Origin of the sequence: Mycobacterium lehmannii, assembly GCF_001499925.1 — a bacterium.
Classification (GTDB): Bacteria; Actinomycetota; Actinomycetes; order Mycobacteriales; family Mycobacteriaceae; genus Mycobacterium; species Mycobacterium lehmannii.
In genome coordinates this window covers 1-56398 of the sequence record NZ_LQIR01000045.1, presented here as the reverse complement: position 1 = coordinate 56398, position 56398 = coordinate 1, and the positions used below count along the sequence as shown (strand labels likewise).

Sequence of the window (56398 nt, the reverse complement as noted above, 5' to 3'; positions counted from 1 at the left end):
GATCCGCTCGAGCGCGTCCTCGGCCAGGGACCGCACGTCGTAGCCATTGGCGGGACCGCATGTCGAGATCTCGATCGCGGCGTTGTACGCGGCGACCAGCGCGCTGTCACAAGCCCAGTCGTCACCCTTGAACGACCACAGGAGAATCTCGGGTAAACCGGAATCGACTGGCGGCAGAAGTTCGAAGAGATATTCCCGTTCGGCCATGCTGGTGACCCGAAAGGTCATGCCCTGGCAGGAGTCGATTGTGTGTTTCGCCTGTGCGAGTGCACCTTTGGCGTCGAAATCGGCGCGGTAGACGCCGACCATCTCCTCGACGTACACGTCCCGACCGCCGTTGACCGTCATCCAGTGCCCGCCGTCGTACGCCGCGGGATCATGAGCGACGATGAACGGGGGATCCACCTCACGCGCCACGCCCGCGCAGCCATCGGGGTCGACGGATACGAACAGGTTTCCGTCGCCCTTGGTGACGTCGGGGCTCAGCAGGTCGCCGACCTGTCCGGCGGTGATCGGGGCGACCGGCGGTTCGACCGTCGGCTGGGGGCTGTCAACCACCCGCGTGCAGCCCGCAGCGGTCAGCGCGAACAGGCAGAATGTGACCGCAACGCAGCGCATATCAGAGCACTTTACGACTGCGCGTGTTGAGGAAAGCTAGCCGTCGCCAGGGGAGGGGGCCGACGAGATCTCCTCCAGGCACCCTTCGGCCACAGCGTGTTTGATGCTGTCGGCCAGCCGGGGACAGGCCTTGGCGCGGGCGGGGTCGGCGCCGGATTCGCGGATCTCGGTGAAGTACGCACACCGTCGCGATGCCTCGGTGTTCCACTGCACCGACGTGTGAGCCGGCCCCAGCTTTTTGACGTCCACCGAGACGTGGCAGAAGCGGCAGTCGACGGACACCAGGCCCGACCGCAGATAGCGTTCGCGGTCCCGTTGGGTAGCTTCTCGCAGCGCCGCCGCCCGTTCGGCGCCGAAAGAGGGCGCCTTCGAGGTGATTCCGGGTGCCGAACCGCCGTGACCGTGGCCGTGGTCGTGGTCGTGGTCGTGGTCGTCGTCGTGCGTGCCATGCAGCATCAGCATCGCCCGGGCCAGCCGGTCGACATCAGGAACTTCGTCGCGCGGACTCATGACGAGGTCTGCTCGGCTCTTTCCTTCTCGTCCTTCTCTTCGGCCTGACGCTTGAGGTTCTCCTCGACCTCGACATGCCACTTCTCGTTGGCCGCCGTGGTGTCGACCTCGATCTCGAAGCGGTCGGTCATGTCCGGGGTGACGTCGGCGACGTCGACGTAGAACTGCTGATACCACCGACGCATCTGGTACACCGCACCGTCCTCCTCGACGAGGAGCGGATTGTCGATGCGCGTCTTGTGCTTCCAGATCTCCACGTCCTGAAGGAAGCCCTTGCTGACACCCTCGGTGAACGTATTGGCCAGCTTCTCGGTCATCTTCTCGTCCAGGCCCTTGGGCTTCTCGACGATGACGCCCCACTGCAACATGAAGGAGTTCTGCGTGACGGGGTAGTGGCAGTTGATCAGGATCGACTCGGCCTTGTATCCGCCGTAATTGTTGTGCAGCCAGTTGATCATGAACGACGGGCCGAAATACGACGCTTCCGAGTCGAGGTGCGCCTCACCGTATGTGGTGCCCATGTCGTTGATGTCAGGCCGGCCCACGTTGTGCAGATACTGCGACGCGATATGGCCCTCGAAGACGTTCTTGAAGTACGTCGGCAAGCCGTAGTGGATGTAGAAGAAGTGCGCCATGTCGGTGACGTTGTCGATGATCTCCCGGCAGTTGGCGTTCTCGATCAGGATCGAGTTCCACTTCCAGTCGGTCCACTCGTCGCTTTCGACCTCCGGGATGTCGGGGATCCGGACCTCAGGCTGGGGCGGATTGCCCTCGTGGTCGTGCCAGACGAACAGGAGCCCGCCGCGAACGTCGGTCTCCCAAGCCCGAGTGCGGGCCAGCCGCGGTGTGCGCTTGGCGTAGGGCACCAGCTTGCACTTGCCGTCCCCGCCCCAGCGCCAGTCGTGGAACGGGCACGCCACCTCGTCGCCCTTGATCGTGCCCTGGGAGAGGTTTCCGCCCATGTGGCGGCAGTAGCCGTCGAGCACCTTCACATCGCCGTGCGAATCGGCGAAGACCACCAGCATGGTGCCGAAAATCTCGATGCCGTGCGGCTTGCCGTCCAGGTAGTTCTTCACCGGGCCGAGGCAGTGCCAACCCCGGGCGTACCGATCGGGCAGGGCGCCGGTGTCGATCTCACGAATTCCCGCGCTGTTGGTAGTCACGGTGGGCCTCCCGGTTCTGTGTCTCTAACTAGAACACGTTACAGTTTTTCCCGCTCCACACGCAATCTATGCAGGTAATCCGCTCCCTCATGGAGCGCTCATTGCCACTCAACTAGGGGTATAACCAAACGATGCCGTTGTACTCCTTCGAGGGGCGCGCACCGACGATCGATCCGGACGCGTTCATCGCGCCGACGGCCACGCTGGTCGGTGACGTGCATGTCGAGGCGGGCGCCTCGGTCTGGTTCAACGCGGTCCTGCGGGCCGACTTCGCTCCGATCGTGGTCCGCGAGGGCGCCAACGTGCAGGACTGCTGCATCCTGCACGCCCCGCCCGGCATCCCTGTGGACATCGGACCCGGCGCCACGGTCGCACACGCGTGCGTCGTGCACGGTGCGCACATCGGCGCGGAGGCGGTGCTCGCCAATCACTGCACGGTGCTCGACGGCGCGGTCATCGGCGCGCGCACCATGATCGCGGCGCACTCGCTCGTCGTCGGCGGCACGAAGATCCCCGACGAGGTGCTGGTGACAGGGGCGCCCGCGAAGGTGCGCGGCCCGATCGCAGGAACCGGCGCGGAGATGTGGGTGAACACCAATCCCGGTGCGTACCAGGAGTTGGCTCGCCGGTACTCGACGGGTCTGCACGCCGTCGAGGAGTGACTACCGCGGCTCCGGCAGGCCGGTGCGCAGTGCGATGTCCTGCATCCTGCCGACGTTGATCACGAATTCGTCGGTGGTGGCGTCGCCGAGTGCGCTCTGAAATTCCAGTCGCACCAGCGCCGGACCCCGCGTGAACAGCAGCATCGTTTCTGCCTTGCTGCGGTCGACCGACTCGCCGACGGCGATGATGCCGTCTGCGCCCACCGGAGCCGGTCGCGGTGTCGCGTCGGCGACCACCTGGTTGAGCTGGGGTATGGCCTCGCGCAGTGTTCGGGTCGCGGTTTCGGCATCCGGGTAGATCACGACCGTGTTGGCGATCGCACGCGTGTCGTCCTGGTTGACGAAAAGGGCGCTCGCGCCGGGCAGACCGCCGGGGGCCGGGTTCGTCGACTGGACGGTGAAGGTGTCTTCGTCGTCGCTGAGATCGGACGCCTGTAGCAGCAGGCGGCCGTAGTCGACGGTCGTGTCCGGCTTGTCGGTGCCGCTGGTCGTGGTGGCGGCAGGAGCCGGAGAGCCGGTTGGCGACGTGGTCGAGCCCGTGGTGCCCGTGTCCGGACCTGGGGCAGCCGCGTCGCAGCCGACGGCGGCGGCGCAGATCAGCGCCGTCGTGGCGGCGGCAGACATGCACTTCAGACGGGTAAGACGGCGGTTCTCAGGCAATGCGATCGGACTTCGCTCTCCAGAGTTGGGTCAGAGATCAATAACTCAACGTACCGACCTGACCATCGACCCTGGTAACGGTGCTTCGGGCGGTACGGTGGCGCCATGACCATCGGCCAAGTTGCCCAACTGTGGCGCCACCCGGTCAAGTCGCTGGGCGGGGTCACGGTGGACGAGACCCACATCGGTCCGCGCGGAGTGCTCGGCGACCGGCTGTGGGCGGTGCGTGACCTCGAACGCGACATCACGGCTTCGGCCCGACGCATTCCGCTGCTGCTGACCGCAACGGCGCGCTACGTCGACCCGCTGCCACCGGACGCGGGCCCCGGAAACGTGCCCGAGGTGGAGATCACCTTCCCCGACGGCACTGTTCTGTCGAGCCGCGACCCCGCGGTGCACACCAAGCTTTCCGAACTGGTGGACCGCGAAGTCCGGCTCACCGCCCTGCCGCCGGCCGAAGACACGAGCCTGCACCGCATGCGGCTGCACAACCGGAAGGACGCCGTGGCCTCGGCCCAGTTGCGCGCCGACTTCGGGGTCACCGAGGGCGAGAAGCTTCCCGACCTGGCGAAGTTCCCAATGGGCGAGCTGTTGAAGCTCGGCCGCTATTCGACGCCGCCCGGCATGTTCGTCGATCTCGCTCCGGTGCACATCATGACCGCCACCAGCGTGGCCGCCATCGCTGACGAGATCGGTGACGACGTCGACGTGCGGCGGTTCCGGCCCAATGTGCTGATAACGCTCGGCGACCCGGAAGGGGACCTCCCCGAATCGAGCTGGGTGGGCGCCGAAGCCAGGATCGGTGATGTGGGCCTCGACGTCATCTCGCAGACCGTTCGCTGCGTCGTGCCCAGCCGAGCGCAGCCGGGACTCGAGGTGGACCGCAGGATCACCCGCGCCGTGGCCGGCCGCGCCCAGCGGTGCCTCGGCGTCTACTGCACAGTCCCGCAGCCCGGCATGGTGCGGGTGGGTGACGACGTCGACATCCGAACGGCCTCCGCGTCACGTCCGAGGAAGCTGCTCGACGACGCCACGATGAGCGCCAAGCGCTTCACCCTCGGTCTGGCCACCGCGGCCGCCGACCGGATCTTCCGTTAGAGCTTGCGCGCGCTGGCGGTGGCGCGGTCCAGCTCCCAATAGGCGCGCAGTGCAACGAGTTTGCCCTCGTCGTCGACGCGGTAGGTGAACACGCCCTCGGCCGTCACCTCGTAACCCGCGGACCGGATCACGATACGGCCGACGTTGGCTTCCTCGTTGCCGCACTGGAACGTCTCGACGAAGTCGAAACGCAACTCGCTGGGCGCGATCGCCTTGTCGTAGAACGCGGCGATGGCTTCCTTGCCGCGATGGCCTTTGCCCTCCGGGTCGAAATGCGACGGTCCGATCGGATCCTCGACGACGGCGTCCTCGGCGAAGTTGTCCAGCCATGCCTGCTTGTCGTGGGCGATCGCCGCCTCGCGGGATCGCTTGCCCGCCAGGTGGACCGGTGCATCGGGGTTGGTGACGGTCACTGCTGCCAGCCCGAGTGGATGTAGGTGTCGGCGAAGCGCTTCATCGAATCCTGTTTGTCCTTGAGCGGTGCGTCGAAGCCCAATCCTTCGAACACCCAGGGCATCACGATGTTGTCGGTGACGCCGGATTCGGCTAGTTCACGGTGGCCGTCGACGCCGAACTTGTCGATGCACACCGCTTGAAACTCAAACGGTGCGTCGGCGCGACCGTATTCGGCAAGCAGCGCCTTGAGCTTGGCGATCGTCTCGGCCAGCTGCTCACCGGTCATCATCGCGCTGGTCCACCCGTCGCCGACACGCGCCGCGCGCTTGAGCGCGACGTCGGTGTGGCCGCCGACGTAGAACGGGACCGCTGCGGTGGGCGCCGGGCTCATCTGCAGCTTGTCGAAGTCGTAGAACTCGCCGTGGAACTCGACCATGCCGCCGGCCAGCACGAGTTTGATGACCTCGATCATCTCGTCGACCCGCTTGCCGCGCTTGGCGTACGGCTGGCCGCACCACTCGAACTCCTCAGGTGCCCAACCGATCCCAACACCGAACCCGAACCGGTTGTTGGTCAGGTTGGCCACCGACCCGACCTGGCGCGCGAGTAGCAGCGGGTTGCGCGAGCCCAACTTCATCACGTTGGTGTAGAAGCGCAGCGTCGACGTCACCGCACCCATCGCGCCGGCGGCGATCAGCGGGTCCACCCACGGGGTGTTCTCGTCCCACATCCGCGAGCCATCCGGGGTGTAGGGGTAGTCCGCCGATTGCTTCTCCATATAGAAGATGGAGTCCGGCAACGCGATCGAGGTGAAGCCAACCTCCTCGGCGGTCCTGGCGATGTCGACGAGCTGATCGATCGGGCACATCGGCACCGCGCACGTGTACTGCATCCGGGTCACGGTCACGCTGCCGGCTTGTCGCTGGAAACCACCCACATCGAGTAGTACTGCGATCCGCCGCCGTAGGCGTGACCGAGCGCCTTGCGGGCGCCCTCGACCTGGTGCTCACCGGCCTTGCCCATCACCTGGATCGCCGCCTCGGCGAACCGGATCATGCCCGACGCGCCAATGGGATTGGAGGACAGCACACCGCCAGAGGCGTTGAGCGGGATGCGTCCGCCGATCGCGGTCTCCCCGGCCTCGGTCAGCTTCCAGCCCTCACCCTCCGCTGCGAAGCCGAGGTTCTCGAGCCACATCGGCTCGAACCAGGAGAAAGGCACATAGATCTCGGCGACGTCGATCTCGTCGATCGGGCTCGTGATGCCCGCGGATTCCCACAACGCCTTGGCCGCGTCGCGGCCCGCTTGCGGATTGACCTGATCGCGACCCGAGTACGCCAGTGGTTCGGTGCGAAGCGCGGTCGCGTGGATCCAGGCGACCGGGTTGCCGTCGGCCAGACGCTGGTCGGCAATCTCCTCATTGCCGATCACCAGTGCGCAGGCGCCGTCGGAGGACGGGCACGTCTCGTCGAATCGGATAGGGTCCCACAGCATCTGCGATGACATCACCTTCTCCAGCGTGATGTCGGGCTGATGCAGATGGGCCAACGGGTTCTTGGCGCCGTTGAGCCGGTCCTTGACCGCGACCATCGCACCGATGTGGTTGGGTGCGCCGGAGCGGCGGATGTAGGCGCGCACGTGTGGGGCGAAGTAACCGCCTGCGCCCGCGCCGACGGGTTTGGTGAACGGCACCGGAATGCTCAACGCCCACATGGCGTTCGACTCGGACTGCTTCTCCCACGCCATCGCCAGCACGCGCCGGTATTTGCCGGACTGCACGAGGCTGGCGGCCACCACCGCGGTCGAACCGCCCACCGAACCGGCGGTGTGCACGCGGATCAACGGCTTGTTCGTCGCACCGACGGCATCGGCCATGAACAGTTCGGGCATCATCACGCCCTCGAAGAAGTCCGGCGCCTTGCCGACCACCACCGCGTCGATGTCGTCCATCGTCGCGCCCGCGTCGGCCAGCGCCTTGTCGATGGCTTCGCGCACCAGGCCGTTCATCGACACGTCCTGGCGCTTGGCGACGTATTTCGTCTGTCCGGTGCCCAGTACCGCAGCCAGTTGCTTGCTCATGACCGTCCTTCCAGGACCGCGACCAGATTCTGTTGCAGCGCAGGCCCGCTCGTGGCATGCGCCAACACCCGCTGCGCGGAGCCGGTGAAGATGTGTTGTGCGGCGAACCCGATGCGCTCGAGGCCCGCGGAGAACATCGGGTTGGCGGACAAGGCTCCACCCGACGGGTTGACCTTCGTCTTGCCGCCCAAGCCGATCGCCTCGGTGAGGATCAGGTGCTGGTGGCTGAACGGCGCGTAGATCTCGGCCACTTCGATGGATCCCGCGTCACCGCCGGTGGCTGCCTGTGCGGACGCCGCCGTCGACGGCGAGGTGGTCAGATCACGGGCGCCCAGTATTGGCGTCTCGATGCGATGTTCGATCCCGGTGATCCACGCGGGGTTCTCACGGAGCTCACGTGCCCGGTCACCGGCGGCGAGCACGATCGCCGACGCGCCGTCGGTGATCGGCGCGATGTCGTGGCGGCGCAACGGATCCGCGAAGTACGGACGTTCCAGGAGTTCATCGATCGATTTGGCCGGCTTCTCGCTGTCGGTGCGGCCGGCGGCCGTCATCGCGTCCAGCGCCACCTGCGCCATCTGCTCGGCGGTCCACTTGCCGGCGTCCAGTCCGAACCGCGCCTGCAGGCCGGCCATCGACACCGCGTCCGGCCACAGCGGGGCCACGCTGTACGGGTCGGTCTGCAGCGCCAGCACCCGGCGCAGCACACCCGCGCTGGACTTGCCGAAGCCGTACACCAGCGCGGTGTCCACCTCACCGGTGAGGATCTTGATGTAGGCCTCATAGAGCGCCCACGCCGCGTCCATCTCGACGTGCGACTCGTTGATCGGCGGCACCGCACCGATCGAGTCGATCGCGGAGATGAATGAGAAAGCCCGGCCCGCAAGATAATCCGACGAACCCGAGCACCAGAACCCGATATCGGTCTGCTTCAGGCCGAGCTCGTCGTAGAGCTGATGGAAGCACGGCATCAGCATTTCGACGCCGTTGGTGGTCCCGTCGGTGCGCCGTACATGTGGTGCGTGCGCGAAGCCGACGACCGCTACCCCGTTGTCCGAAGTCATGAAGTGAAAGCCCCTTTACAGGTGGTGCTTGTAGGAGTCGTAGTCGGCGTCGGGCTCACCCGTCGGCCGGAAGTGGTCGATGTTGTCGATGCCCAGGCCCCACTCCTCGCGCGGTTTCCAGACCGCTTCCACGCGCATGCCCATCCGGACCTCCGACGCCTCGATCTCGGTCACCAAGTGCAGGAAGGGAATGTCGGCGCCGTCGAGCAGCACGTAGGCGGCGACGTAGGGCGGTTTGATGCGCTGCCCGGCGAACGGGATGTTGATCACGGCGAACGTGGTGACGGTGCCCTTGTCCGAGAGTTCGAGGAACTCGTCGAGCGCGAGACCGGTGGCGGGGTCGGCCTCTCTGGGTGGGAAGTACACCTTGCCTGGCTTGCCATCACGGCCGTGCTTCGAGCGCGCCCCGAGCAGCTTGCCCTCCTCGAGCGCCCGCAGGAATGTGCTTTCGGGCAACGATGCGGTGTGCTGGATCTCGATCGACGACGGCGACACCTGCACCGTCACCGGGTCGCGGTTGTCGGGCTGACCCTCCGGTTCCGCCTCGTCGCCGAGGGCGAAGTACGCGATGTCGGTGATGGCGCCGACGGGTTCGTCGACCCAGTGCGCGTGCACCCGCGCGCCGGTGCTGATCGCGTCGGACGACTCGGCATCGACCGCGTGCAGCAACGGGGTGTCGGCGCCGTCCAGTTTGATCAGGGCCCACGCGAACGGCCGGTCGAGAGGCTGACCCTGGAGCGGGGCCGGCTGCCAGGTCCACGAAACCACGGTCCCGACACCGGCCACCGGTACGATTTCCGTCAATCGCTCGTAGGTCACGGGATCGAACTCGGCAGGCGGCACGTGCACCCGCCCATCCGAACCGCGCACTCCGACGATGCGTCGCTCGCGCAGGGCGGTGAAGAACTGGGACAGGAGTGGTCCGACTGAACGGGTGTAGTCGAATGAGAGCTTCAGCGGCGCGGAAAGCGGCCGCTCATGCGGATCGATCTGCACCGGGCTGCTTTGGCTGGTGGTCACGGCATCGAGTAGAACAGGTTCTAACAATGGTTTCAAGACACCGTTATGAGGTCTGCAAATGAAGCTCGGACTGCAATTGGGGTATTGGGGCGCGCAACCGCCTGAGAACCACGCCGAACTGGTCGCCGCCGCCGAGGAGGCCGGCTTCGACACGGTGTTCACCGCCGAAGCCTGGGGCTCGGACGCCTACACACCGCTGGCGTGGTGGGGCCGCGAGACCAAGCGCATGCGGTTGGGCACGTCGGTCATCCAGTTGTCGGCGCGCACTCCGACCGCGTGCGCGATGGCGGCGCTGACGCTCGACCACCTCTCCGGCGGACGGCACATCCTCGGGCTGGGCGTCTCCGGACCGCAGGTCGTCGAGGGCTGGTACGGCCAGCGGTTCCCGAAGCCGCTGGCCCGCACCCGCGAGTACATCGACATCCTGCGTCAGGTGTGGGCCCGCGAAGCCCCCGTGCGCAGCGACGGCCCGCACTATCCGCTGCCGCTGACCGGCGAGGGCACGACGGGTCTGGGCAAGAACCTCAAACCGATCACGCATCCGCTGCGCGCCGACATTCCGGTGATGCTGGGCGCCGAAGGGCCGAAGAACGTTGCACTGGCCGCGGAGATCTGCGATGGCTGGCTGCCGATCTTTTACTCACCGCGCATCGCCGACATGTACAACGAGTGGCTCGACGAGGGCTTCGCCCGCCCCGGTGCGCGCCGCAGCCGCGAGGACTTCGAGATCTGCGCGACGGCGCAGGTGGTCGTCACCGATGACCGCGCCGAGATCATGGAACTGATGAAGCCGCATCTGGCGCTTTACATGGGCGGGATGGGCGCCGAGGACACCAACTTCCACGCCGACGTCTACCGCCGGATGGGTTATGCGGAGGTCGTCGAGGACGTGACCAAGCTGTTCCGCAGCGGACAAAAGGACGGCAAAGAGCGAGCGGCCAAGATCATCCCCGACGAATTGGTCGACGACTCGGCGATCGTCGGCGACCTCGGTTATGTGCAGGAACAGATCAAGGCGTGGGAGGCGGCGGGCGTGACGATGATGGTCGTCGGCGCGCGTTCGCCCGAGCAGATTCGGGATCTCGCCGCGCTTGTGTAGACGTCGAGTAGACACTTCCTTGCTAGTTGTCTACCCGGCGTTCTAGATTGACGCGATGACCCAGCACACCATCGCAGGCACGGTGCTCACCATGCCGGTGAAAATCCGCAAGGCGCATCAGCACATGGCGATGTTTTCGGTGGACGCCGACGCCGCTCAACAATTGATCGACTACAGCGGTCTGAGGGTCTGCCGGTTCCTGCCGGGCCGAGCGATCGCGGTGCTGATGCTGATGCGCTACGAGGACGGCGACCTCGGCCAGTACTACGAGTACGGCACCAACGTGATGGTGAACCCGCCGGGTTCGGATGCGACGGGTCCGCGGGCTCTGCAGTCCGCGGGTGCGTTCATCCACCACCTGCCGGTCGATCAGGCGTTCACGCTGGAGGCGGGAACAAAGATTTGGGGTTATCCGAAGGTGATGTCGGAGTTCACGATTCGTGACGGGCACACGTACTCGTTCGACGTCACCATCGACGGCCAGTTCGCGGTCGGCATGGATTTCCGTCCCGGCCTACCGGTTCCGGGCAAGTTCACCGCCAAGCCGCAGGCCCACCCCACGTACTCCTGTCGCGACGGTGTGGTGCGCCGGACCGTCGGCGAGATGAAGCTGAGCGACGTGCGCTACCGGCCGGGCGGAGCCAGGGTCCGGCTCGGCGAACATCCCTATGCGAAGGAACTGGCCTCGCTAGGCTTCCCCAAACGCGCTTTGTTCTCCGGTTCGGCTGGGAACGTGGAGATGTCGTTCGCGGATGCAGAGGAGCTTCGATCGTGACCGTTACGGCGCCGCAGACCAAACCCGATGTCGACCTGACCGACGGCGCCTTCTACGCCGGCGACTCGCGGTCGGTCTACAAGTGGATGCGCGAGAACGAACCGGTGTTCCGTGACCGCAACGGATTGGCAGCGGCCGCAACGTATGCCGCCGTGATCGAGGCCGAGCGCAACCCGGAGCTGTTCTCCAACGCCGGTGGCATCCGACCCGACCAACCGGGCGTCGAGATGATGATCGAGATGGACGACCCGCAGCATCTGCTGCGCCGCAAGCTCGTCAACTCCGGGTTCACGCGTAAGCGGGTGAAAGACCTGGAGGGCTCGATCGAGAACCTGTGCGACACACTGATCGACAACGTGTGCGAGCGCGGCGAATGCGACTTCGTCTGGGACATCGCCGCGCCGCTGCCGATGGCCGTCATCGGCGACATGCTCGGGGTCCGTCCCGAGGAGCGCGAGATGTTCCTCAAGTGGTCCGACGACCTGGTGGGTGCCCTCAGCAGCACCGCGGACCCGGAGGAATTCCAGGTCACCATGGACGCCTTCGCGGCCTACAGCGAATACATGATGGGCATGATCGCGGCCCGCAAGGAGACCCCGACCGACGATCTGGTCAGCGTGTTGGTGCACGCCGAGGTCGAGGGCAGCAAGCTCGAGGACCATCAGATCGTCACCGAGGTGCTGCTGCTGTTGATCGGCGGTGATGAGACCACGCGGCACACCCTGTCCGGCGGCACGCGGCAGTTGCTGTTGCACCCCGAGCAGCATCGGCGCCTCGCGGGCGATCTGTCGTTGCTGCCCAACGCGATCGAGGAGATGCTGCGCTGGACGGCGCCGGTGAAGAACATGGCGCGGACCGTCACCGCTGACACCGAGTTCCACGGAACGGCCCTCAAAGAGGGCGAGAAAATGATCCTGCTGTTCGAGTCGGCCAACTTCGACGAGGCGGTTTTTGAGCGTCCCGAGTCTTTCGATATCGAGCGCTATCCGAACAACCACTTGGCGTTCGGCTTCGGCACGCACTTCTGCCTGGGCAACCAGCTCGCGCGACTCGAGCTGTCGGTCATGCAGACCAAACTGCTGCAGCGACTGCCCGATCTGAGACTGGCCTCCGGCGACGAGTTGCCCTTGCGGCCCGCCAATTTCGTGAGTGGTCTGGAGAAGATGCCGGTGGCGTTCACGCCGACGGCGAAGGTGCTCTAATCCCATTGCGCCGATTGTGAAATGAGCGACGGAAATCCGACCGAAACCGTCGCAGGTTTCACGAACGAGCGAGGGCGCGGGGGGCGCTGCGGTCCTACTTCATCTGGAAGTTCGGGGCGCGCTTCTCCTTGAACGCCCGCGGGCCCTCCTTGGCGTCCTCGCTCAAGAACACCGGGATGCCGTTGGCGGTGTCGGGCTTGAACGCCTCGTTCTCGTGCATGCCCTCGGTCTCGCGGATGGTTTTCAGGATCGCCTGCACGGCCAGCGGCCCGTTGTTGTTGATCACCTCGGCGATCTCCAGCGCCTTGTCCAGCGCGGAGCCGTCGGGCACCACATAGCCGATCAGCCCGTACTCCTTGGCCTCGGCGGCGGTGATGTGCCTGCCCGTCAACAGCAGATCACACGCGATGGTGTACGGAATCTGGCGCACCAGGCGCACCGCCGATCCGCCCATCGGGTACAGGCTCCACTTCGCCTCGGAGATGCCGAACTTGGCGCTCTCGCCCGCGATGCGGATGTCGGTGCCCTGCAGGATCTCGGTGCCGCCCGCGATGGCCGGGCCCTCGACGGCGGCGATCAGCGGTTTGGTCAGTCGGCGGCCCTTCAGCAGCGCGTCGATGCGCGACGGGTCGTAGCTGCCGTCGGAGAACGAGTCGCCCGGCGGCTTGGCCGTGGCCGCCTTGAGGTCCATACCCGCGCAGAAGTAGCCGCCGGCGCCGGTCAGGATGCAGGTGCGGATCTCGGGATCGTTGTCGACGCGGTCCCAGGCGTCCACCATGATCGAGAGCATCTCGGTCGACAGCGCATTGCGTGCCTCGGGCCGGTTCAGCGTCAGGATCAGGGTGTGTCCGCGCTGCTCAATGAGGGCGTCGGGGCCCTTCTGGGGATCACTCACGAGGGTTCGCCTTCCAGCGTCGATGCCACAGACTTGTCTGGAAATGTAACACGTTCTAGTTTAGGTCTCGTGGCCCTGAACATTGCCGATCTCGCCGAGCACGCCATCGACGCCGTGCCAGACCGTGTCGCCCTCATCTGCGGCGACGACCAGTTGACGTACGCCCAGTTGGAGGAGCAGGCCAACCGGTTGGCCCACTACCTCATCGACCAGGGCGTCAAGAAGGACGACAAGGTCGGCCTGTACTGCCGCAACCGCAACGAGATCGTCGTTGCGATGCTGGGCATCGTCAAGGCCGGCGCCATCCTGGTCAACGTCAACTTCCGCTACGTCGAGGGCGAGCTGAAGTACCTGTTCGAGAACTCCGACATGGTCGCGCTGGTACACGAGCGCCGCTACGCCGACCGCGTCGCGAACGTGCTTCCCGAGGCGCCTGCCGTGAAGACCGTCCTGGTGGTGGAGGACGGCAGCGATGACGACTTCGAGCGTTACGGCGGCGTCGAGTTCTACTCCGCGCTCGGACAGAGTTCGCCCGAGCGTGATTTCGGTCCGCGCAGCGAGGACGACATCTATCTGCTCTACACCGGCGGCACCACCGGTTTCCCCAAGGGCGTGATGTGGCGTCATGAGGACATCTACCGGGTGTTGTTCGGCGGCACCGACTTCGCCACCGGCGAGTTCGTCAAGGACGAGTACGACCTGGCGAAGGCGGCCGCAGAGAACCCGCCGATGATCCGCTACCCGATTCCGCCGATGATCCACGGCGCCACGCAATCGGCGACCTGGATGTCGTTGTTCTCCGGTCAAACCACTGTGCTGGCACCGGAATTCGACGCCGACGAGGTCTGGCAGACCATCGAGAAGCACAAGGTAAACCTGCTGTTCTTCACCGGCGATGCGATGGCCCGCCCGCTGCTCGACGCGTTGACCAAACTGCACGACGCCGGTCGCGAGCCCGACCTGTCGGCGTTGTTCCTGCTCGCGAGCACAGCCGCACTGTTCTCCACCAGCATCAAGGAGAAGTTCCTCGAACTGCTGCCCAACCGGGTGATCACCGATTCGATCGGATCCTCGGAGACCGGCTTCGGCGGCACCAGCATCGTGGCCAAGGGGCAGTCGCACACCGGCGGGCCGCGGGTCACGATCGACCACCGCACCGTCGTCCTCGATGAGGACGGCAACGAGGTCAAGCCGGGATCGGGTGTGCGCGGGTTGATCGCGAAGAAGGGCAACATCCCGGTCGGGTACTACAAGGACGAGAAGAAGACGGCCGAAACGTTCAAGACGTTCAACGGGATTCGCTACGCCATCCCGGGTGACTACGCCGAGGTCGAGGCCGACGGCACCGTCACGATGCTCGGGCGAGGCTCGCAGTCGATCAACAGCGGCGGCGAGAAGATCTACCCCGAAGAGGTCGAGGCCGCGCTCAAGGGTCATCCCGACGTGTTCGACGCGCTCGTGGTCGGCGTGCCCGACGAGCGCTACGGCCAGTGCGTCGCAGCCGTCGTGCACCGCCGCCCTGGCACCAACCCGACGCTGGCCGAGCTCGACACGTTCATCCGCCGGGAGATCGCGGGATACAAGGTGCCGCGCAAGATCTGGTGGGTCGACGACATTCACCGCACGCCGGCCGGTAAGCCGGACTACCGCTGGGCCAAGGACGTCACCGAAGAGCGCCCCGCCGACGAGGTGCACGCCAACCATGTGGGGTCGGCGTCGTGACGGGAATGCGCACCGAGCTGTGCGATCGGTTCGGCATCGAGTACCCGATCTTCGTCTTCACGCCATCGGAGAAGGTCGCCGCAGCTGTCAGCAAGGCGGGCGGTTTGGGCGTGCTGGGCTGCGTGCGGTTCAACTCGGCAGACGAGCTCGAAGACGTGCTCTGCTGGATGGACGAGAACACCGACGGCAAGCCCTACGGCGTCGACGTGGTGATGCCCGCCAAGGTGCCCCAGGAGGGCACGGCGGTCGACATCAACAAGCTGATTCCGCAGAGCCATCGCGACTTCGTCGACAAGACCCTTGCCGATCTCGGGGTTCCGCCACTACCGGAGGACGGGGACCGTAACGAGGGCGTCCTCGGCTGGCTGCACTCCGTGGCGCGCTCGCACGTCGAGGTGGCGCTCAAGCATCCGATCAAGCTGATCGCCAACGCGCTCGGCTCGCCGCCGAAGGACGTCATCGACCAGGTGCATGCGGCGGGAGTCCCGGTCGCGGCCCTGGCCGGCAGCGCCAAACACGCGCAGCGCCATGTGGACAACGGCGTCGACATCGTGGTGGCGCAGGGGCATGAGGCCGGCGGCCACACCGGTGAGATCGGCTCGATGGTGCTGTGGCCGGAAATCGTTGACGGGCTTGGCGGTAAGGCCCCGGTGTTGGCCGCCGGCGGTATCGGCACCGGCAGGCAGGTGGCCGCGGCGCTGGCGCTCGGCGCTTCCGGGGTGTGGATGGGTTCGGCGTTCCTGACGGCGGCCGAGTACGACCTCGGCCACCGCAAGCCCGGCGGCATCTCGACGATCCAGGAGGGGCTGCTGCGGGCGACGTCGGCCGACACCGTGCGCCGGCGGATCTACACCGGTAAGCCCGCCCGTCTGCTCAAGACGAAATGGACCGACGCCTGGGATGCACCCGACGCTCCCGAGCCGTTGCCGATGCCGCTGCAGAACATCCTCGTCAGCGAGGCGCATCAGCGCATGAACGAGTCGGACAACCCCGACACCGTGGCAATGCCGGTCGGTCAGATCGTGGGGCGGATGAACGAGATTCGCCCGGTCGCCGACATCATCGCCGAATTGGTGGCCGGCTTCGAGGAGGCCACCCGTCGACTCGACGGCATCCGCGGCGACTAGCTTTCCGGCCGAGCGTGGGCTCGAGTCACGCTAATCCGCGGACTGCGTGACACGACCCCACTTTCGGCGCAGGAGGAGTCGCCGTCAGGCGCTAGCGCGAAATCGGATACACGGGATCGGAGCAGTCGGTGCCCTCGGCCGCCAACTGACGTTTGATCACCTTGAACGTCTCGGTGCGCGGCAGCGCCGTGCTGACCCGTACGAAGGCGGGCCACTGCTTGGGACCGAGATCGGTTTGTTCGCAGAGGAATTCGCGGAAGGCATCGGCATCGAAGGCCACACCGTCGGTGAGGGTCAGCGCGGCCATCACCTGGTCACCGACATCCGGCGCGGGTATCCCGTAGACCGCGACCTCCACGACGTCGGGGTGCCGCAGCAGTACCCGCTCGATCGGTGCCGCGCCGAGGTTTTCACCGTCCACGCGCATCCAGTCGCCGAGGCGGCCCGCGAAGTAGGCGAAGCCGTTCTCGTCGCGGTAGGCCAAGTCGCCGCTGTGGTACACGCCGCCGCGCATCCGCTCGGCGTCGGCCTCCGGGTCGTTGTAATAGCCCTCGAAACGCCCTGCGTCCGAGACGTTGACGAGCTCACCGGTGACACCGGGCGGGCACGGTTCGCCGGTATCGACATCGACGATCTCGGTCCCAGGCGGGAGGGGGCCCAGCGAGCCGGGCGGAGTGTCGGGCGTGCGGGCGATCGCGATTCCACCTTCGGTGGAGCCGAAGCCGTCCATCACCACCGTGCCGAACCGCGTCGCGAACCGCTCGACGTCGGCGGGCGCACCCTCGTTGCCGTACACCGCTCGCAACGGATTGTCCGCGTCGTCGGGACGCTCGGGTGTCGCGAGAACATACGACAGCGGCTTGCCGACGTAGTTCGCGTAGGTCGCACCGAAGCGACGGACATCGGGGAGGAACTGCGAGGCGGAGAACTTGCGGCGCAACGCCAACGAACTCTGCGACGCCAGCGCCACCGCCCACCCGACCAGTACCGCGTTCGAGTGAAACAGGGGCATTGAAACGTAGCAGACATCGTCGGGTCCGAGGTCGAAGCGTTGCGTCATCGTCACACCGGCCACCGCGACCTTGCCGTGGCTGCACTTGACGGCCTTCGGATCACCGCTCGTACCCGAGGTGTAGATCAGCATGAACAGGTCCGCGGGTTCGGCCTCGCGCACGACGACCGGCTCGTCGGCGAACGCCGCCACCTCGGCCGCCCATCCCGGCGAGTCGACATCGATGTGGTCGATACCGTCGATGATGTCTCGCGCACCCGAATCGGCAAGTACCAGTTGGCAATCGGCATGCGCGATGTCGCGCTGCAGCGCCGCGCCCCGGCGGACGGGGTTGAGGCCGACCGGCACGATCCCGGTCAGCCCCGCGGCGGCCAGGACCGCCGAGAAGAACGGCGTGTTCTGCAGCAGCACCCCGACGTGAGGGGGCCGGTCCGGATCGAGACGGACCCGCAACGCGGCGGCGACGGCCGCGGCGTACCGCAGGTGCTCGCGCCAGGGGGTGAAGGTCTCCTCGAAAAGCACTCCGCGGCCGTCGATGTCGACCAGCGGCGCCAGCAGTTCGGCGACCGTGGGCAGCCTGTTCACATCACGCGGGCGTATCGGCCAGCTCCCGACCGATGCGCAGCAGTTGACCCGTCGCGCCGCCCACCGCGAACTCGGTCTGCTTGGCCGCCAGGAAATATCGGTGCACGGGGTGGTCGATGTCGATCCCGACTCCGCCGTGCACGTGCACGGTGGTGTGGGCGACGCGGTGGCCGGCGTCGGCGGCCCAGAACGCGGCGGTGCTGACGTCGACGTCTGCGGGCAGATCCTCGGAGAGCCGCCATGCGGCCTGGGTCAGGGTCAACCGGAGCGCCTTGACGTCGATGTAGCCGTCAGCCAGTCGCGAGGACACCGCCTGGAAGCTGCCGATCGGCCGGTCGAACTGCTCGCGTTCGCGGGCGTACTCCGCGGTGAGCTCCAGTGCGCGTTCGAGCACTCCGAGCTGAAAGGCGCTACGGCCCAGCGCGGCCCGCACGGTCAGCCACGCCGCGGCGTCGCCGTCGCCGACGACCCGGCCGGCATCGACTTCGGTGCCCTGCAGCTCCACGTGGGCGACGCTGCCGTGACCGGTGGTGCTCAACGACTCGACCGTCACGCCGGGGTCGGTCGCCGCCACCAGGAAAACCTTGAGGCCCGAGTCTGTTTCGGCCGGGATCAGGAACGCATCGGCGACCGGACCGTAGGGGACTTGGGTGCGGGATCCGGTGAGCCGGTAGCCCGCACCGGAAGACTGCGCCTGCACCGGGCCCTGACCCATCTCGCCGTCGAGCGCGACGGTGAGGACCTTGTCGCCCTTGATCGCGGGCACCGCCCACTCCTGCTGCAGTGCCTCCGGGGCGAACCTGGCCAGCGCGCCGGCGCCCAGCACGACCGACTCGAGGTATGGCACGGCGGACAACTGCCTGCCGAGCGCGACCAGGATTGCCACCTGTTCGAGCGCCCCGAATCCGCCGCCGCCCACCGACTCCGGAGCGGCAGCAGAGAGCACGTCGGCCTCGATCAGCTTCCCCCACAACATCTTGTCGAACCTTTGGTCGAGGCCGTCCAGTTCACGCTGGCGCTCAGAGGTCACGACCGAATCGGCGATCGTGCGGACCAGTCCGCCGAGATCCTCCGACGCTTCGGTTGTCTTGAAGTCCATGTCGAGTCCTATCGGTTCACTCGGGGCAGGCCGAGCGCGACCATGCCGATGATGTCGCGCTGAATCTCGTTGGTGCCGCCGCCGAACGTCAGGATCAGGCAGCTGCGGTGCATGCGTTCGATCCGCCCGCGCAGCAGGGCCCCCGGCGTGCCCGGGCGCAGCGTGGCCGCGGTGCCCAGCACCTCCATCAGCAGGCGGTAGGCCTCGGTGGCCAACTCGGTGCCGTACACCTTCGCCGCCGACGCGTCCGCAGGGGAGGGCGCGGCGTCGTCTGCCGAAGCCAGTTCCCAGTTGATCAGCTTGAGCACCTCGGCCTTGGCGTGCACCCGGGCCAGGTTGAGCTGGACCCACTCCGAATCGATCAGCCGGGGGCCGCCGCCCTTCGGCGAAATGTGAGTGTTCTGCGCCCACTCGCGAACCCCGTTGAGCGCGAGAAAGATCGGTTGAGCCGACACCAGTGCGACCCGCTCATGGTTGAGCTGGTTGGTCACCAGCTTCCAGCCGGCGTTCTCCTCGCCGACCAGGTTGGTCGCGGGCACCCGGACGTCCTGGTAGTAGGTGGCGCTGGTGTCGACGCCGGCCATGGTGTGCACCGGCGTCCACGAGAACCCCTCGGCGGTGGTGGGGACGATCAGCATCGAGATTCCGCGGTGCTTCTTGGCCTCGGGATTGGTGCGCGCGGCCAGCCACACGTAGTCCGCGTAAGCGATCAGGCTCGTCCACATCTTCTGGCCGTTGATGACGTAGTCGTCGCCGTCGCGGACCGCGGTGGTGCGCAGCGAAGCCAAGTCGGTTCCTGCGCCCGGTTCCGAGTAGCCGATCGAGAAGTGCAGATCCCCCGCGGCGATCTTGGGCAGGAAGAACTTCTTCTGCTCCTCGGTGCCGAAGTGCATGATCGTCGGCGCGACGCTGTTGATCGTCAGGAACGGCACCGGGACGTTCGCGATCGCGGCCTCGTCATTGAAGATCAGCCCGTCGATGGGAGGGCGCTCCTGGCCGCCGAACTCTTTGGGCCAGGACAGCGTCAGCCAGCCGTCCTTGCCCATCTGCGCGACGGTCTCGCGGTAGACGTTGCCGCGTCCCATCTCGCCGTCGTTGGATGCCAGCGCCTCGGCGCGCTCGGGCGTCATCAGCTTGGTGAAGTAGGAGCGCAGCTCGCGGCGCAGCTCTTCCTGCTCTGGGGTGTAGCCGATCCGCATCGCCTTGTCCTAACTTCTCTAGAGGCACGAAGTGGCGTACCGGGAGCCAGCCCCGATTCCCTCCCGGTTGTAACACGTTCTAGTCTTGGGGTCCAGGCCGGTGCCACACTGGGCTCGGAGCAGCTTTGACCGCGAGGAGGTTGTGATGAGGGTGGAAGTGGACCGGGACCGGTGCGAAGGCAACGCCGTTTGCGTGGGAATCGCGCCCGACCTGTTCGATCTCGACGACGAGGATTACGCGGTGGTCAAGCTCGATCCGGTACCCGCCGACCAGGAGGACCTGGCCGAGCAGTCCATCGCGGAGTGCCCGAGAGCGGCGCTGCTTCGCCGAGACTAGAGGCATTCATAAATTGACGACGCACGCGGGCACCCGAGGAGTGGCATGAGTACAGACCCCAACGACCTGTCCGGCCACGTGGCGGTGGTAACCGGCGCGGCGGCAGGGCTGGGACGCGCGGAGGCCATCGGCCTTGCCCGGGCCGGCGCGACCGTCGTCGTGAACGACATCGCCCCCGCGCTCGACAAGTCCGACGTGCTCGACGAGATCTCCGCGGCGGGCGCCAAGGGCGTCGCGGTGGCGGGCGACATCAGCGAGCGCTCGACCGCCGACGAACTGGTCGAAACAGCCGACGGACTCGGCGGCCTCGGCATCGTCGTCAACAACGCGGGCATCACCCGCGACCGCATGCTGTTCAACATGTCCGACGAGGACTGGGACGCGGTGATCGCCGTGCACCTGCGCGGGCACTTCCTGTTGACCCGCAACGCGGCCACCTACTGGCGCGCGAAAGCAAAAGAAAACAACGGTCAGGTCTACGGCCGGGTCATCAACACCTCGTCGGAAGCCGGGCTGGTGGGGCCGGTCGGGCAGGCCAACTACGGCGCCGCCAAGGCCGGGATCACCGCGTTGACGCTGTCGATGGCCCGGGCGCTGGAACGCTACGGCGTGCGGGCCAACGCGATAGCACCTCGCGCCCGCACCGCGATGACCGCGGACGTGTTCGGCGAAGCGCCGGAGTTGACCGAGGGCCAGATCGATCCGCTGTCGCCCGACCACGTCGTGAACCTGGTGCGCTTCCTGGCCTCCCCGGCGGCTGAAGGGGTCAACGGTCAGCTCTTCATCGTCTACGGTCCTACCGTGACACTGGTGGCAGCGCCGACGGTCGAGGCGCAATTCAGCGCCGAAGCCGATGCCTGGGACCCCTCGAAGCTGTCCACGACCCTCCAGGAGTACTTTGCTGGACGCGATCCGCAGAAGTGTTTCTCGGCCACCGCGCTGATGAATCAGCAAGACTGACGGTCTCGTTCGTTACGGCCGAGCTCGACTAGAACACGTTCTAGAATGAGCTGCGTCACACTTGCCCTGACCAGCACAAAAATCACATTTGTGACTCCATTTTCGGAGCTTTGACACTCCGAACGTGTTCTAGTTAGTATGATCCGGCTCACTGAGAGCAACGCTGAGCCAAGGGGTGGGAAGTCCGCCGTGACAACGTATTTCACCTCTTCGCCACGAAGACGACGCGCCGAACATCCCTTCCCCCGAGAACGGAGCAAAGGTTGATCAAACAGCTCACGGTCCCGACGCGGGCCGTGGGCGGCTTCTTCGAGATGTCCTTGGAAACGTTCCTCAAGATCTTTCGACGCCCCTTTCAATTCCGTGAGTTCCTCGAGCAAACATGGATGATCGCGAAGGTTTCGCTCGTTCCGACCCTGCTGATTTCGATTCCATTCACAGTGCTGGTCGCGTTCACCCTCAACATCCTGTTGCGAGAGATCGGTGCCGCGGACCTGTCCGGGTCCGGCACCGCGTTCGGCACGGTGACGCAGCTCGGCCCAATCTCGACCGTGCTCGTCATCGCCGGCGCCGGTGCGACGGCAATCTGCGCGGACCTGGGCGCCCGCACCATCCGTGAAGAGATCGACGCGATGCGGGTGCTCGGCATCGATCCCATTCAACGGCTGGTGGTGCCGCGCGTGCTGGCGTCGACCACGGTGGCGCTGCTGCTCAACGGTCTGGTGATCGCGATCGGCCTGGTCGGCGGCTATGTGTTCTCCGTACTACTGCAGGGTGTGAACCCCGGGGCCTTCATCAACGGCCTGACCATCCTCACCGGGCTCGGCGAGTTGGTGATCTCCGAAGTCAAGGCCCTGCTGTTCGGCGTAATGGCGGGACTCGTCGGTTGCTATCGCGGACTCACCGTCAAGGGTGGACCCAAGGGGGTCGGAGAGGCCGTCAACGAGACCGTCATCTATGCCTTCATCTGTCTGTTCGTGATCAACGTACTTATGACCGCAATCGGCGTTCGGGTGCTGGGCTGATGAGCTACGACGTGTCGCTGAGAATGCGGCGGGCGCTCGAACGGGTGCCCAAGGCCGTGGATACCTTTGGCGAGCAGGCGTTGTTCTACGCCGAGTCGGTGCGGTACATGCCGAACGCGGTGCGTCGCTACGGCAAGGAAACGACCCGGTTGATAGCCGAGATGACCCTGGGCACCGGTGCGCTGATCCTGATCGGTGGCACGGTCGGTGTCGCTGCATTCCTCACGCTGGCGTCCGGCGGCGTCATCGCCGTGCAGGGCTACGAGTCACTGGGCAACATTGGCATCGAGGCGCTCACCGGGTTCCTGTCCGCCTATCTCAACGTGCGCATCGTTGCGCCGATCATCGCCGGTATCGCGCTCGCGGCCACCATAGGCGCAGGTACCACCGCGCAACTGGGCGCAATGCGCATCTCCGAAGAGATCGATGCGGTCGAATCAATGGCCGTGCACTCGGTGTCCTACCTGGTGTCCACCCGCATCGTCGCCGGCCTGATTGCGATCATCCCGCTGTATTCGTTGGCCGTGCTGGCCGCGTTCTTCTCGGCTCGCACCATCACCGTCTACGTCAACGGACAGTCGGGCGGTCTCTACGACCACTACTTCAATACGTTCCTGATACCGAACGATCTGTTGTGGTCTTTCGCTCAGGCGATCGTGATGGCGGTCGCCGTGATGCTCGTCCACACCTACTACGGCTACAACGCTTCGGGCGGACCTGTCGGCGTTGGCGTCGCGGTGGGTAAGGCGGTTCGGACTTCGCTGATCGTCGTCGTCATCATCACCTTGTTCATCTCCTTGGCCGTGTACGGTGCCACCGGCAACTTCAACCTGTCGGGTTAGAGGAGAGAGAAACCATGTCGAGAAAGTCCGCGATCAGGATCGCCGCCGCAGTCCTGGCGGCGATCCTCGTGGCCTTCTCGGTGTTCACCTATCTCTTTTACACCGCGGCGTTCACACCGACCGAGTCTGTGGTGGTCACCTCTCCGCGGGCCGGTTTGGTGATGGATCCCGACGCCAAGGTCAAGTACCGGGGTGTTCAAATCGGCAAGGTCGAATACATCTCGTACACCGGCGATCAAGCGAAGTTGACGCTCGCGATCAACACGCGCGAGCTGCGCTTTGTCCCCTCGAATGCGCCAGTGCGTATCGCCAGTACCACGGTATTCGGCGCGAAGTCGGTGGAATTCCTTGCCCCCGATCAGCCGTCGGGAACGCCGCTGCGCGCCGGCGCCGTGGTTCAGGCCGAAGCAGTGCAGCTGGAAGCCAACACGCTGTTCCAGACCCTGATAGATGTCCTGAACAAGATCAACCCCATACACCTGAACGCATCTATGTCGGCGATCGCGGAAGGCCTGCGTGGTCACGGTGACGATTTCGGCTCTACCATAGCGGGTTTGAATCAGTACCTCACCGAACTGAATCCGAAGCTGCCGCAAGTGGAGTCGGTTATCGGGCAGTCGGCCACGGTGGCCAACATCTATGGCGATGCCGGCCCCGACCTGGTGACTGTGATCGACAACGTGCCGACCATCAGCGCGACGGTCGTCGATCAGCAGGAGAACCTGAACGCGACGTTGCTTGCGACGATCGGCCTGGCGAACCAGGGCGCCGATACTTTGGAGCCGGGGGCAGACGATTACATCGCTGCGATCCAGCGGCTACGAGCGCCATTGAAGGTGTTGGGAGACTATTCGCCGGAATTCGGCTGCATAATACAAGGAGTTGCGATCGGCAACGAGCGGGGACAGGCCGTCGTCGGTGGCCTCAAACCCGGCGCAATGGTCAGTTCCAGCTTCGTACTGGGCGTGCCGTCGTATACGTATCCGGAGAGCCTGCCGATTGTGAATGCAACGGGTGGTCCGAACTGCCGCGGCCTCCCGAACATCCCCAGCAAGATGTTTGGCGGCTCGTGGTTCAGGTCGCCGTTCTTGGTTACCGACAATGCCTACATCCCGTACGAGCCGTTCACCGAAGTGCAGGTCGACGCTCCGTCCACTTTCCAGTTCCTCTTCAATGGCGCGTTCGCAGAACGGGACGACTTCTGATGGGCCACCGCGGAACCCTGGCCAAGGTCAGCATCTTCGTCGTGGTCATGCTGATGGTTGCCGCAGGTTTGGTCGTGATCTTCGGAGAGTTCCGGTTCGCTTCGACCAACAGCTACCACGCCACGTTCAGCGACGCCTCGCGACTCGAGAGCGGCAGCGACGTGCGGATCTCGGGGGTGCCGGTGGGCACGGTCGAAGGTGTGAAGCTGAATCCCGACAACACCGTCGATGTGGCGTTCACGCTCGACAAGAAGTACCAGATGTATACGTCGACGCGGGCCGTGATCCGCTACGAGAACCTGGTCGGCGACCGCTTCATGGAGATCACCTCGGGCCCGGGCGAACTGCGAAAGTTACCACCGGGCGGTATGGTCTCCATCAACCAGACCCAGCCGGCGTTGGATCTCGACGCCCTGCTCGGTGGCCTGCGCCCGGTAGTCAAGGGCCTCAATGGCGAGCAGGTCAATCAGATCAGCAATGCGATTCTCGAGTTGCTTCAGGGCCAGGGCGGTGCGTTGTCTCAATTGCTCTCGGAGACAGGATCCTTCAGCAAGACCTTGGGCGATCGCTACCAGGTGATCTCTGAGGTCATCCGCAATCTCAACGAGGTGCTCGGCACCGTTGACGAGAAGAGCGTGGAGTTCGATGCCAGCGTGGACGAACTCCAGAAACTCGTCAGCGGACTGGCGGAGGGTCGAGACCCGATCGCCGGAGCGATTCCGCCGCTGGCGTCAGCGGAAACGGACCTCACCGACATGTTGGTCAAGTCGAGACGGCCGCTACAGGGCGTACTCGAGAACCTTCGCCCGCTTGCGACCGAGCTCGACGACCGTAAGGCCGAGGTGAATTCGGTCATCGAACCGCTGGCAGAAAACTACCTGCGACTCAATTCCCTTGGCGCGTACGGCTCGTACTTCAACTATTACATCTGCGAGGTGAGGCTTAAATTCAACGGTCCTGCGGGCAGCGACATCTTCCTGCCGATCGGCGGCGTGCCGGATCCATCGAAGGGCAGGTGTTCAGACAATGGATAAGACGTTACGGGCGGGAATCTTCGGAATCGCGGTCGTGGTGTGTGTCTTGCTCGTCGCGTTCGGCTACACCAGCCTGCCGTTCTATCCGCAAGGCAAGTCCTACGAGGCCTTCGTCGCCGACGCGGGTGGCATCTCGCCGGGTAACGATGTCAATGTTTCCGGTATCACGGTGGGCAAAGTGACCGGAGTCGGCCTCGCCGGCGACGTGGCAAAAGTGACTTTCACAGTCGACCGCAAGATCAGGCTGGGCGATCAGACCCTCGTATCGATCCGAACCGACACCGTTCTGGGTGAGAGGTCGCTCGGGGTCACTCCACAAGGCAGCGGCTGGGTGACATCAATTCCGCTGGGCCGCACGACCGTCCCGTACACGTTGAACATGGCGCTGCAGGATCTCGGTCAGAACTCCGATGCGCTCGACAAGGATCAGTTGACTCGGGCGTTGCAGGTACTGACCGATTCATTTCGCGACGCGACGCCTGAACTGCGCCGCACACTCGACGGGGTAGCCACGTTGTCCCGCAGCATCAACGCCAACGATGCAGCGCTGGGCCAGCTGTTGGCCCGCGCGAAGTCGGTGTCGCAAGTGGCCGCCGACCGAGCCGGTCAGGTGAATCAACTCATCACCGACGGCAATCTGCTATTCGCCGCGCTCGATGAGCGCCGGGCTGCATTGGGTAGTTTGATCGCAGGCATCGACGATGTATCACAGCAGATTTCGGGATTTGTGGCCGATAACCGGCGCGAATTCGGCCCCGCGCTGAAGAAGCTGAATCTCGTGCTGGACAATCTGCTCGAACGCCGTGAGCACATCAGCGAGGCGCTGAAGCGTCTGCCCCCGTACGCCACCGCGCTCGGCGAGTCGGTCGGCTCGGCGCCGGGTTTCCAGGTCAACCTGCCCAATGCGATACCAAACAACACGCAGACGGCCCTGCTGCTGGACCTCTACTTCCAGCCGGGCAAGATTCCCGACAGCCTGTCCGACATGTTGAAGGGGTTCATCAGCGAGCGCCTGATCATAAGGCCGAAGTCACCGTGAGCCGCTGGGTGCGTTACGGCGTCATCACCACGCTGGTGGTGGCGCTGATCGGTGGTGCGTACGTGATTTGGCCGAAAGTCACCACCTACGCTGTGGACGGCTACTTCACCTCGGCGGCGGGTCTGTATCCGGGCGACGAAGTCCGCGTCGTCGGCGTTCCGGTCGGCTCGATCGAATCGATCACGCCGCAGGCCGATGCCGTGAAGATCACCATGAGGGTGCGCGACAGCGTGAAGGTTCCGGCCGACGCCCGAGCGGTGATCATCGCACCGAACCTCGTGGCAGCCCGCTTCGTTCAACTCACTCCTGCCTATAGGCAGGGCCCGGTAATGGAGGATGGCGGCAGCATCGAGTTGGACCGCACTGCCGTGCCGGTGGAGTGGGATGACGTCAAAACCGAACTGACCAGGCTCAGCCAGCAGCTCGGACCGCCGGCGGGCCAGGTTCAGGGCCCGTTGAGCGAGTTCGTCAATCAGGCCGCCGACACCTTGGATGGCAATGGCGACTCGTTCCGGCAAGCCCTGCGCGAACTGTCCCAGACTGCAGGACGGCTGGGTGACTCGAGCCCCGACCTGTTCGGCACGGTGAAAAATCTGCAGATTCTGGTTGACGCACTTTCGAAGAGCAATGAGCAAATCGTTCAATTCAGCGGCCATTTGGCCTCGGTTTCCCAGGTGTTGGCCGACAGCTCAGTGGGGCTGGGCGACACGTTGGGCAGTCTTAACCAGGCCCTGTCGGACGTCCGGGGCTTCCTCAATGAGAACAACGAAGTGCTTATCGGCAGCATCGACAGGCTGACCGACTTCACCAGCATCCTGACAAACCAGACAGACGACGTCGAGCAGATCTTCCACGTCCTTCCGAATGCGATGGCGAACTTCTACAACATCTACAACCCGGCGCAGGGCACCGCGAATGGCCTTCTGGGGCTGCCGGAGTTCGCCAACCCGGTGCAGTTCATCTGCGGAAGCTTCGACGGCGCAGGCACACCCGACTACGACAAGCGAACCGAGATCTGTCGCCAGCGGATGGCTCCGGTGCTGAAGCGCCTGGCGATGAATTACCCGCCATTCATGTCGCATGGGATCAATACGATCACGGCGTACAAGGGCCAGGTCATCTACGACACCCCGGCGACCGAGGCCAAGGCAAAGACCTACATCCCCCATCTGGAATGGATACCGGCCGACGGGCGGTTCCCACCACGGCAGGGCGATCCGGGAGATCCCAGCGCGTTGCTGCTGCCCCAACCTGCGGTTCCGGGACCCCCGCCACCGGCGCAGCCGTACTCGCTTGGTCCGGTGGTACCACCGCCGGGTCCACCGCCTGCTGGGCCGCCCCCTGGCCCGGCTCCGGGTGCACCGCCGCAGCCAGCTCCGCCCGGTCCGCTTCCGGCCGAGGCCGCTGTCCCGGGAGGTGGGGGATGACGCGAAAGTCATTGCGAATGAAGGCCGGGCGTTTAACCCGCCGGATCCTGGCCATCGGATCCGGTGCGGTACTGCTCGCCGGCTGCCAGTTCGGCGGTTTGAACTCGCTGAACATGCCGGGCACCGCAGGCCACGGTAAAGGCGCATTCTCGATCACTGTGGAAGTTGCCGACGTGGCCACGCTGCCGCAGAACTCGCCGGTGATGGTCGACAACGTCACGGTCGGCAGCGTGTCGGGAATCGAGGCCGTTCAGCGACCGGACGGCAGCTTCTACGCGGCAGTGGAACTCTCTCTGGACGAAAATGTCAAGTTGCCGGCCAACGCGACTGTGAAGGTCGCGCAGACATCGCTGTTGGGGTCGCAGCACATCGAGCTGGCGCCTCCGGTTGATCAGCCGGCGGTTGGCGAGTTGCGTGACGGGCTTCAGATCCCGCTGAGTCAGGGAAGCCGCTATCCGACTACAGAGGAAGTTCTGTCCGCGTTGGGTGTGGTCGTCAACAAGGGCAACCTAGGAGCGCTGCAGGACGTTACGCAAGAGGTCTACAACGCCGTCGCCGGCCGTAAAGGCCAGTTCGCCGGCCTGATCCCGCGGCTCGCCGAACTGGCCTCGTCGTTGAACCGGCAGACCGATGACATCATCGCAGCTGCTGAAGGCCTGAACCGATTCGCGGGGGTCCTCGCGCGCAGCAGAGACAGCCTAGGCCGCGCGCTGGATACTCTCCCGGGCGCGCTGCGGGTACTCAACGACAACCGCGCGCTGATCGTCGACGCGTTCGCTGCGCTGCAGCGCCTCGGCACCGTGGCGTCTCGGGTCCTGGCCGAAACCAAGGACGATTTCGCCGAGGACATCATCGATTTGTACGCGGTGATCAAGCCGCTCAACGACACTCGTGCGGACCTTGTGACCGCCTTGGACAGCTTGGCGACGTTCCCGTTCCCGGGCAAGAACTTGCATCGGGTGGCCAGGGGTGACTACTTCAACATATTCGAAACATTCGATCTCACGATCCGTCGGCTCGGCGAGACCATATTCACGACGTCATTTTTCGACCCGAACATGAAGCGCCTCGCGGAAGTCGTCAATCCACCGGAATTCCTTACCGGGGAAATGGCGAACCTGTCAGGTCAGGCCGCAGATCCGTTCAAGATCCCGCCGGGCACCGCGTCGGGTCAGGAGGTGCCGCCGGAGTAATGAGTCGAACTGCGCGAATTCAACTGTGGGTGTTCGCCGTCGTGACCGTGATCTCGGTCGGCGCAATCGCTCTGCTGTATGTACGTATTCCCGCCCGCCTGGGTTTGGGCACATATGACGTCACTGCGAATTTCGTCGCGGGCGGTGGACTGTACGAGAACGCCAACGTCACCTTCCGCGGAGTCCAAGCTGGGCGCGTCGAAGCCGTGCAGCTGACCGACGATGGTGTGTCCGCGCACATGCGGCTCAACAGCGATATCAAGATCCCGGAGAACTCCACGGCCACCGTCAAAAGCGTGTCTGCGGTCGGCGAGCAGTACGTGGATTTCGTTCCGCCCGCAGATCCTTCGACGGAGGTGCTGCGCAATGGTGCGACCATTCCGGAGGAGCGGACGGCGATACCGCAAGATGTGGCCGAGTTGTTGCGTGAGGCCGATCGATTGGTGAGCAGCCTTGACAACACCCGGCTCCAGGACCTCTTGCACGAGACCTTCGAGGCGTTCAACGGCGCCGGGCCCGAACTCGCGCGGTTGATTCAGTCCGCACGGGTGCTGATCGATGACGCCAACGCAGCCTGGCCGCAGACCTCGGCGCTGATCGACCAGGCTGGACCGTTCTTGGAGGCGCAGATACGGAGCGGCGAGGACATCCGGTCCCTGGCCGATGGCCTTGCCCGCCTGACCAACGAAGTCGCCGGAGCCGATACTCAGCTGCGTTCGCTGCTCGCGACTGCGCCCGGAGCGGCCGCAGAAGCCAGCGAAACGTTCTCGGGCATTCGCCCGTCGTTCCCGGTCCTTGCGGCCAACTTGGCCAACTTCGGCCGCGTCGGCGTCATTTACCGCAAGTCGATCGAACAGGCGCTCGTCATTTTTCCCGCGCTGCAGGCGTCCCTGCTGACGATCGGCGGCCAACTTCCCGCTGACGAGGGCGGCAAGCAGGACTTCAAGATCTCGATCAACGATCCGCCGCCTTGCAACACGGGGTTTTTGCCACCGTCGGAGATCCGCACGCCTGGCGACACGACATTGCGCGACCTCCCGACCGACTTGTATTGCAAAGTCGCGCAAAATGATCCGATGGTGGTGCGCGGGGCGCGGAACTACCCGTGCCAGGAGTTCCCCGGCAAGCGCGCGCCGACAATTGAGTTGTGCCGCGATCCGCGCGGCTACGTCCCGATCGGGAACAGCCCATGGCGCGGTCCGCCGGTACCGATCGGCACACCGATGGATGTCATGGAGGACGACACGCCCGAGGACGGACGAAATATCCTGCCGCCCAACAAGTTCCCGTACATACCGCCGGAGAACGATCCGGATCCGGGATATCCCGTCGCGCCGGGTTCGGTGCCGCCCGGGGTACAGACCGGCCCGGGACCGGCGCCGCATCAGCCTTGGCCGTATATCCCCCCACCGAACCAGGGGCCCCCGCCGCCACCGCTTACGGCCTGGATACCGCCGGCGCCCTACCCGAATGCGTGGCCTCCACCAGCCGTCCCGCCGGGGTGGGCGACTAACCCGCCGAACGTGTTTGCGGGGCCCTACGGTACGGTACCGCCGGCCCCCGCACCGCCTCCTGCACCACCGAACCCGCCGCAGGCCAGCGGAGCCGCTTACGGGACCTACGACCAGAACACGGGCGTCTTTGTGGACCCGGCCGGCGGCACCGGGGTCTACGCGCCCGGTGTCGCTGATATGCGGCCACAAGAGAATTGGGTGGATTTGATGCTGTATCCGGAGCACGTGTGATGACGTCCGCACCGACGTCCCCGGGGAAGTCCGTGCGCCGACGCGCTTCTCGACCTGCCGGTCCCGCCAACGGCACGGTGGCTGGGCCCACCGCCGTGCGCGTTCCAACAGCGGATTCCGTCGCTGAGACACATGTTCGCAAGGTCCGTAAAGCTGCGCCCCCGCCACGCCGGCCGCCGCACCGACGCTTGGTCGCAATCGTTGCACTGGTCGGCGCGTTCGTCGCGACCGGTGTACTTGGCGCCGCGGTGGCGGTACTGATCGTCCAGAGACAAGACGCAGAAGAAGCGCAAGCGCGCAACCAGCGGTTCGTCGACACCGCGACGCAGACCGTGGTGAACATGTTCAGCTTCAAGCAGGACACCATCGACGAGAGCGTGGACCGGTTCTACGAGAGCACCAGCGGGCCGTTACGCGACATGTTCAGCCAGAACAACAATGTCGAGAACCTCAAGGCGATTTTCCGGGACACCGGCGGCAGTTCGGAGACTGTGATCAACGGTGCCGCGCTGGAAAGCATTGACGACATCAGCAACACTGCAGCGGTGCTGGTGTCGGCGAGGGTCACTGCCAGTGACATGAACGGGAACAACAGGCCATCGCAACCCTACCGACTTCGCATCATCGTGCAGGAGGCCGATGACGGGCAGATGACAGCCTATGACCTCAACTACCCCAACGGTGGCAACTGATGCGTTTGATTGTGAGCGGCATTGCCGGTCTGGTGGCTGCTGCGTTCGTCAGCCTAGCCGCGCTGGGCGGCGGACTGTACTGGCAGCGGGTGGAGACGCGTGGTGAGCAAGCAGCGCGTAGCGAGCTGGGACCGCTTGCGCAGGAACAAATCCCGACTGTATTCACCTACGACTACAAGACCGTCGAGCGCAACCTCATCGATGCGTACGACCTGCTGACGCCCGGCTACCGCAAGGAGTTCGAAGACAGGGCGAAGTCCGACATAATTCCCCAGGCTCGGGCGCGCGAACTTGTAAGTCAAGCCAACGTGGTCGGCGTCGGGGTGATGGAAGCGCAGCGCGATTCGGCAGCGGTGATGGTTTACATCAACCGGACAGTCTCCGAGAAATCGAACCGTGACGAGCCAATTTATGACGGTGCGCGGCTGCGCGTGGATTATCGGCGCATCGACGGCAAATGGCTCATCGACTACATCACTCCGATTTAGCGTAGGCGGACTGCTTGTCGGGAGATCGCGTCGAGGCCAGCGCGTCGAGGAACGCCCGCGCCCACCGGTCGACGTCGTGTGCGAGCACCTGTCTGCGTAGCGCCCGCATGCGGCGCCTGCCCTCTTCCGGCGCTTGGGTCAGCGCGGCCTCGATGGCGTCCTTGACACCCTCGAGATGATGCGGATTGGCCAGGTAGGCCTGGCGCAATTCCGCTGCCGCACCGGTGAACTCGCTGAGGACCAACGCGCCCCCCAGATCGCTGCGACACGCCACGTACTCCTTGGCGACGAGGTTCATGCCGTCGCGCAGCGGGGTCACGAGCATGACGTCTGCCGCGACGAAGAACGCGATCAACTCCTCGCGCGGCACCGGACGATGTAGATAGTGCACGATGGGATGGCCGACCTCACCGTATTCGCCGTTGATGTGGCCGACCTGGCGTTCGATGTCCTGGCGCATCTCGATATAGCTCTCGACCCGCTCCCGACTGGGCGTCGCAAGCTGGACGAGTACGGTGTCCTCGCGGCTGGCCCGGCCCTCGGCGAGCAGTTCCGACAACGCCCTGAGCCGGACGTCGATGCCCTTCGTGTAGTCGAGACGGTCCACACCCAGAAGGATCTTGCGGGGGTTACCCAACTCGGTGCGGATCTCCTTGGCGCGCTGGCGGATCGAGCGGGACCGTGCCTGCTGGTCGAGCGAGGTCGAGTCGATCGAGATGGGGAAGGCGCCGACCTTCACCGTGCGGAAGCCGAAATTCACCTCACCGAACCGTGACCGGACCCCGATCGTCGCCCGAGAAGTGTTGGCGCCGACCAACCTTCGGGCCAAAATGAGGAAGTTCTGCGCACCACCGGGCAGATGGAACCCGACCAGATCCGCACCGAGCAGGCCCTCGATGATCTCGGTGCGCCACGGCATCTGCATGAACAACTCGACCGGCGGGAACGGAATGTGCAGAAAGAACCCGATGGTGAGGTCCGGACGCAGCATCCGCAGCATCTTGGGCACCAACTGCAGTTGGTAGTCCTGGATCCACACGGTGGCGCCCTGCGCGGCGTGTTTTGCGGTGGCTTCCGCGAAGCGCCGGTTCACCACCACGTAGGTGTCCCACCACTCGCGGTGGTAGATCGGCTTGACGATCACGTCGTGGTAGAGCGGCCACAGGGTCGCGTTCGAGAAGCCTTCGTAATACTTCGCGACGTCGTCGGCGGACAGCTTGACCGGGCACAGGGTCATGTCGTCCTGTTGGATCGGCTCGTCGTCGGCGTCGGGTACGCCGGGCCAACCGATCCACGCCCCGCGCCGGCGGCGGAGCAACGGTTCCAGGGCCGTGACCAATCCGCCCGGACTTCTCTTCCAGGTGGTGCTGCCGTCAGGCAGCCGCTCCATGTCGATCGGCAGGCGGTTGGCCACCACCACGAAGTCGGCGTTGCCGGAGTCGGCGTTGCCGGAGTCGGCCCGTGGACCGCCCCCTGAAGTCACTTACGCCTCGAGTTTCGAGGGCCCAATGCCGAGCATCGAAAGAAACATCCGGCATTCGTCGGCGTCTTTCGCGTACGCGGCGACGACGCGTCGCGCCTGGCGGGCGGTGCTGTCGGCGAGTGGTTCGACGTCGCCGAGCTCAGCGGGATCTGATTTCGCAGGCATACGACAACTGTATGCGAAAGGGTGACCGCGCCGGTCGGTTAACCCCTTTGACTAGGGGCTGTGGCTGAAGACGGGGGCCGGGGGCGGTGTCACCGTCTGCGCCTGGGCTTCCTCTGCCAGGCCGATGCAGCCGCCCTGGTTGTGCCCGATGCACGGGACGCCCATGACCTCGGGGACGTCGGGGTTACCGGGCTGTGTGGTGAACACCGAGCCGGCGTTGGGCACCGTGTGGGGTACGCAGTTGCCGGTGAACTGGTCTGGTTCCTCCCCGCCCGAGCAGCCCTGAGCCTGCGGCGCAACCGGGGCCGTGGGTGCTACGAACACGGAGGCCACCGGCGCCGCGGCGATCGCAACCGCGAAGCCGCCGGCAAGGACCAGCCGTTGTACAGGGGACTTCAAGCTCGCCATTGTCACGCTTTCTGTAGTGATCAACCGTGCCTTGGCTGGGATTCTATGGAAGCCGAAAGCATTCTGCACAGCTTCGCAAAATGGCCAGCCTGCGACGACTACGGGCTGGCGCTGATGGTGGAGCGAGGCTGTGCGGGTGGGCCCGCCGCGGCTTCGTCCTCGGCCAACCCCAGACAGCCGCCGGCGTTATGCCCGATGCAGGGGATGCCTTGAATCTCCGGGACATCCGGGTTCGCCGCGGTGGTTTGGAAGAGAGGGGGCGAGTTCGGGACCATGAACGGCACACAGGTCATGGTGAATTGGTCGTTCTCCTCACCCCCCTGACAGCCCTGAGCCAGTGCAGCGCTCGGTTCCGGCATCACATGCAGGGCGGCCATGGGACCTGCCGCGGCCGCGACCATGAAAGCACCGGTGAGAACGAGTCTCCGGAGCGGGACCGAATAATTCGCCATTCCGTGATTCTAGGAGCCGATCGGTTGATTCGTGCATCTTTGCACCGTTGGCAGGCCTCGAACCGCCGTAGGTGGATCGCTGCACGAGTGCCGGTTGAGCCGTGGCAGCCTTACCCAACAACGGAATACGCCGCACCGACTGGCATCCGTGATCCCACTGCCAGGTCGCCGTGGCACCGCCCGATATAGCGATGCGGGCCGCACCGTAATGTGCAGGTGGTCGAACTACAAGCGAGGTGATCCGCGATGGCGAGCCCTGATCTGACGAGCGCCGATGCCGGAGGCGGTGCAGCGCAACAGGTGACGTACGAAACCCTCGACGACGGCCAGATCGCCCGCATCTGGCTGAACCGTCCGGACGCGCAGAATGCCCAGTCCCGCACGCTGTTGGTGCAGTTGGACGAGGCGTTCGGCCGCGCAGAAGCCGATGACAATGTGCGGGTGGTGATCCTGGCCGCGCGCGGCAAGAACTTCTCGGCGGGCCACGATCTCGGATCGGAAGAGGCGATGCTGGAGCGCAAGCCGGGCCCGGCCCAGCATCCGACGTTCCAATCGCACGGCGCGACCGTGCCGGCGATCGCCGAGCGCACGTACCTGCAGGAGTGGCACTTCTTCTTCGAGAACACCCGCCGGTGGCGGGATCTGCGGAAGATCACGATCGCCCAGGTGCAGGGAAATGCGATATCGGCCGGGCTCATGCTCATCTGGGCCTGCGATCTGATCGTCGCCGCCGACGATGCCAAGTTCAGCGATGTGGTGGGCGTGCGGATGGGAATGCCCGGGGTCGAGTACTACGCGCACCCATGGGAATTCGGTGCCCGAAAGGCCAAAGAACTTCTGCTGACCGGTGACTCGATCGATGCCGAGGAGGCTTACCGCCTCGGCATGGTGTCGAAAATCTTCGCGCGCGACGAACTCGAGGACAAGACACTCGAATTCGCCCGCCGGATCGCCGAGCGGCCGACGATGGCGGCGCTGCTCATCAAGGATTCGGTCAACGCCGCCGCGGATGCGATGGGCTTCACCGAGGCATTGCGCCATGCGTTCCACATTCACGAACTCGGGCATGCGCACTGGGCGGCGCACAACGAGGATCGCTACCCGGTCGGGCTGCCGCCGAATGTGCCGGATTGGCGCACACTGGGCCCGCCGAAGCCCGCCCGCCCTGATGAGCCGTGACGTATAACTAGAACCTGTTCTAGCTATAGCGAAGGGGTTTGCGGTGGAGTTGTCCCTGACGGGTCGGACGGTGTTGGTGACGGGCGGCGGCAGCGGCATCGGCAAGGGTGTGGCTGCAGCTGTGGTGGCGGCCGGCGGTAACGCGATGCTCGTCGGCCGCAACGCCGACAGGCTGTCCAGCGCGGCCGACGAGATCAAGGCTCAGGGCGGTCGTGGTTCCGTGCTCTACGAGCCGGCCGACGTGACCAACGAGGACGAGGTGGCGCGGGTCGTCGAGGCCACCACGGCGTGGACCGGCCGCCTCTACGGTGTCGTGCACTGTGCAGGTGGCAGCGAGACGATCGGGCCGATCACCCAGATCGATTCCGAACTGTGGCGACGCACCGTGGATCTGAACATCAACGGCACCATGTACGTGCTCAAGCATTCGGCACGCGAAATGGTGCGCGGTGGCGGGGGATCGTTCATCGGCATCTCGTCGATCGCGGCGAGCAACACGCACCGCTGGTTCGGCGCATACGGCGTTTCCAAGGCGGGCATCGACCACATGATGCAGCTCGCCGCCGACGAACTCGGCGCCTCCTGGGTGCGCGTGAACTGCATTCGCCCCGGCTTGATCCGCACCGAGCTCGTCGCACCGGTACTCGAATCCCCGGAGCTCAGCGGCGACTACGCCGCGTGCACGCCGTTGCCGCGGCCCGGCGAGGTGGAGGACATCGCCAACGCCTCGCTCTTCCTGCTCAGCGATGCCGCCAGCTTCATCACCGGTCAGGTCATCAACGTCGACGGCGGTCAGTTGGTGCGGCGTGGACCCGACTACTCCTCGATGCTCGAGCCGCTTTTCGGGGCGGACGGTCTGCGGGGAGTCGTCTCCACCTGACCGCTGAAGCCTTCGCCCTCCTGACAGCGCGGTAACGTCGGCCCGTGGTCACCTTGGACCGACTGGTCAACGTGCTGGGGAGCTACGGCGTGCGCCTGCGCTTCTGCCCGATCCCGCGGTCGACGGAGTTGGGCAGTGTGGTGATGCACGAGGTCACCGAGGGCCGCACGATCACCGGTGACGTGCTGCTGGCGATCGGCGCGCGAACGGTCAACGAGGCGCTGCGATGGGCGGTTTCGGCGCGCGCGATGGTGGTGCTGCTCCGAGACGGCGACAACGACACGACATTCGCGGGCGTGGTCGAGGGCGTCGCCGTGATGGTCGTCGATCCGGCGGTGCCATGGAGCGAACTATCGGCCATCGTCTACGGGCTGGTACTGGAGGGCCGGGAGACGGAATCCGGCCGCGGCCCAACGGATTTGTTCGCGCTCGCCGACAGCTTGGCCGAGTCGGCGGGCGGTGCGGTGACCATCGAGGACCCGCTGTCACGCGTACTCGCGTACTCGACGATGCAGGAGAACGCCGACCGCGCCCGCGTCGCGACGATTATGAACCGCCAAGCGCCGGAGTGGTTGCGTGAATACTTCGCGTCGCAAGGCGTGTTCACCCATCTCGCATCCTCGGACGATCCGATGTTCGTCGCGCCCAACGCCGATCAGGGCCTGTCCGGGCGCACCGTTGTCGCGGTGCGGTCGGGGCGAGAGTTGATGGGCGCGGTGTGGGTCTCCTCTCCGAAGCCGTTGGTGGATCCCGAACTAACGGCGCTGACCGACAATGCCAGGACCGTCGCCCTTCACCTGTTGCGCTCGCGCGCCAGTGCCGATCTCGAACGGCAGGTCGAATCCGATCTGGTGCTGCGGCTACTCGACGGGAGTGCCGACGCCGCAGCGTCGGCCAGCAGGCTGGGGCTGTCGCAGGGGCCGGTGCGGGTCATCGCCGTGCAGGCGTCGATCGGCGGTGAGCGGGATGCGGCGCTGCTGTTGGCCTTCGAACGCGCGACCGCCGGCTTCGGTTGGTCGCGTCCGGGTCGCAGCGCGCTGGCCGGCAACACGATCTACACGTTGATGCCGGGCGAACGGGTCGCAGGGGCCCGCAAGTGGGTCGACGCGTTGAAGGCCGCGCTGCCGGACCGGGTGACGGTGGTGGCCGGCATCAGCAAGGCCGCCGTGGCCGTCGACCTGCCGGCGGCGCGGCAGGAGGCCGATGAGTGCCTGGCGCTGCACGAGGTCGGGCTGCATGACGCCGCGCCGCCCGCCTACGACGAGTCGTGGGACGAGATCCTGCTGCAACGTCTGCGGACCGCAGCGCGCGCGGGACGTACGCCGGACCGGGGACCTGTCGCCGAACTGCGCCGCCACGACCAGGACCACGCCTCGGAGTACATCCCGACGTTGCGGGCGTATCTGGAGGCGCTGGGCGATCCCGCCCAGGCTGGGCTTCGCCTCGGCGTCCACGAGAACACCGTCCGTTACCGCCTACGCAAAATGGGGGAGATCACCGATCTGCCGCTGGAGGACGCCCGCAAGCGGCTCGCCATGATGATCGAACTCGCCGCGATCGACACCGACTGAGCCGCCTCGATCGGACCCGTCCCGACCAGGTCATTGTCGGATCGCCACAACGGCCCCCCGGCGGATTGTCCTGCACGGGCAAGTCGGAACGCGCCCGCCCGGCCGACCATGGAGTCAACGAACAGACTTTTCGGTGATGGAGGGATGGCAATGGTCGGCGGCGAGCGGATTGACGGTGGACCGCGGTCTGCGATCGTGGTCGGCGCCGGCATCGTCGGCTTGTCCACGGCGTGGTTCCTGCAGGAGCGCGGTGTCAACGTCCTAGTCGTGGACCGCAGCGGGGTCGCCGCAGGCGCCTCGTGGGGCAACGCCGGATGGGTCGCGCCCGCGCTGACGCTGCCGTTGAACTCGCCGAAGACGCTGCGGTACGGCCTGCGCTCGTTGCGTGACCGCAACGCCCCGCTGCACATCCCGTTGACCATCGACGGTGCATTGTGGCTGTTTCTCATCCAGTTCGCCGCGAACTCCCGTTCGTCGGTGTGGAACCAGGCGGTGGCGGCCAACGTGCCGCTGAACCAGGAATGCATCGAGGCGTTCGACGTCTTGATCTCGAACGGGGTGGACGCCCCGGTGACCGACGCCCCGGTCACCGCGATCTTCCGCACCACCGAGGACGCCGAGAAGATGATGCGGGAACTGCGTGCCCTCGAACGCGCCGGACAGGAGCTGTTCGTCACCGGCTTGTCCGGTGAGGCCTTACGCGAGCAGGTGCCGTTGGCTTCGCCCGCGATCACGGCCGGCATCAACATCAACGGTCAGCGCTTCGTCGACCCGGGCCGTTTCGTGCAAGCCCTGGGCCGTGCGGTGGAGGAGCGTGGCGGAAGCATCCTGACCCATGACGTGCGCGGTGTGTTCAGTTCCGGCAATGGCGTGGTGGTGCAGCCCTACAGCGGAAAACACCTGACCGCCGACAGCGCGGTGATCGCCACCGGCGCGTGGATGTCGCGGCTGGCAGGGCACCGACTGCGCGTGCCCGTAGAGTCCGGTCGCGGTTATTCGTTCACCGTGCCGGTGGATCGCCCGATCCCCGGACCGATCTATCTGCCGGACGCACGCATCGCGTGTACGCCGTACAAGGGCGCGTTGCGAGTGGCCGGCACGATGGAGTTGCGCGATCCGCACGAACCGGCGATCCCCGAGCGCGTCGGTGCGATGGTCGACTCGGCGAGCCCACTCCTGGAGGGAGTCAGGTGGGCCGAACGCAGCGACATCTGGGTGGGTCCGCGGCCGATCACCCCGGACGGCCGACCGCTGATCGGTGAGATGTCGCGCAACGTCTACGTGGCAGGCGGGCACGGCATGTGGGGGTTGGCTCACGGTCCGGTCACCGGCCGGCTCCTGGCCGAACAGATCACGACCGGCAAGCAACCCGAGGCGCTGCGGCCCTTCGATCCTCTCCGCCGCGCAGTCGCATAGGCCCAGCCCACGACTTCTTCTGCCCTTCGCGGGCACTGCGAGTCGTCAGGGGCGGCGCTGTCACAGCCCGTGGCCCGCCCCTGACGGCAACACCCTTCGAGAAAGGACCGAACATGACGAGCATGACGAGCACCGAGCGCGTCTGGATGACGCGACGTGCCTACATCAAACTGCAAGCCGAACTGGCCGAGCTGAGGGCCAGACATCGATCCGAGGTGTCCGACGACGCCACCGACGATGACGCCACCCGCACTGCGGAGGACCGAATGCGGTCCAACCGGATCCACCGGATCGAAGACCTGCTCGCGAACGCCGTCGTCGGCGAGAATCCGCCCGACGATGGCGTGGCCGAGCCGGGCATGGTCTTGACCATCCGCTATGACGACACCGGTGACACCGAGACGTTCCTGCTCGGGATCCGCGGTATCGAACCCGCCGATATCGAGGTCTACTCGCCGCGGTCGCCGCTGGGCGTCGCGATCCTCGGCGCACGACCGGGGGATCGGCGTACGTATGAGGCCCCCACCGGTAAGGAGTTACGAGTGACGCTCCTGGAAGCCACGCCCTACGAGGGCGCCATCGACTCGGCAGCCGGCCGACTCCCAGCTTGATTGCACGGAAGGACCGAAAAATGACAAGTGCGCAGCGGATCTGGATCTCACGGGCGGCCTACGAGCGGCTGCAGGAAGAACTCGCCACACTGCGCGAGCTGTGCGCGAACGCGGTCGGAGACGAAGATGCCGACGAGAACGCGAGCGCGATCAAGCGGGCACGTCAAGCACGTATCCAGCAGATCCACGAGATGCTCATCAACGCCGTCGTCGGTGAGGATCCGCCGGACGACGGTATCGCCGAACCTGGAATGGTCGTCACGGTGCGGTTCGACGACACGGCTGAGATCGAGACGTTCCTGCTCGGCGTCCGCAGCGCTGAACACGGCGACATCGAGGTGTACTCCACCCAGTCGCCGCTGGGCGCGGCCATCCTCGGGGCCCGCCCCGGCGAGCAGCGCAGCTTCCGGACGCCGAGCGGAACCGAGCTGTCGGTCACGATGCTGACGGCGGTGCCGTACGGCATGCACAGCGACGACGGGACACCTGTGAACGCGGCCGGCTGACCGGCCCGGCCGCGTCGCTTCGCTGAATGGCTTTCGGTCCGCTTCGGCGCTACCTAAGATCGAGGTCACGAGATTTGGGTACCTGAGCTCTGGCCCCGTGCGGAAGGGAGCGTTAAGTGACCGCCGAAGTGACCTCGGTTCCTCAGCTGGAGGTGCGTCGCCCGTTCCCGGCTCGAATGGGCCCGAAGGGCGCGCTGATCTACAAGCTCATCACCACGACCGATCACAAGCTGATCGGCATCATGTACGTGGTCACCTGCTTCGTGTTCTTCTTCATCGGCGGGTTGATGGCCCTGTTCATCAGGGGCGAGCTGGCGATGCCGGGGCTGCAGTTCTTGTCCAATGAGCAGTACAACCAGCTGTTCACCATGCACGGCACGATCATGTTGCTGTTCTATGCGACGCCGATCGTGTTCGGGTTCGCCAACCTGGTGCTGCCGCTGCAGATCGGCGCGCCCGATGTGGCGTTTCCGCGGCTGAACGCGTTCTCGTACTGGCTGTTCCTGTTCGGCGGGCTCATCGCGGTGGCGGGCTTCATCACTCCCGGTGGTGCGGCCGACTTCGGCTGGACGGCCTACGCGCCGCTGAGCAACGCCATGCATTCACCGGGCGCCGGCGGTGACCTGTGGATCATGGGCCTGGCCGTTGCCGGTCTGGGCACCATCCTCGGCGGGGTCAACATGATCACCACCGTGGTGTGCATGCGCGCCCCCGGTATGACGATGTTCCGGATGCCGATCTTCACCTGGAACATCCTGGTGACGTCGGTTCTGGTGCTGATGGCCTTCCCGATCCTGACCGCCGCCCTGCTCGCCCTGGCCGCCGACCGCCACCTCGGCGCGCATATCTACGATCCCGCCAACGGCGGACCGATCCTCTACCAGCACCTGTTCTGGTTCTTCGGCCACCCCGAGGTGTACATCGTTGCGCTGCCCTTCTTCGGCATTGTCACCGAGATCATCCCGGTCTTCTCGCGCAAGCCGATCTTCGGTTACACCACGCTGGTCTACGCCACCCTGGGCATCGCCGCGTTGTCCGTCGTGGTGTGGGCGCACCACATGTACGCCACCGGCGCGGTGCTGTTGCCGTTCTTCTCGTTCACCACCTATCTGATAGCGGTACCGACGGGCATCAAGTTCTTCAACTGGATAGGCACGATGTGGAAGGGCCAGTTGACCTTCGAGACACCGATGCTGTTCTCGATCGGGTTCATGCTCACCTTCCTTCTCGGTGGACTCACCGGCGTGATGCTGGCCAGCCCGCCGCTGGACTTCCACGTCTCCGACACCTACTTCCTGATCGCACATTTCCACTACGTGTTGTTCGGGACCATCGTGTTCGCGACCTATGCGGGGATCTACTTCTGGTTCCCGAAGATGACCGGCCGGTTGCTCGACGAACGGTTGGGCAAGCTGCACTTCTGGCTCACGTTCATCGGCTTCCACACCACGTTCCTGGTGCAGCACTGGCTGGGCAACGACGGCATGCCTCGTCGCTACGCCGACTACCTGGCGTCCGATGGGTTCGTACCGCTCAACGTGGTGTCGACGATCGGGGCGTTCATCCTGGGTATTTCGATGCTGCCGTTCGTCTGGAATGTGTTCAAGAGCTGGCGCTACGGCGAGCCGGTCACGGTCGACGATCCGTGGGGGTATGGCAACTCGCTGGAGTGGGCGACGTCGTGTCCGCCGCCGCGGCACAACTTCACCGAGCTGCCCCGGATCCGTTCGGAGCGGCCGGCTTTCGAGCTGCACTATCCCCACATGGTGGACCGGATGCGAGCCGAGTCGCATATCGGTAAGCACGCCACGGCGGGTGAATCGCCGTCCGGTTTCGGCCCCCGCACAGAGCCCGACCGCAGCTGACCGGGCCGCTGCTCAGCCGGTCCGAACCAGTTACGGAACCGATTGCTGCCGTTCGAAAGTCGCGATGATGGCCTCGATCGGCGATCGCCACGTCACGCCGAGGTCGCCGGTGGTGGCGGAGTCGTCGGTCGGCGTCGCGGCGGTCAGCAACAGTGCCGCCTCATAGGTGAGACCGTCGCCAAGGTCGACGACGCCGGACAGCGCCTCTCCGACGATGCTGAGGCCTCGAAATATGCTCTGGCTGACCGGGATTCGCCGGAATCGCCGGTTCGTGCCCTTCTCCAGGGCCGATATCATGTCGTCGAACGCGATCAACTCGCCACCGCACACGTAGCGGCGCGGTCCGCGGCCGGCAACGAATAACGCGGCGTGCACGTCGGCGACATCGCGAACGTCGATCATCTGCATCCCTCCGCGCAGTCGCGGCGCCACGCCCCATCGCACCAGGGGCGCCCACCCGCGCTCGGTGACGCCCGCGGCGGTGTGGAACGCCGGGCCCACCACACTCGACGGGTAGGTGATGACGACCGGCGCGCCCTGCTCCTGCAGCCGCCGTGCCACGCGGTCGGCGTAGGCCTTGGTCTGCGCGTAGGGACTGCGACCGGGCGCGGTGGGCGTATCGGGACCGATGACGCCGTTGGGTGGCGGGAACAGCGCGCTGTAGCTGCTGACCAACACGACGGGGTCCAACCCGCCGGCCACCGCGCGCGTCAGCACCGCTTCGGTGGCATGGGCGTTGACCTCCCACATCAGCGTGCTGCGGCGCTTGTCGGTGCCGACGACGCCGGCGCCGTGCAGCACCGCGTCGCAGCCGTCGAGGAGCCCCTCGACGGTGGCGGTCCGCCGGATGTCGCCGCTGACCGTCTCGACGTCCCCGCTCTCGGCGAGTTTGGCCAGGACCGGCGCGCCTTGTGCATCGGGCGCGATGAGCAGGCGCACCCGGTGGCCGGCAGAAAGCAGGGCACGCACGCAGTGGGCGCCGACGTAGCCGGTGCCCCCGGTGACGGCGATCAGCATGGTTCTCCTCGGGTCTCGAAGAAGGAGCCGATCGTATCGGAGTCGGCGCGGCGGCCCGCCGACGACGTGGGCGGCCTCAGGTCATCTCGGCGGCACGGTGCACCGCGTTGACGATCCCCTGATAACCGGTGCACCGGCAGAAGTTGCCCGACAAACCCTCGCGGATCTCTTCGTCGCTCGGCTTGGGATTGTCACGCAGCAACGCGGTGATGGAGGTGACGAAGCCCGGAGTGCAGAAACCGCACTGCAGCCCGTGGCATTCGCGTAGGGCGGCTTGCACCGGCGACAGTTCACCGTCGGCGCCGCCGATGCCCTCGACGGTGGTCACCTCCATACCCTCGGCCTGCACGGCGAAGATCAGGCAGGCGCGCACCGCGTCGCCGTCGAGCAGCACCGTGCAGGCACCACAGGCGCCGTGCTCACACCCGAGGTGTGTCCCGGTCAAGCCGCACTTCTCACGCAGGAAGTCCGCGAGTGTGAGGCGCGGTTCCACGGTCGCGGCGAACGTGCGCCCGTTGACCGTCATTTCGACCGGCATCTCATGCATCGCGTGCCTCCGTGATGGCGCCGGACCAGGCGCGGGCGACCATCGTCGCCCCGACCTTGGCCCGGTAGGTGGCCGACCCCTGCAGGTCGGATGGGATGTCCTCGAGCTCGGACAGCGCGAGCCGCCCGACCTCTTCGGCGCTGATCTCGTCGACCGGTCGACCCGTGACGGCCGCTTCGGCGGCGCTGCCTCGCAGCGGTGTCGAGCCAAGACCCAACAAGCCGATGCCGCAACGGCTTACCCGGTCATCGTCGTCGAGTTCGACCGCCACCGCGGCGCCGGCGATCGCGAAATCGCCGTGGCGGCGGGCGAATTCCTCCAGCGCGAAACCCGACCGCCCGCCCCAGACGGGGAAGTGCACCGCGGTCAACATCTCCCCGGGCGCCAGTGAGGTCTCCCAAAGGCCGGTGAAGAAGTCCGTCGCAGCGATCTGCCGGAATCCCGTCGACGAGACGACATCCATCTGTGCGTCGAGCGCGAGCGCGACCGCCGCGTACTCCGCCGCAGGGTCGGCGTGCGCGATGGCGCCGCCGAGCGTGCCCCTGGTGCGGATCTGGAAGTGCCCGATGTGCGGGGTGGCCAGCGTCAGCAGCGGAACCGATTCCGCCACTTCGTCATCCATTCCGACGAACGAGTGCGGGGTGCCCGCCGCGACGCGTACCGCGCCGTCGACCAGGTCGATGCTGCGAAGCTCGTCGATGCGGGAGATGTCGATGAGGTTGTCGAAGTGCGTCAAGCGCATCGCCAGCATCGGCACCAGACTCTGACCGCCCGCAAGGATTTTCGCGTCCTCGCCGTATTCGGCGAGCATGTCCACCGCCTCCTTCACCGATTCGGGGCGGTGGTAGGTGAACGGAGCGGCTTTCACGGCCGCAGCCGCTCGGTCGGCGCGCTCAGCAGTCGCACTAGGGCGGACTGCAGGTCGTCGGCCAGCACGGTGGTGGGGCTCTTCCTGCGGCGCCGCCCGATCAGGAAGCCCATCGCCAAGCCGCCGGCGAGTGCGGCCACGACGGGTGCGGCCCGCTTGGCCATCGGCAGCGCAACGACTTTGAGCATGTCGATGGAATCACCGGTATCGGGCTGAGCCGCAACCGCCGCCGTCTCCGTGGTCGGTGCGGTCGTCGCGGCGCCGCCGAGAAGATCCGATTCGAGGTTCTTGGCGAATTGTCCGATCAGGTTCGTCGACACGTCGGCCAGTACGCCGCGGCCGAACTGAGCGGCCTTCCCCGAGATGGTCAAGTCCGTGGTGATCGTGACGCTGGTCGCGTCACCCTCGTCCTTGAGTTGCGCGGTCACGAGCGCGGCCGCGTTACCACTGCCGCGGGTCTCCTTGCCCTGCGCCTTGATGACAACACGGCGAGCGGCCTTGTCGCGCTCCTCGAACGACGCATCCCCCTTGTAAGACACCGTGATCGGACCGACCTTGACCTTCACCGCGCCGGTGAAGGCGTCGCCGTCGACCGACAACAGCTGAGCACCCGGAATGCACGGCGCGACGCGTTCGACGTCGTTGAGTGCCTCCCATGCCGTGTCCACCGGCACGGCGACCCGGAATTCGTTGTTGAGTTCCACTGTGGCTGCGTTCCTTACTTCTGGGCGTTCTCGATGGCCTCGACGATCGCGGCGGGGCTGGCGGGTAGGCGGGTCAGCGTGACACCGAGCGGTGCCAGGGCATCGTTGATCGCGTTGATGACGGCGGGTGTCGAACCGATCGCGCCGCCCTCGCCGACGCCCTTGTATCCGCCGACGCCGGGTCCGGGGATCTCCACGTGCCCGTACTCGATCGGGGGCACCTCGGTGGCCGTCGGCAGCAGGTAGTCGACGAACGTGCTCGACAGCGGGTTGCCGTCGTCGTCGTAGGCCATGTCCTCGAGCAGCGCACCGCCGATGCCCTGCACGGTGCCGCCGGCGATCTGACCCTCGACCACGTTGGGGTTGATCATCGGGCCGACGTCTTCGCTGACGATGTAGCGGGTGAGGGTGACCCGCCCGGTCTCGATGTCGACCTCGCACGTGCAGGCATGGGTGGCGTTCGCCCAGTGGATCATCGCCTCCGGTGGTGAGGCGAACCGCGCGGTCGCCTCCAACGACGACGAGACACCAGGCGGCAACTGCTGCGGCTCGTAGTACGCCCGGTAGGCGAGATCAGCGAAAGTCACGCTCTTGTCCGGGTTTCCGGCCACCACGGCCCGCGAGCCGGTCAGCTCCACCTCGGCCTCGTCGACCTCCAGGCGCGGTGCGGCCATCGCGATGATCTGCTTGCGCAGCAGCGCTCCCGCCTCGGCGACCGCACCCGCGGTCATCGGACCGCTGCGACTGCCCTGGGTGCCCGCGCCGTACGGGGTGACCGCGGTGTCGCCCTGGATCGTCGACACGTCGGCGATCTCGGCGCCCAGCGCGTCGGCGGTCAACTGCACGACGGTGGTTTCGAGGCTGTTGCCGGTCGACCCGCCGTTGACGTAGACGTTGATCTTGCCGGTGGGCTCCATCCGGATGGTGCAGCCCTCGGTGCCCAGGTGTCCGGTCGCGGCGCCGGTCGGTTCGATGTAGGCCGAGAACCCCAGGCCGATGTAGCGGCCCTCGGCCAGCGCATCGGCCTGTTCCTTGCGGAAACCCTCGTGGTCGAGGATCTTCACCGCCTGCTCGAAGGTGTCGGCGGGCGCGACGTGGTCGTAGGGCATGCCGTTGGGGTTGAAGTAGGGCATCTCGTCGCCGCGCAGGATGTTGCGCCTGCGCAGTTCGACGGGATCCATGTCCAGCTTGCGCGCGGCGATGTCGAAAAGCACTTCGCGGGCCAGGGTTTCGTACTGCCAGGGGCCGCGGTACGCGTGCAGGCCGGCGGTGTTGGAGAACACGGTCTTGTAGTTGAAGCTGGCCTTCGGCACCCGGTACGGGCCCGGGAAGAACATGCCGACCGCGGCGGTGGTCAGCACCGGGTACGGGGTGGGGTAGGCGCCGATATCGTAGGCGAAGTCGATGTCGACGGCGAGGATGGTGCCCTCTTCGTCGAGGGCCATCCGCGCGGTGCCGTCGACGTGGCGGGCCTGACCCGCCGACATCAGATTCTCGCGGCGGTCCTCGATCCACTTCAAGGCCGCGGAGCTCAATTGCGCGTTCGACGCCGCGGAGACCTTGCGCGCGGCCAGCATGATGCACATGTCCTCGCGCATCGGCACGACCTTCTGGCCGAAGCCACCCCCGGTGTCGCGCATGATGACCCGCACGTTGTGCGCCGGAATGCCCAGCAGCCGGGCGCAGAACGCCCGCAACTCGTGGGGCGTCTGCGTCGACGCCCACAGGGTCAGTTCCTCGGTCGCAGGCGTCCACTCGACGACCATGCCGCGGCACTCGATCGGCACCGGCGCGTGGATCTGCTGATAGATGTTCGCCGTCGCGACGCAGGCGGCGGTGGCGAACGTCTCCTCGTCGGGCGGCGCTCCGCCCATGCCGCCCGCGACGTTGTCGGGGTAGGCCTCATGCACGACCACCGACGACCCGACGGCTTTCGTGAAGTCGGCGACTGCGGGCAATGGCTCGTAGTCGACGTCGACGAGATCGACGGCGTCCTCGGCGAGGTAGCGGCTGTCGGCCACGACGAGCGCGACCGGATCGCCGACGAACTTCACCTCAACTTCGGCCAGCGGCGGGCGCGGGGTGTCCGGGATGTCCTTGCCCGCGACCGCGTGCCAGGACTCCTTGACGTCGGGATTGAGGTCGTCGGCGGTGAACACCGCGTGTACCCCCGGCATGGCCAGCGCGGCCGACGCATCGATGCCGTTGATCTTCGCCCTGGCGAACGGGCTGCGCACGAAGCACGCGTGCAGCATCCCGGGCCGTACGACGTCGTCGACGAAAGTGCCTCGGCCGGTGAGAAGCCGGTTGTCCTCGACGCGCGCGACTCGGGTTCCTGCGTAACGGGTCGCGACCTTCTCCGCTGAAGCAGAAGTCACCGGTTCACCCTTCTCCTCGCCGTGTAAAGAGTGACGTTATCGCATTCGAGAACGACATTTCCATAGGCGTTGTCTCATCCCTCATGGTGGATGCGTCCTGCGGTGTCGCTCAGCGGACGGCCGCCGCCGCCCCACCTGCGGGCGATGATTTCGGCCGCGATCGACACCGCGGTCTCCTCGGGTGTGCGCGCGCCGAGGTCCAGGCCGATCGGGCTGGCCAACCGGGTCAGGTCGGCGTCGGTGATGCCGCACTCGCGCAACCGGCGCAACCGGTCGTCGTGCGTGCGGCGCGATCCCATCACGCCGATGTAACCGACCTCGGGGAGGCCGAGTGCGATCTGGAGCACGGGGACGTCGAACTTCGGATCGTGGGTGAGTACGCAGATCGCGGTGCGGGCGTCGATGGCACCCTGCTCCGCCTGCTCTGCGAGGTAGCGGTCGGGCCACATCACCACGACCTCATCGGCGCCGGGAAAGCGGGCCGGTGTGGCGAACACGGGACGGGCGTCGCACACGGTGACGCGATATCCGAGCAGGGCGCCCTGCTGGGCGAGCGCGGCTGCGAAGTCGATCGCCCCGAAGATCAGCATCCGCGGCGGCGGCGCGTGGCTGGCGACGAACACCTCCATGCCCGTCTCCTGGCGCTGGCCGTCGGGGCCGTACGACAACACGCCCGTGCGACCGACGGCGAGCAACCCGCGCGCGTCGTCCGTGACGGCGGCGTCGATGCGCGCCGAACCCAGCGATCCGTCGACCGAATCCGTGCCGATGACCAGGCGGCGCCCGATCCGGTCGGCGTCGGGGTGCGCGATGACTGTGGCCACCGCGGTGGGGCGGTGTGCGGCGATGTCGTCGGCGACCGCCTGCAACTGCGGGAAGCTGTCGCGTGACACCGCCTCGGCGAAGATGTCGATGATGCCGCCGCACGTCAGCCCCACCGCGAATGCGTCGTCGTCGCTGATTCCGTAGCGCTGCAGCTCGGGGCGCCCCGAGGCGACGACCTCGTTGACCAGTTCGTAGACGGCGGCCTCGACGCAGCCACCGGACACCGAACCGGCGACCGAACCGTCGGGGCTGACCACCATGGTCGCCCCGGGTTGTCGCGGCGCCGAGCGGATCGTGCGCACGACGGTGGCCACACCGGCGGCGCCGCCGGACCGCCACACGGTCAGCAACTCCTCGAGTACCTCGCGCACGCTCGCAGTCTAAGCCCGAGACGCTGTGCAAGTGCTCAGCGGGAAGGGGCGCGAACGCCAGACGGCACGAAATGTTCGCTCTATCGTTGGAGCATCGCCTGGAATCTGCCCATACCACTGTCCATTCCGCGGTTGCCGTCGTTACCCGCGTTGGCCTCGGCTGCCGACGTCCCTGAAGGCCGGATGGTGGAGCTCCCCGGCCGCGGTACGACGTACGTCGTCGACTCGGGGCCGCGCGACGGCCCCGTTTTCATGTTGTTGCACTCGGTCGCATGCACGGGTGTCATGACGTGGTATCCCGCGCTGGATGCACTGCAGGAATTCGGTCGCGTGGTCGTGTTCGACCAGCGCGGTCATGGTCAAGGCATCACGGCGCACCGGTTTCTGCTCGAGGACTGCGCCGACGATGTCGCCGCCCTGGCCGATGCCCTGGGCATCCCGACGTTCGTGCCGGTCGGGTATTCGATGGGTTCGCTTGTGGCCCAACTGGTCTGGAAGCGCCACCCGGCACGCGTCGACGGGTTGGTGTTGTGCGCCGCGGCAGCGGCGGTCAACCGGGCCAGCTATGAGCGGATCGCAACGGGCGTGTTCGCCGCGCTGCTCGAATCGCTGAGCCCGCCTGCGAGGCGACTCTCACCCGCTGCGATCGTGGGCCCCGGCGCGTTGCAGAACCACCAGTGGCTGCTCAACCAGGTGCGTAGTACCTCGCCCGGTGCGATCACCCGGGCCCTGGCCGAAGTCATCCGCTTCGATTCGACGACATGGATCCACGAGGTCGACGTCCCCACGGCGGTGGTCGTGACGACGCGCGACCGGGCCTTCGGGGTGCAACGGCAGCGATGGCTGGCGAGCCGGATACCCGACGCCGAAACCGTCGACGTCGCCGCCGGTCACGCCGGATGCACGTTCGCCTCCGACAAATTCGTCGAGGCGCTCGTGACGGCGACCGAGTCGGTCAGCAGACGCCTCCCGCCGATCGGGCGGTACAGGACCGCCGAAGGCTAGCGACGTGAAGCGCCTCAGCGGCTGGGACTCGCTGCTGCTGTCCAGCGAGACGCCGAACGTGCACCAGCACACGCTCAAGATCGCGGTGGTCGACACTTCGCAGTTCGAAGGCGAGCCGACCTTCGACGCATTTCTCGAGACGTTCCGCGAGCGCCTGCCTGACCTCGATCCCTTCCGGTACGAACTCGTCGACGTTCCACTGCACCTGCATCGGCCGGTGTGGCGGCAAGGCGCCGACATCGACTTCGGCTACCACGTCCGCAAAGTGGCCGTTCCTGACCCGTACGGGCGCGCGGGACTCGACGCGCTGATCGGTCAGATCGCGAGCACGCCCCTGGATCGCAGCCGGCCGCTGTGGGAGCTGTACTACGCCGAAGGTCTCGCCGAGAACCGCGTCGCGGTGATCGGCAAGGTGCACCACGCGTTGGCCGATGGCGTCGCGTCGGCGAACCTGATGGCCCGTGCGATGGAATGGCCGGGCACCGGCGCGGGCGGTTCCCGTTCGGGAGGCGACGCCGAATCACTGTCGGCAGCCGCTCTGCTCGCGTTCGCGGTACGGGATCACCTAGGCCAACTCGCGGGGCTGCCCGGCGTTCTCAAAGAGGTCGTCGTCGGCGCCTACCGCCTGCAGCGGCGAGCGCGTGCTCGCCGTCGCCATCCCGCACTCGCCGAACGGTTCAATCCGCCCCCCACTTTCCTCAACCGCAAGCTCTCGGCCGGGCGTGCGTTCGCGACCGCCACCCTCTCACTCGACGAGGTCAGAGCGACGAGCAGGCATCTCGAGGCGACCGTCAACGACGTGGTGCTCGCGATCGCCGCCGGCGGACTGCGCACGTTGCTCATCGAGCGTGACGGGAGCCCCGACGACGCGCTGATCGCCTCGGTTCCCGCCGCGACCGACACCTCGCCGGACCGCATCGCCGGCAACGAGTTGAGCACCATGCTGGTGTCTTTGCCGGTGCAGATCGCCGACCCGACCGAAAGGCTGCGCCTGATCCGCACGGCCACGCGGATGGCCAAAGAGGACAACGAGTCGCTGGGTCCCGCCACCGTGGGCAAGGGGCTGCGGTACGTACCGCCCGCGGCCGCGCGCGCCACGTTCCGATGGATGTCGCGGCGTGAGGCGCCCAACCAGTTGTTCAACCTGATCGTGTCGAACGTGCCCGGGCCCCGCGAGCGCGGCCGGATCGCGGGAGCCGTCGTCACCGAGATCTACTCGGTCGGTCCATTGGCCGCCGGTTCGGCGATGAACATGACGGTGTGGAGCTACGTCGACCAGCTCAACATCTCGGTGCTCTGCGACGACCTGGCGTTCGACGACGTCCATACCGCCACGGACGCGTTCATCGCCGCCTTCGCCGAACTCCGCGCGGCCGCCGGCCTGGGCCAGACCACCACCGAGATGGCCGAAGCTCTGCCGCAGGTCAGCGTGCGTCGAACTCGATCGGAAGCGTCGCAGGGCCGGTGATGCCGACCAACGGCTTCCAGGTCGCGGGGCCTGCGCGACGCAGACTGCGCATGCGGCTGCTCATCACGACCAGCGCCTCGGCCAGTTCGCGACGGGCCAGGTTGGCGCCGAGGCAGTAGTGCGCGCCCGCGCCGAAGGTCTGCATCGGCGCGGCACCCTGCCGGGTGATGTCCAGACGGTCGGGATCGTCGTATACGGCCGGATCGCGGTTCGCGCTTGCCGTGTTGATCAGCACGAAGGTGCCCGAAGGGATGGTCACGCCGCCGTAGGTGACGTCCTCGATCGTCATCCGCATCGCACCGAACACCACCGGGTAGAACCGCATCAGTTCCTCGACGGCGTTCATCGCGAGCTCGGGGTGCTCGGCCAGCAGCTCCCACTGATCGGGGTGGTCGCACAGCACGTCCACCGCGGCCGCGAGCTGGTTGCGGGTGGTGTCGGTGCCCGCCATCAGGATTCCCGCCGCGAGCATGCGTAGTTCCTCGATGCTCAACCGGTCCCCGTCGTGTTCGGCGCGGATCAACTCCGAGATCAGGTCGTCGGTGAGCGTCGTGCGGCGCTCGGCGACCATCCCGTCGACGTAGTCGTCGAGTTCGGCCCAGGCCTGCAGAATCAGCGGCGCGTGTTCGGCCGCGTTCCATTCGAACAACTTGAAGAAGTCATCGGCCCACTCGGAGAACAACTTCCAATCCTCGCGCGGGGCGCCGAGCAGCTCGGCGATGACCGGAACCGGATACGGACGTGCGATGTCCTGCACGACCTCGCACCGTCCCGACGCCACCAGCGGATCCACCAGATCCGTGATGACTGTGGTGATCGTCGTCTCCAGCCGTCCCACCGAGCGCGGCGTGAACGCCTTGCACACCAGGCGCCGAAGCCGCGAGTGGGTTTCACCGTTGACGCTGAGGAGCGTCGTGACGGCGCGATCCCACAGCGGGCCGGAGGTGATGCCCTGGGCCTCCAGACCGAGTCCCGGCGGCACGCACATGCGGTGGTCGCGCAGGGCGGCCCGGACCGTCTCGTAGCTCAACAGCTCGGGCCCGTGAGCGCCCATTGCGACCGGTCCCGCGCTGCGGGCCTCGGCGATCCGCCGGTGTGCTTCGTACGCGTCGGTCGCCTTCTCATACTCGAGGGTCGGCAGGTCGGCCTCGAACACCGTCGGGCTTCGCAGGTCCGTGTCCACGTTGACGGTGACGCTCATGGTGACCTCCTCGGCGTGATCGACTATTCGATGCTCGGTCGCGCCGGGGAAGCGGACTAGCGTATGCGACTACTCCAGTCCGGAAGTGAGGCGATATGCGTAGTGCCTGGGCGGGCCTGGCGTTGGCCGTCGTCCTCGCGTGGCCGGTGGCAGGCGTGGCGTCCGCGACACCGGATGCACCCGTGCCCCCGGTGTCCGATGCGGCGCGGGCGGCCGGGCTCGTCGATGTCCGCACCGCCGTGCCCGACGCGGTGATCGACCTGCGGTACGTGACGGCGGACAACTTCGTCGGCGAGCAGCTGTATCCCGCTGATGCTCGCTGCCTCGTCGACGAGTCGATGGCGCCTGGCTTGGCTGCGGCCGCCGACGCGTTGCGCCCCGGCGGCGAGGTGCTGGTGTTCTGGGATTGCTACCGACCGCACGACGTTCAGGTGCGGATGTTCGAGGCGGTCTCCGATCCCGGATGGGTGGCCCGGCCGGGGCCCTATGCGAGCAGCCATGAAGCGGCGTTGTCGGTCGATGTGACCTTGTCACGTGACGGCACACTCGTCGAGATGGGCACCGGTTTCGACGAGTTCACCGCGCGCGCCAAAGCCTATGCCACCGACGGGGTCAGCGCGGCGGCACAGGCCAACCGCAAGCGGTTGCGCGACGCGATGGCCGCGGGTGGGCTCACCGTATACACCGGCGAGTGGTGGCATTTCGACGCGCCGGGCGCCGACCGGCAGCGCCCGATACTCGACGTCCCCGTGAACTAGCTGCTGGCCAGCTCCGGTCAGGCGGCGGCCGGATCGACGGTCATGGCTTGGCAGTACGAGCACAGGTTCGGCCCGAGTGTCGGGTAACCACATCCGCCGCAGATCGCGACCGCGGTGAGTTCGTCGGCTTCGGGCATGCCGGTTATTTACCCCCTTGCAATCGAATTAATCCCGTAGTTGAGACGAAGTCTGGGAAGCTGCCCACAACATGGCTACTGCAGAGCTCGCCCCGGCCAGCGGCACCCACAGCACGCGGCGAGCCTGGGTTGCGGTCGCGCTGCTCGCGCTCGTCGGGACGCTGAACTACGCGGACCGGTTCCTGCCCGCGGTCCTCGCCGAACCGATCCGGGCGGAACTGGATCTGTCCGATACCGCGCTCGGCGTGATCAACGGGTTCGGCTTCCTGGCCGTCTACGCCGTGCTCGGCCTCCTGATCGCTCGGATCGCCGACCGCGGTGCGTTCGGGCTGGTGGTGTCGACGTGCCTGACGTTGTGGGGCGCGATGACGATGCTGGGCGGTGCGGTGCAGTCAGGCTTCCAACTGGCGCTCACCCGCGTGGGCGTGGCGATCGGTGAGGCCGGCAGCACACCAGCCGCACACGCGTACGTGGCGCGCAACTTCGCGCCGCAGCATCGTGCCGCGCCGCTGGCGGTGATCACGCTCGCGATCCCGCTCGCCAGCGCGGCCAGCCTGATCGGCGGCGGCCTGCTGGCGCAAACCTTGGGCTGGCGGATGGCGTTCGTGGTCATGGGCGCGATCAGCGTGGCGGTCGCGCCGCTGGTCCTCATCGCGCTCGGGCGCAGGCAGTCGATGCCCGCCACGACCGAAGTCGACGACATCGATGTCCCCGCCAAGGCCGGGGATCTGCTGCGCAAAGGCAGCTTCGTGGGCGTCGTCGTTGGAGCGTCGTGCATCTCGGTGGCTGGTTACTCCTTGACGGCCTTCGCCCCCGCGTATCTGGTCCGCACCCGCGGTATGGAGTTGGGCGAGGTGGGGGTGCACTACGGCATCGCCAGCGGGCTGACGGGCATCCTCGGCCTTCTGGTCGTCGGCCGGGTCGCGGACCGGTTGTCGGCCTCCGATCCGCGGTGGCTGCTGTGGCTGGTGGCCGCGATGACCGCTGCGATGCTCCCGTTCTCGGCGTTGGCGTTCACGGTGGGCGACCGGACGCTGTGCATATGGTTCATCTCGCTGAGCTACGTTGTCGGCACGGCGTACATGGCGCCGTCCATCGCGGCCATCCAACGACTGGCCCGAGCCGACCAGCGCGCGACGGCTTCGGCGATCTTCCTGTTCTTCGGCGCCATCGTCGGGTCGGCGGGCCCGTTCCTCACCGGCGTCATCAGCGATGCGCTCAAAGACGACCTCGGCGCGATGTCGCTGGGGCGGGCGCTGCTGATCGTGCCGGCGTTCCAAGTGGCCGCGATCGTCTGTTACCTCCTGGCGAGTCGGAGGTTCGTCCGCGAGATCGTCGAGTCGACACACGCCCAGCGCGGCGCGCGAATTGGGTAGGTTCGCCTTCGTGGCCGAGCTGATGAACCGCCAGATCGTGTTGCGCCGCAGGCCCACGGGGCTGGTCCAGCCCGCCGATACCGAGCTGATCACCGCGCCTGCGCCCGAGCCCGCCGAAGGTGAGGCGTTGGTGCGCACGACCTACGTCGGCATCGACGCCGCGGCCCGCACCTGGCTGAACGACCAGCCCGGTTATCTCCCCCCTGTGCAGCTCGGAGAGGTCATCCGCGCGGCAGGCATCGGTGAGGTCGTGGCGTCCCGATGCGATGCGTACGCCGTCGGTGACGTGGTGACGACGCTGACGGGTTTTCAGGAATACGTGATCAGCCGCGACGACATCTTCACCACGCCGGTGCCCGGTCCCGACGTCGACCAACTCGCGGTGATGTCGGTGTACGGGCCGACCGGCGCGACGGCCTATTTCGGAATGGTCGGGATCGGCAGGCCGCAGCCGGGGGAGACCGTGGTGGTGTCGGCGGCCGCGGGAGCCACCGGCTCGGTCGCGGGCCAGATCGCCAAGATCGCTGGGGCCCGGGTGGTCGGCATCGCCGGCGGACCGGACAAGTGCCGTGCGGTCGTGGAGGATTTCGGGTTCGACGCATGCATCGACTATCGCGAGGCCAACCTGCACGCGGCGTTGAAGGAGCACTGCCCCAAGGGCGTCGACGTGTACTTCGACAATGTCGGCGGGCCGATCCTCGACGCGGTGCTCGGCCGCCTGGCGCACAAGGCGCGGGTGGTGTTGTGCGGCGTCATCTCGAGCTACCTGACCGGTGAACATCCCGGCCCGGCCAACTACGTCAACTTGTTGTCGAAGACCGCGCTGATGCAGGGGTTCAACGCGCTCGACGAATGGGGGCGGTTCGAGGAGGCGTTCGGGCCCCTGCGCCGGTGGGCGGACGAGGGGCGGCTGGTGCACCGCCAGACGATCTTCGAGGGCATCGAATCCTGCGTCGACGCCATGAACGGCTTGTTCACCGGTGCCAACATCGGCAAGATGTTGGTCAAGATCAGTGAGCCCGGTGGCAAGAAAATTCCCTCGTGAAACGGTTGGTTGGTCGCGAATCAAAGCGGGTATGACGAACGTCGCAATCGGTCGACACACATCTAGGAGTGGTGGCATGGGCGCTCGACGAATCGCTCGGATGCTGAGTTTGGTGGTGCCGTTCGCGGCGTTGCTCGGCGGATCGATTCCCCTTGCGGCGGCCCAACCCCCCCCCCCCCCCCCTCCCGCG

Annotated in this window: 55 protein-coding genes (1 of these 55 cut by a window edge); 31 read left to right on the top strand and 24 right to left on the bottom strand. The window is 66.2% G+C overall.

Annotation, left to right across the window (positions count from 1 at the left end; translation table 11 throughout):
- The 3 genes in view from AU192_RS19660 to AU192_RS19650 are tightly spaced (at most 36 nt apart) and all read right to left on the bottom strand, a layout consistent with a single transcriptional unit that may run on beyond the window.
- On the bottom strand, window positions 1–618 hold the 5' portion of the coding sequence (locus AU192_RS19660) for a sensor domain-containing protein (RefSeq protein WP_064399198.1). It extends 27 nt beyond the left edge of the window; only the first 618 of its 645 coding nucleotides appear in the window; it begins with the start codon at window positions 616–618; its stop codon lies off the left edge, out of view.
- Between the two features lie 36 nt (window positions 619–654).
- Window positions 655–1128, bottom strand: a complete 474-nt coding sequence (locus tag AU192_RS19655; RefSeq protein ID WP_064399197.1) for a hypothetical protein — start codon at window positions 1126–1128, stop codon at window positions 655–657.
- A complete protein-coding gene (locus AU192_RS19650) occupies window positions 1125–2291 on the bottom strand; it encodes a 3-ketosteroid-9-alpha-monooxygenase, oxygenase component (protein WP_064399196.1) in 1167 nt (388 codons plus the stop codon). The genes AU192_RS19655 and AU192_RS19650 overlap by 4 nt, the downstream gene beginning before the upstream one ends.
- Before the next feature lie 131 nt (window positions 2292–2422).
- Here AU192_RS19650 and AU192_RS19645 point away from each other — a divergent pair, with 131 nt between their 5' ends.
- Complete coding sequence (locus AU192_RS19645) at window positions 2423–2953, top strand: gamma carbonic anhydrase family protein (protein WP_064399195.1); 531 nt, start codon at window positions 2423–2425, stop codon at window positions 2951–2953.
- Here AU192_RS19645 and AU192_RS19640 read toward each other — a convergent pair whose 3' ends face one another.
- Entirely contained in the window at window positions 2954–3577 is a 624-nt protein-coding gene (locus AU192_RS19640; protein ID WP_064399194.1) for a hypothetical protein, read from the bottom strand. It abuts the gene before it with no gap.
- Window positions 3578–3718: 141 nt separating this feature from the next.
- Here AU192_RS19640 and AU192_RS19635 point away from each other — a divergent pair, with 141 nt between their 5' ends.
- Entirely contained in the window at window positions 3719–4711 is a 993-nt protein-coding gene (locus AU192_RS19635; RefSeq protein ID WP_207544959.1) for an MOSC domain-containing protein, read from the top strand.
- Here AU192_RS19635 and AU192_RS19630 read toward each other — a convergent pair.
- From AU192_RS19630 to AU192_RS19610, 5 genes are read right to left on the bottom strand one after another with little or no spacing between them, the layout of a single operon-like run.
- The gene (locus AU192_RS19630; protein WP_064399193.1) at window positions 4708–5124 is read right to left on the bottom strand and encodes a nuclear transport factor 2 family protein; all 417 of its coding nucleotides are present in this window, start codon (window positions 5122–5124) and stop codon (window positions 4708–4710) included. The two genes, AU192_RS19635 and AU192_RS19630, sit on opposite strands and share 4 nt — an antisense overlap.
- Complete coding sequence (locus AU192_RS19625) at window positions 5121–5999, bottom strand: TIGR03619 family F420-dependent LLM class oxidoreductase (RefSeq protein ID WP_064399363.1); 879 nt, start codon at window positions 5997–5999, stop codon at window positions 5121–5123. Before AU192_RS19625 ends, AU192_RS19630 begins: the two co-directional genes overlap by 4 nt.
- A gap of 11 nt (window positions 6000–6010) precedes the next feature.
- On the bottom strand, window positions 6011–7186 hold the full coding sequence (locus AU192_RS19620) for a thiolase domain-containing protein (protein ID WP_064399192.1): 1176 nt from the start codon (window positions 7184–7186) through the stop codon (window positions 6011–6013).
- Entirely contained in the window at window positions 7183–8250 is a 1068-nt protein-coding gene (locus AU192_RS19615) for a thiolase domain-containing protein (RefSeq protein ID WP_064399191.1), read from the bottom strand. Before AU192_RS19615 ends, AU192_RS19620 begins: the two co-directional genes overlap by 4 nt.
- A 15-nt stretch (window positions 8251–8265) precedes the next feature.
- The gene (locus tag AU192_RS19610; RefSeq protein WP_064399190.1) at window positions 8266–9270 is read right to left on the bottom strand and encodes a Zn-ribbon domain-containing OB-fold protein; all 1005 of its coding nucleotides are present in this window, start codon (window positions 9268–9270) and stop codon (window positions 8266–8268) included.
- Window positions 9271–9328: 58 nt separating this feature from the next.
- On the opposite strand from AU192_RS19610, the gene AU192_RS19605 reads away from it, so the two are divergent.
- The 3 genes from AU192_RS19605 to AU192_RS19595 are packed head-to-tail and all read left to right on the top strand — an operon-like array spanning window position 9329 to window position 12346.
- Window positions 9329–10369, top strand: a complete 1041-nt coding sequence (locus AU192_RS19605; RefSeq protein ID WP_064399189.1) for an LLM class F420-dependent oxidoreductase — start codon at window positions 9329–9331, stop codon at window positions 10367–10369.
- Between the two features lie 55 nt (window positions 10370–10424).
- On the top strand, window positions 10425–11144 hold the full coding sequence (locus AU192_RS19600) for an acetoacetate decarboxylase family protein (RefSeq protein ID WP_064399188.1): 720 nt from the start codon (window positions 10425–10427) through the stop codon (window positions 11142–11144).
- The gene (locus tag AU192_RS19595; protein WP_064399187.1) at window positions 11141–12346 is read left to right on the top strand and encodes a cytochrome P450; all 1206 of its coding nucleotides are present in this window, start codon (window positions 11141–11143) and stop codon (window positions 12344–12346) included. Before AU192_RS19600 ends, AU192_RS19595 begins: the two co-directional genes overlap by 4 nt.
- A gap of 94 nt (window positions 12347–12440) precedes the next feature.
- On the opposite strand, the gene AU192_RS19590 is transcribed toward AU192_RS19595, so the two are convergent.
- A complete protein-coding gene (locus AU192_RS19590; protein WP_064399186.1) occupies window positions 12441–13241 on the bottom strand; it encodes a crotonase/enoyl-CoA hydratase family protein in 801 nt (266 codons plus the stop codon).
- Window positions 13242–13310: 69 nt separating this feature from the next.
- Here AU192_RS19590 and AU192_RS19585 point away from each other — a divergent pair, with 69 nt between their 5' ends.
- Together AU192_RS19585 and AU192_RS19580 are read left to right on the top strand one after the other, a co-directional pair.
- Window positions 13311–14963 carry an acyl-CoA synthetase gene (locus AU192_RS19585; protein WP_064399185.1) on the top strand — a complete coding sequence of 551 codons (1653 nt, stop codon included), beginning with the start codon at window positions 13311–13313 and terminating at the stop codon, window positions 14961–14963.
- A 5-nt stretch (window positions 14964–14968) separates the two neighbouring features.
- Entirely contained in the window at window positions 14969–16090 is a 1122-nt protein-coding gene (locus AU192_RS19580) for an NAD(P)H-dependent flavin oxidoreductase (RefSeq protein ID WP_064399184.1), read from the top strand.
- A 91-nt stretch (window positions 16091–16181) separates the two neighbouring features.
- Here the strand turns inward: AU192_RS19580 and fadD17 are convergent, their stop codons facing one another.
- The 3 genes from fadD17 to AU192_RS19565 are packed head-to-tail and all read right to left on the bottom strand — an operon-like array spanning window position 16182 to window position 19985.
- On the bottom strand, window positions 16182–17687 hold the full coding sequence (gene fadD17 / locus AU192_RS19575) for a long-chain-fatty-acid--CoA ligase FadD17 (protein ID WP_064399183.1): 1506 nt from the start codon (window positions 17685–17687) through the stop codon (window positions 16182–16184).
- 1 nt (window position 17688) lies between these two features.
- Window positions 17689–18786 (bottom strand): acyl-CoA dehydrogenase family protein, encoded by a 1098-nt coding sequence (locus tag AU192_RS19570; protein WP_064399182.1) that lies wholly within the window; start codon window positions 18784–18786, stop codon window positions 17689–17691.
- An 8-nt stretch (window positions 18787–18794) separates the two neighbouring features.
- The gene (locus AU192_RS19565) at window positions 18795–19985 is read right to left on the bottom strand and encodes an acyl-CoA dehydrogenase family protein (RefSeq protein ID WP_064399181.1); all 1191 of its coding nucleotides are present in this window, start codon (window positions 19983–19985) and stop codon (window positions 18795–18797) included.
- 145 nt (window positions 19986–20130) lie between these two features.
- Here AU192_RS19565 and AU192_RS19560 point away from each other — a divergent pair, with 145 nt between their 5' ends.
- The 12 genes from AU192_RS19560 to AU192_RS19505 all read left to right on the top strand — a co-directional run bounded on the left by AU192_RS19560 (window position 20131) and on the right by AU192_RS19505 (window position 31972).
- Window positions 20131–20322: a ferredoxin gene (locus AU192_RS19560; protein ID WP_064399180.1), complete on the top strand. Its 192-nt coding sequence runs from the start codon at window positions 20131–20133 to the stop codon at window positions 20320–20322.
- Between the two features lie 45 nt (window positions 20323–20367).
- Window positions 20368–21282, top strand: coding sequence for a 3-oxoacyl-ACP reductase (locus AU192_RS19555; protein ID WP_064399179.1), 915 nt, complete (start codon window positions 20368–20370; stop codon window positions 21280–21282).
- A 263-nt stretch (window positions 21283–21545) separates the two neighbouring features.
- Window positions 21546–22307, top strand: a complete 762-nt coding sequence (locus AU192_RS19550; RefSeq protein WP_064399178.1) for an MlaE family ABC transporter permease — start codon at window positions 21546–21548, stop codon at window positions 22305–22307.
- Window positions 22307–23149 (top strand): MlaE family ABC transporter permease, encoded by an 843-nt coding sequence (locus AU192_RS19545; RefSeq protein WP_064399177.1) that lies wholly within the window; start codon window positions 22307–22309, stop codon window positions 23147–23149. Before AU192_RS19550 ends, AU192_RS19545 begins: the two co-directional genes overlap by 1 nt.
- Before the next feature lie 14 nt (window positions 23150–23163).
- Window positions 23164–24354: an MCE family protein gene (locus AU192_RS19540; RefSeq protein ID WP_064399176.1), complete on the top strand. Its 1191-nt coding sequence runs from the start codon at window positions 23164–23166 to the stop codon at window positions 24352–24354.
- On the top strand, window positions 24354–25388 hold the full coding sequence (locus AU192_RS19535) for an MCE family protein (RefSeq protein ID WP_064399175.1): 1035 nt from the start codon (window positions 24354–24356) through the stop codon (window positions 25386–25388). Before AU192_RS19540 ends, AU192_RS19535 begins: the two co-directional genes overlap by 1 nt.
- On the top strand, window positions 25381–26427 hold the full coding sequence (locus tag AU192_RS19530; protein WP_064399174.1) for an MCE family protein: 1047 nt from the start codon (window positions 25381–25383) through the stop codon (window positions 26425–26427). Before AU192_RS19535 ends, AU192_RS19530 begins: the two co-directional genes overlap by 8 nt.
- On the top strand, window positions 26424–27854 hold the full coding sequence (locus tag AU192_RS19525; RefSeq protein ID WP_064399173.1) for an MCE family protein: 1431 nt from the start codon (window positions 26424–26426) through the stop codon (window positions 27852–27854). Before AU192_RS19530 ends, AU192_RS19525 begins: the two co-directional genes overlap by 4 nt.
- Window positions 27851–29047, top strand: a complete 1197-nt coding sequence (locus AU192_RS19520) for an MCE family protein (protein WP_064399172.1) — start codon at window positions 27851–27853, stop codon at window positions 29045–29047. Before AU192_RS19525 ends, AU192_RS19520 begins: the two co-directional genes overlap by 4 nt.
- Complete coding sequence (locus tag AU192_RS19515) at window positions 29047–30792, top strand: MCE family protein (protein ID WP_064399171.1); 1746 nt, start codon at window positions 29047–29049, stop codon at window positions 30790–30792. Before AU192_RS19520 ends, AU192_RS19515 begins: the two co-directional genes overlap by 1 nt.
- Window positions 30792–31484, top strand: a complete 693-nt coding sequence (locus AU192_RS19510) for a mammalian cell entry protein (protein ID WP_082695077.1) — start codon at window positions 30792–30794, stop codon at window positions 31482–31484. Before AU192_RS19515 ends, AU192_RS19510 begins: the two co-directional genes overlap by 1 nt.
- The gene (locus AU192_RS19505; RefSeq protein ID WP_064399170.1) at window positions 31484–31972 is read left to right on the top strand and encodes a hypothetical protein; all 489 of its coding nucleotides are present in this window, start codon (window positions 31484–31486) and stop codon (window positions 31970–31972) included. The genes AU192_RS19510 and AU192_RS19505 overlap by 1 nt, the downstream gene beginning before the upstream one ends.
- On the opposite strand, the gene AU192_RS19500 is transcribed toward AU192_RS19505, so the two are convergent.
- The 4 genes from AU192_RS19500 to AU192_RS19490 form a co-directional block, all read right to left on the bottom strand.
- A complete protein-coding gene (locus AU192_RS19500) occupies window positions 31959–33455 on the bottom strand; it encodes an alpha,alpha-trehalose-phosphate synthase (UDP-forming) (protein ID WP_064399169.1) in 1497 nt (498 codons plus the stop codon). The genes AU192_RS19505 and AU192_RS19500 overlap by 14 nt on opposite strands.
- Window positions 33456–33620, bottom strand: a complete 165-nt coding sequence (locus tag AU192_RS25515; RefSeq protein ID WP_099048038.1) for a hypothetical protein — start codon at window positions 33618–33620, stop codon at window positions 33456–33458.
- A 51-nt stretch (window positions 33621–33671) separates the two neighbouring features.
- On the bottom strand, window positions 33672–34028 hold the full coding sequence (locus AU192_RS19495) for a hypothetical protein (RefSeq protein ID WP_064399168.1): 357 nt from the start codon (window positions 34026–34028) through the stop codon (window positions 33672–33674).
- 98 nt (window positions 34029–34126) lie between these two features.
- The gene (locus tag AU192_RS19490; protein ID WP_066810161.1) at window positions 34127–34480 is read right to left on the bottom strand and encodes a hypothetical protein; all 354 of its coding nucleotides are present in this window, start codon (window positions 34478–34480) and stop codon (window positions 34127–34129) included.
- 246 nt (window positions 34481–34726) lie between these two features.
- Between AU192_RS19490 and AU192_RS19485 the strand changes: the two genes are divergently transcribed.
- The 7 genes from AU192_RS19485 (at window position 34727) to ctaD (ending at window position 42508) form a co-directional block, all read left to right on the top strand.
- Window positions 34727–35659, top strand: a complete 933-nt coding sequence (locus AU192_RS19485; RefSeq protein ID WP_064399166.1) for an enoyl-CoA hydratase — start codon at window positions 34727–34729, stop codon at window positions 35657–35659.
- Window positions 35660–35702: 43 nt separating this feature from the next.
- Window positions 35703–36539, top strand: a complete 837-nt coding sequence (locus tag AU192_RS19480; RefSeq protein ID WP_064399164.1) for an SDR family oxidoreductase — start codon at window positions 35703–35705, stop codon at window positions 36537–36539.
- Window positions 36540–36583: 44 nt separating this feature from the next.
- Complete coding sequence (locus AU192_RS19475; protein ID WP_064399162.1) at window positions 36584–38110, top strand: PucR family transcriptional regulator; 1527 nt, start codon at window positions 36584–36586, stop codon at window positions 38108–38110.
- A gap of 150 nt (window positions 38111–38260) precedes the next feature.
- A complete protein-coding gene (locus AU192_RS19470) occupies window positions 38261–39526 on the top strand; it encodes an NAD(P)/FAD-dependent oxidoreductase (protein WP_064399160.1) in 1266 nt (421 codons plus the stop codon).
- Window positions 39527–39648: 122 nt separating this feature from the next.
- Entirely contained in the window at window positions 39649–40137 is a 489-nt protein-coding gene (locus AU192_RS19465) for a GreA/GreB family elongation factor (RefSeq protein WP_064399360.1), read from the top strand.
- Window positions 40138–40157: 20 nt separating this feature from the next.
- Window positions 40158–40643, top strand: a complete 486-nt coding sequence (locus AU192_RS19460; RefSeq protein WP_064399159.1) for a GreA/GreB family elongation factor — start codon at window positions 40158–40160, stop codon at window positions 40641–40643.
- Window positions 40644–40819: 176 nt separating this feature from the next.
- The gene (ctaD, locus tag AU192_RS19455) at window positions 40820–42508 is read left to right on the top strand and encodes an aa3-type cytochrome oxidase subunit I (RefSeq protein ID WP_064399156.1); all 1689 of its coding nucleotides are present in this window, start codon (window positions 40820–40822) and stop codon (window positions 42506–42508) included.
- A gap of 30 nt (window positions 42509–42538) precedes the next feature.
- On the opposite strand, the gene AU192_RS19450 is transcribed toward ctaD, so the two are convergent.
- The 6 genes from AU192_RS19450 to AU192_RS19425 form a co-directional block, all read right to left on the bottom strand.
- Entirely contained in the window at window positions 42539–43525 is a 987-nt protein-coding gene (locus tag AU192_RS19450; RefSeq protein ID WP_064399153.1) for an NAD-dependent epimerase/dehydratase family protein, read from the bottom strand.
- Window positions 43526–43601: 76 nt separating this feature from the next.
- The gene (locus AU192_RS19445) at window positions 43602–44072 is read right to left on the bottom strand and encodes a (2Fe-2S)-binding protein (protein WP_064399152.1); all 471 of its coding nucleotides are present in this window, start codon (window positions 44070–44072) and stop codon (window positions 43602–43604) included.
- The gene (locus tag AU192_RS19440) at window positions 44065–44940 is read right to left on the bottom strand and encodes an FAD binding domain-containing protein (RefSeq protein WP_064399150.1); all 876 of its coding nucleotides are present in this window, start codon (window positions 44938–44940) and stop codon (window positions 44065–44067) included. Before AU192_RS19440 ends, AU192_RS19445 begins: the two co-directional genes overlap by 8 nt.
- Entirely contained in the window at window positions 44937–45644 is a 708-nt protein-coding gene (locus AU192_RS19435) for an SRPBCC family protein (RefSeq protein ID WP_064399149.1), read from the bottom strand. The genes AU192_RS19440 and AU192_RS19435 overlap by 4 nt, the downstream gene beginning before the upstream one ends.
- 14 nt (window positions 45645–45658) lie before the next feature.
- Window positions 45659–48022, bottom strand: a complete 2364-nt coding sequence (locus AU192_RS19430) for a xanthine dehydrogenase family protein molybdopterin-binding subunit (protein WP_064399147.1) — start codon at window positions 48020–48022, stop codon at window positions 45659–45661.
- A gap of 74 nt (window positions 48023–48096) precedes the next feature.
- Window positions 48097–49218 carry an XdhC family protein gene (locus tag AU192_RS19425; protein WP_064399144.1) on the bottom strand — a complete coding sequence of 374 codons (1122 nt, stop codon included), beginning with the start codon at window positions 49216–49218 and terminating at the stop codon, window positions 48097–48099.
- Between the two features lie 132 nt (window positions 49219–49350).
- On the opposite strand from AU192_RS19425, the gene AU192_RS19420 reads away from it, so the two are divergent.
- Together AU192_RS19420 and AU192_RS19415 are read left to right on the top strand one after the other, a co-directional pair.
- Window positions 49351–50223, top strand: coding sequence for an alpha/beta fold hydrolase (locus AU192_RS19420; protein ID WP_235630388.1), 873 nt, complete (start codon window positions 49351–49353; stop codon window positions 50221–50223).
- Window positions 50224–50227: 4 nt separating this feature from the next.
- Window positions 50228–51691: a WS/DGAT/MGAT family O-acyltransferase gene (locus tag AU192_RS19415; protein ID WP_064399141.1), complete on the top strand. Its 1464-nt coding sequence runs from the start codon at window positions 50228–50230 to the stop codon at window positions 51689–51691.
- Here the strand turns inward: AU192_RS19415 and AU192_RS19410 are convergent.
- Window positions 51648–52892, bottom strand: coding sequence for a cytochrome P450 (locus AU192_RS19410; protein WP_064399139.1), 1245 nt, complete (start codon window positions 52890–52892; stop codon window positions 51648–51650). The genes AU192_RS19415 and AU192_RS19410 overlap by 44 nt on opposite strands.
- 95 nt (window positions 52893–52987) lie before the next feature.
- On the opposite strand from AU192_RS19410, the gene AU192_RS19405 reads away from it, so the two are divergent.
- The 3 genes from AU192_RS19405 to AU192_RS19395 all read left to right on the top strand — a co-directional run bounded on the left by AU192_RS19405 (window position 52988) and on the right by AU192_RS19395 (window position 56208).
- Window positions 52988–53650, top strand: coding sequence for a M15 family metallopeptidase (locus AU192_RS19405; protein ID WP_064399137.1), 663 nt, complete (start codon window positions 52988–52990; stop codon window positions 53648–53650).
- Window positions 53651–53858: 208 nt separating this feature from the next.
- Complete coding sequence (locus AU192_RS19400) at window positions 53859–55163, top strand: spinster family MFS transporter (RefSeq protein WP_064399136.1); 1305 nt, start codon at window positions 53859–53861, stop codon at window positions 55161–55163.
- A 22-nt stretch (window positions 55164–55185) separates the two neighbouring features.
- On the top strand, window positions 55186–56208 hold the full coding sequence (locus AU192_RS19395) for an NADP-dependent oxidoreductase (RefSeq protein ID WP_082695084.1): 1023 nt from the start codon (window positions 55186–55188) through the stop codon (window positions 56206–56208).
- The last annotated feature ends 190 nt before the right edge of the window (window positions 56209–56398 follow it).

What these genes read in the sequence shown, in the direction of transcription:
- AU192_RS19655 (WP_064399197.1), bottom strand. Translation starts at nt 1,128, where the DNA reads ATGAGTCCGCGCGACGAAGTTCCTGATGTCGACCGGCTGGCCCGGGCG.
- AU192_RS19645 (WP_064399195.1), top strand. Translation starts at nt 2,423, where the DNA reads ATGCCGTTGTACTCCTTCGAGGGGCGCGCACCGACGATCGATCCGGAC.
- AU192_RS19640 (WP_064399194.1), bottom strand. Translation starts at nt 3,577, where the DNA reads ATGTCTGCCGCCGCCACGACGGCGCTGATCTGCGCCGCCGCCGTCGGC.
- AU192_RS19635 (WP_207544959.1), top strand. Translation starts at nt 3,719, where the DNA reads ATGACCATCGGCCAAGTTGCCCAACTGTGGCGCCACCCGGTCAAGTCG.
- AU192_RS19625 (WP_064399363.1), bottom strand. Translation starts at nt 5,999, where the DNA reads ATGCAGTACACGTGCGCGGTGCCGATGTGCCCGATCGATCAGCTCGTC.
- AU192_RS19620 (WP_064399192.1), bottom strand. Translation starts at nt 7,186, where the DNA reads ATGAGCAAGCAACTGGCTGCGGTACTGGGCACCGGACAGACGAAATAC.
- AU192_RS19615 (WP_064399191.1), bottom strand. Translation starts at nt 8,250, where the DNA reads ATGACTTCGGACAACGGGGTAGCGGTCGTCGGCTTCGCGCACGCACCA.
- AU192_RS19605 (WP_064399189.1), top strand. Translation starts at nt 9,329, where the DNA reads ATGAAGCTCGGACTGCAATTGGGGTATTGGGGCGCGCAACCGCCTGAG.
- AU192_RS19600 (WP_064399188.1), top strand. Translation starts at nt 10,425, where the DNA reads ATGACCCAGCACACCATCGCAGGCACGGTGCTCACCATGCCGGTGAAA.
- AU192_RS19580 (WP_064399184.1), top strand. Translation starts at nt 14,969, where the DNA reads ATGCGCACCGAGCTGTGCGATCGGTTCGGCATCGAGTACCCGATCTTC.
- AU192_RS19570 (WP_064399182.1), bottom strand. Translation starts at nt 18,786, where the DNA reads ATGGACTTCAAGACAACCGAAGCGTCGGAGGATCTCGGCGGACTGGTC.
- AU192_RS19565 (WP_064399181.1), bottom strand. Translation starts at nt 19,985, where the DNA reads ATGCGGATCGGCTACACCCCAGAGCAGGAAGAGCTGCGCCGCGAGCTG.
- AU192_RS19560 (WP_064399180.1), top strand. Translation starts at nt 20,131, where the DNA reads ATGAGGGTGGAAGTGGACCGGGACCGGTGCGAAGGCAACGCCGTTTGC.
- AU192_RS19555 (WP_064399179.1), top strand. Translation starts at nt 20,368, where the DNA reads ATGAGTACAGACCCCAACGACCTGTCCGGCCACGTGGCGGTGGTAACC.
- AU192_RS19545 (WP_064399177.1), top strand. Translation starts at nt 22,307, where the DNA reads ATGAGCTACGACGTGTCGCTGAGAATGCGGCGGGCGCTCGAACGGGTG.
- AU192_RS19540 (WP_064399176.1), top strand. Translation starts at nt 23,164, where the DNA reads ATGTCGAGAAAGTCCGCGATCAGGATCGCCGCCGCAGTCCTGGCGGCG.
- AU192_RS19535 (WP_064399175.1), top strand. Translation starts at nt 24,354, where the DNA reads ATGGGCCACCGCGGAACCCTGGCCAAGGTCAGCATCTTCGTCGTGGTC.
- AU192_RS19530 (WP_064399174.1), top strand. Translation starts at nt 25,381, where the DNA reads ATGGATAAGACGTTACGGGCGGGAATCTTCGGAATCGCGGTCGTGGTG.
- AU192_RS19520 (WP_064399172.1), top strand. Translation starts at nt 27,851, where the DNA reads ATGACGCGAAAGTCATTGCGAATGAAGGCCGGGCGTTTAACCCGCCGG.
- AU192_RS19515 (WP_064399171.1), top strand. Translation starts at nt 29,047, where the DNA reads ATGAGTCGAACTGCGCGAATTCAACTGTGGGTGTTCGCCGTCGTGACC.
- AU192_RS19510 (WP_082695077.1), top strand. Translation starts at nt 30,792, where the DNA reads ATGACGTCCGCACCGACGTCCCCGGGGAAGTCCGTGCGCCGACGCGCT.
- AU192_RS19505 (WP_064399170.1), top strand. Translation starts at nt 31,484, where the DNA reads ATGCGTTTGATTGTGAGCGGCATTGCCGGTCTGGTGGCTGCTGCGTTC.
- AU192_RS25515 (WP_099048038.1), bottom strand. Translation starts at nt 33,620, where the DNA reads ATGCCTGCGAAATCAGATCCCGCTGAGCTCGGCGACGTCGAACCACTC.
- AU192_RS19495 (WP_064399168.1), bottom strand. Translation starts at nt 34,028, where the DNA reads ATGGCGAGCTTGAAGTCCCCTGTACAACGGCTGGTCCTTGCCGGCGGC.
- AU192_RS19490 (WP_066810161.1), bottom strand. Translation starts at nt 34,480, where the DNA reads ATGGCGAATTATTCGGTCCCGCTCCGGAGACTCGTTCTCACCGGTGCT.
- AU192_RS19485 (WP_064399166.1), top strand. Translation starts at nt 34,727, where the DNA reads ATGGCGAGCCCTGATCTGACGAGCGCCGATGCCGGAGGCGGTGCAGCG.
- AU192_RS19470 (WP_064399160.1), top strand. Translation starts at nt 38,261, where the DNA reads ATGGTCGGCGGCGAGCGGATTGACGGTGGACCGCGGTCTGCGATCGTG.
- AU192_RS19465 (WP_064399360.1), top strand. Translation starts at nt 39,649, where the DNA reads ATGACGAGCACCGAGCGCGTCTGGATGACGCGACGTGCCTACATCAAA.
- AU192_RS19460 (WP_064399159.1), top strand. Translation starts at nt 40,158, where the DNA reads ATGACAAGTGCGCAGCGGATCTGGATCTCACGGGCGGCCTACGAGCGG.
- ctaD (WP_064399156.1), top strand. Translation starts at nt 40,820, where the DNA reads ATGGGCCCGAAGGGCGCGCTGATCTACAAGCTCATCACCACGACCGAT.
- AU192_RS19450 (WP_064399153.1), bottom strand. Translation starts at nt 43,525, where the DNA reads ATGCTGATCGCCGTCACCGGGGGCACCGGCTACGTCGGCGCCCACTGC.
- AU192_RS19445 (WP_064399152.1), bottom strand. Translation starts at nt 44,072, where the DNA reads ATGCATGAGATGCCGGTCGAAATGACGGTCAACGGGCGCACGTTCGCC.
- AU192_RS19410 (WP_064399139.1), bottom strand. Translation starts at nt 52,892, where the DNA reads ATGAGCGTCACCGTCAACGTGGACACGGACCTGCGAAGCCCGACGGTG.
- AU192_RS19405 (WP_064399137.1), top strand. Translation starts at nt 52,988, where the DNA reads ATGCGTAGTGCCTGGGCGGGCCTGGCGTTGGCCGTCGTCCTCGCGTGG.
- AU192_RS19400 (WP_064399136.1), top strand. Translation starts at nt 53,859, where the DNA reads ATGGCTACTGCAGAGCTCGCCCCGGCCAGCGGCACCCACAGCACGCGG.
- AU192_RS19395 (WP_082695084.1), top strand. Translation starts at nt 55,186, where the DNA reads ATGAACCGCCAGATCGTGTTGCGCCGCAGGCCCACGGGGCTGGTCCAG.